Source organism: Paenibacillus apii (assembly GCF_011043685.1).
In the GTDB taxonomy this organism is placed as follows: Bacteria; Bacillota; Bacilli; order Paenibacillales; family Paenibacillaceae; genus Paenibacillus_AQ; species Paenibacillus_AQ sabinae.
Map to the genome: position 1 here is coordinate 345404 of NZ_JAAKGU010000005.1, position 43940 is coordinate 389343.

At 47.7% G+C, this 43940-nt stretch carries 44 protein-coding genes (1 of these 44 cut by a window edge); 7 read left to right on the top strand and 37 right to left on the bottom strand.

What is annotated here, in order from left to right:
- The 15 genes from G5B47_RS13820 to G5B47_RS13890 all read right to left on the bottom strand — a co-directional run.
- On the bottom strand, positions 1–270 hold the start of the coding sequence (locus G5B47_RS13820; protein WP_165098982.1) for an HAD family hydrolase. It extends 381 nt beyond the left edge of the window; 270 of the gene's 651 nt are visible here — the first part of the coding sequence; it begins with the start codon at positions 268–270; its stop codon lies off the left edge, out of view.
- 65 nt (positions 271–335) lie between these two features.
- Positions 336–770: an NUDIX hydrolase gene (locus G5B47_RS13825; RefSeq protein ID WP_165098984.1), complete on the bottom strand. Its 435-nt coding sequence runs from the start codon at positions 768–770 to the stop codon at positions 336–338.
- 764 nt (positions 771–1534) lie between these two features.
- Positions 1535–2107: a histidine phosphatase family protein gene (locus G5B47_RS13830; protein WP_165098986.1), complete on the bottom strand. Its 573-nt coding sequence runs from the start codon at positions 2105–2107 to the stop codon at positions 1535–1537.
- 283 nt (positions 2108–2390) lie between these two features.
- Positions 2391–2825 (bottom strand): VOC family protein, encoded by a 435-nt coding sequence (locus G5B47_RS13835; RefSeq protein WP_165098988.1) that lies wholly within the window; start codon positions 2823–2825, stop codon positions 2391–2393.
- A 181-nt stretch (positions 2826–3006) separates the two neighbouring features.
- Positions 3007–3591 (bottom strand): GNAT family N-acetyltransferase, encoded by a 585-nt coding sequence (locus tag G5B47_RS13840; RefSeq protein ID WP_165098990.1) that lies wholly within the window; start codon positions 3589–3591, stop codon positions 3007–3009.
- 111 nt (positions 3592–3702) lie between these two features.
- A complete protein-coding gene (locus tag G5B47_RS13845) occupies positions 3703–3987 on the bottom strand; it encodes a hypothetical protein (RefSeq protein ID WP_165098993.1) in 285 nt (94 codons plus the stop codon).
- Positions 3988–4269: 282 nt separating this feature from the next.
- Positions 4270–5430: a M1 family metallopeptidase gene (locus G5B47_RS13850; protein ID WP_165098996.1), complete on the bottom strand. Its 1161-nt coding sequence runs from the start codon at positions 5428–5430 to the stop codon at positions 4270–4272.
- 211 nt (positions 5431–5641) lie between these two features.
- A complete protein-coding gene (locus G5B47_RS13855; protein WP_165098999.1) occupies positions 5642–6559 on the bottom strand; it encodes an alpha/beta fold hydrolase in 918 nt (305 codons plus the stop codon).
- 135 nt (positions 6560–6694) lie between these two features.
- The gene (locus G5B47_RS13860) at positions 6695–6862 is read right to left on the bottom strand and encodes a hypothetical protein (RefSeq protein ID WP_165099002.1); all 168 of its coding nucleotides are present in this window, start codon (positions 6860–6862) and stop codon (positions 6695–6697) included.
- 159 nt (positions 6863–7021) lie between these two features.
- Entirely contained in the window at positions 7022–7570 is a 549-nt protein-coding gene (locus G5B47_RS13865; protein WP_165099004.1) for a GNAT family N-acetyltransferase, read from the bottom strand.
- Positions 7571–7804: 234 nt separating this feature from the next.
- Positions 7805–8443, bottom strand: coding sequence for a Type 1 glutamine amidotransferase-like domain-containing protein (locus G5B47_RS13870; RefSeq protein WP_165099007.1), 639 nt, complete (start codon positions 8441–8443; stop codon positions 7805–7807).
- 264 nt (positions 8444–8707) lie between these two features.
- Complete coding sequence (locus tag G5B47_RS13875; protein WP_165099010.1) at positions 8708–9127, bottom strand: GNAT family N-acetyltransferase; 420 nt, start codon at positions 9125–9127, stop codon at positions 8708–8710.
- Between the two features lie 288 nt (positions 9128–9415).
- Positions 9416–9952 (bottom strand): AAA family ATPase, encoded by a 537-nt coding sequence (locus tag G5B47_RS13880; RefSeq protein ID WP_235957171.1) that lies wholly within the window; start codon positions 9950–9952, stop codon positions 9416–9418.
- A 182-nt stretch (positions 9953–10134) separates the two neighbouring features.
- Positions 10135–10404, bottom strand: a complete 270-nt coding sequence (locus G5B47_RS13885; protein WP_165099013.1) for a hypothetical protein — start codon at positions 10402–10404, stop codon at positions 10135–10137.
- A 179-nt stretch (positions 10405–10583) separates the two neighbouring features.
- Positions 10584–10925, bottom strand: a complete 342-nt coding sequence (locus G5B47_RS13890; RefSeq protein ID WP_165099015.1) for a hypothetical protein — start codon at positions 10923–10925, stop codon at positions 10584–10586.
- Between the two features lie 168 nt (positions 10926–11093).
- On the opposite strand from G5B47_RS13890, the gene G5B47_RS13895 reads away from it, so the two are divergent.
- Both G5B47_RS13895 and G5B47_RS13900 read left to right on the top strand, forming a co-directional pair.
- Positions 11094–11525: a MarR family winged helix-turn-helix transcriptional regulator gene (locus G5B47_RS13895; protein WP_165099017.1), complete on the top strand. Its 432-nt coding sequence runs from the start codon at positions 11094–11096 to the stop codon at positions 11523–11525.
- Positions 11526–11553: 28 nt separating this feature from the next.
- The gene (locus G5B47_RS13900; protein WP_165099019.1) at positions 11554–13362 is read left to right on the top strand and encodes an ABC transporter ATP-binding protein; all 1809 of its coding nucleotides are present in this window, start codon (positions 11554–11556) and stop codon (positions 13360–13362) included.
- Here the strand turns inward: G5B47_RS13900 and treR are convergent.
- From treR to G5B47_RS14000, 20 genes are all read right to left on the bottom strand, one after another.
- Positions 13359–14075 (bottom strand): trehalose operon repressor, encoded by a 717-nt coding sequence (gene treR, locus G5B47_RS13905; protein WP_165099022.1) that lies wholly within the window; start codon positions 14073–14075, stop codon positions 13359–13361. The genes G5B47_RS13900 and treR overlap by 4 nt on opposite strands.
- A gap of 101 nt (positions 14076–14176) precedes the next feature.
- Positions 14177–16195, bottom strand: coding sequence for a PTS system trehalose-specific EIIBC component (gene treP / locus G5B47_RS13910; protein WP_165099024.1), 2019 nt, complete (start codon positions 16193–16195; stop codon positions 14177–14179).
- Between the two features lie 38 nt (positions 16196–16233).
- On the bottom strand, positions 16234–17934 hold the full coding sequence (gene treC, locus G5B47_RS13915) for an alpha,alpha-phosphotrehalase (RefSeq protein WP_165099026.1): 1701 nt from the start codon (positions 17932–17934) through the stop codon (positions 16234–16236).
- 353 nt (positions 17935–18287) lie between these two features.
- Positions 18288–19139: a beta/alpha barrel domain-containing protein gene (locus G5B47_RS13920; protein WP_165099028.1), complete on the bottom strand. Its 852-nt coding sequence runs from the start codon at positions 19137–19139 to the stop codon at positions 18288–18290.
- Positions 19140–19226: 87 nt separating this feature from the next.
- Positions 19227–20150: a hypothetical protein gene (locus tag G5B47_RS13925; protein WP_165099030.1), complete on the bottom strand. Its 924-nt coding sequence runs from the start codon at positions 20148–20150 to the stop codon at positions 19227–19229.
- Complete coding sequence (locus G5B47_RS13930) at positions 20150–20707, bottom strand: pyridoxamine 5'-phosphate oxidase family protein (protein WP_235957172.1); 558 nt, start codon at positions 20705–20707, stop codon at positions 20150–20152. Before G5B47_RS13930 ends, G5B47_RS13925 begins: the two co-directional genes overlap by 1 nt.
- A complete protein-coding gene (locus tag G5B47_RS13935) occupies positions 20704–21435 on the bottom strand; it encodes a type 1 glutamine amidotransferase (protein WP_165099032.1) in 732 nt (243 codons plus the stop codon). The genes G5B47_RS13930 and G5B47_RS13935 overlap by 4 nt, the downstream gene beginning before the upstream one ends.
- 49 nt (positions 21436–21484) lie before the next feature.
- Positions 21485–21949, bottom strand: coding sequence for a hypothetical protein (locus G5B47_RS13940; protein WP_235957173.1), 465 nt, complete (start codon positions 21947–21949; stop codon positions 21485–21487).
- 109 nt (positions 21950–22058) lie between these two features.
- Entirely contained in the window at positions 22059–23432 is a 1374-nt protein-coding gene (gene anfK / locus G5B47_RS13945) for a Fe-only nitrogenase subunit beta (protein WP_235957174.1), read from the bottom strand.
- A gap of 32 nt (positions 23433–23464) precedes the next feature.
- Positions 23465–23818, bottom strand: a complete 354-nt coding sequence (gene anfG / locus G5B47_RS13950) for a Fe-only nitrogenase subunit delta (RefSeq protein ID WP_165099036.1) — start codon at positions 23816–23818, stop codon at positions 23465–23467.
- Between the two features lie 16 nt (positions 23819–23834).
- A complete protein-coding gene (anfD, locus tag G5B47_RS13955) occupies positions 23835–25400 on the bottom strand; it encodes a nitrogenase iron-iron protein, alpha chain (protein ID WP_165099037.1) in 1566 nt (521 codons plus the stop codon).
- A gap of 18 nt (positions 25401–25418) precedes the next feature.
- Entirely contained in the window at positions 25419–26246 is an 828-nt protein-coding gene (gene nifH / locus G5B47_RS13960; protein WP_165099040.1) for a nitrogenase iron protein, read from the bottom strand.
- Positions 26247–26743: 497 nt separating this feature from the next.
- Positions 26744–27127 (bottom strand): NifB/NifX family molybdenum-iron cluster-binding protein, encoded by a 384-nt coding sequence (locus G5B47_RS13965; RefSeq protein ID WP_165099043.1) that lies wholly within the window; start codon positions 27125–27127, stop codon positions 26744–26746.
- Positions 27124–28446, bottom strand: coding sequence for a nitrogenase iron-molybdenum cofactor biosynthesis protein NifN (nifN, locus tag G5B47_RS13970; protein WP_165099046.1), 1323 nt, complete (start codon positions 28444–28446; stop codon positions 27124–27126). Before nifN ends, G5B47_RS13965 begins: the two co-directional genes overlap by 4 nt.
- A 3-nt stretch (positions 28447–28449) precedes the next feature.
- On the bottom strand, positions 28450–29802 hold the full coding sequence (locus tag G5B47_RS13975; RefSeq protein WP_165099048.1) for a nitrogenase component 1: 1353 nt from the start codon (positions 29800–29802) through the stop codon (positions 28450–28452).
- A 132-nt stretch (positions 29803–29934) separates the two neighbouring features.
- Positions 29935–31257, bottom strand: coding sequence for a nitrogenase cofactor biosynthesis protein NifB (nifB, locus tag G5B47_RS13980; RefSeq protein ID WP_165099050.1), 1323 nt, complete (start codon positions 31255–31257; stop codon positions 29935–29937).
- A 395-nt stretch (positions 31258–31652) separates the two neighbouring features.
- On the bottom strand, positions 31653–31886 hold the full coding sequence (locus tag G5B47_RS13985; protein WP_025334499.1) for a ferredoxin: 234 nt from the start codon (positions 31884–31886) through the stop codon (positions 31653–31655).
- A 267-nt stretch (positions 31887–32153) separates the two neighbouring features.
- Positions 32154–33200, bottom strand: coding sequence for an aromatic ring-hydroxylating oxygenase subunit alpha (locus tag G5B47_RS13990; protein ID WP_165099052.1), 1047 nt, complete (start codon positions 33198–33200; stop codon positions 32154–32156).
- A 368-nt stretch (positions 33201–33568) separates the two neighbouring features.
- Entirely contained in the window at positions 33569–34561 is a 993-nt protein-coding gene (locus G5B47_RS13995) for an aldo/keto reductase (protein WP_165099054.1), read from the bottom strand.
- Between the two features lie 41 nt (positions 34562–34602).
- A complete protein-coding gene (locus G5B47_RS14000; RefSeq protein WP_165099056.1) occupies positions 34603–35397 on the bottom strand; it encodes an SDR family NAD(P)-dependent oxidoreductase in 795 nt (264 codons plus the stop codon).
- A 187-nt stretch (positions 35398–35584) separates the two neighbouring features.
- On the opposite strand from G5B47_RS14000, the gene G5B47_RS14005 reads away from it, so the two are divergent.
- From G5B47_RS14005 to G5B47_RS14015, 3 genes are read left to right on the top strand one after another with little or no spacing between them, the layout of a single operon-like run.
- Complete coding sequence (locus G5B47_RS14005; protein WP_165099059.1) at positions 35585–36409, top strand: MerR family transcriptional regulator; 825 nt, start codon at positions 35585–35587, stop codon at positions 36407–36409.
- A complete protein-coding gene (locus G5B47_RS14010) occupies positions 36406–37572 on the top strand; it encodes an MFS transporter (RefSeq protein WP_206107353.1) in 1167 nt (388 codons plus the stop codon). The genes G5B47_RS14005 and G5B47_RS14010 overlap by 4 nt, the downstream gene beginning before the upstream one ends.
- Positions 37573–37577: 5 nt before the next feature.
- A complete protein-coding gene (locus G5B47_RS14015) occupies positions 37578–39341 on the top strand; it encodes a CocE/NonD family hydrolase (RefSeq protein WP_165099061.1) in 1764 nt (587 codons plus the stop codon).
- A 150-nt stretch (positions 39342–39491) separates the two neighbouring features.
- Here the strand turns inward: G5B47_RS14015 and G5B47_RS14020 are convergent, their stop codons facing one another.
- Positions 39492–40259: a hypothetical protein gene (locus tag G5B47_RS14020; RefSeq protein WP_165099064.1), complete on the bottom strand. Its 768-nt coding sequence runs from the start codon at positions 40257–40259 to the stop codon at positions 39492–39494.
- A gap of 343 nt (positions 40260–40602) precedes the next feature.
- On the opposite strand from G5B47_RS14020, the gene G5B47_RS14025 reads away from it, so the two are divergent.
- On the top strand, positions 40603–41361 hold the full coding sequence (locus G5B47_RS14025) for a radical SAM protein (RefSeq protein ID WP_165099066.1): 759 nt from the start codon (positions 40603–40605) through the stop codon (positions 41359–41361).
- Positions 41362–41490: 129 nt separating this feature from the next.
- On the opposite strand, the gene G5B47_RS14030 is transcribed toward G5B47_RS14025, so the two are convergent.
- On the bottom strand, positions 41491–41964 hold the full coding sequence (locus G5B47_RS14030) for a DUF1259 domain-containing protein (RefSeq protein WP_165099069.1): 474 nt from the start codon (positions 41962–41964) through the stop codon (positions 41491–41493).
- A gap of 250 nt (positions 41965–42214) precedes the next feature.
- On the opposite strand from G5B47_RS14030, the gene G5B47_RS14035 reads away from it, so the two are divergent.
- The coding region (locus G5B47_RS14035) for an ABC transporter ATP-binding protein (protein WP_165099073.1) at positions 42215–43940 on the top strand (1726 nt) is incomplete at its 3' end.

Below are 43940 nucleotides of genomic sequence, written 5' to 3' on the forward strand. Positions count from 1 at the left end.
TATGGGACGTTCATCTTTCGAAGACTCAATAATAGCTAGGTATCGATCTTGGAACATATCTACTAATTCACTAACATCAATATTTGATGAATATCGCTTTTTAATTCTATGAAACATTTCAATCGAAGTCGTTCCTATATAGGATTCATATTCAGATTTTGTAATGTTCCAACTGAATTTGTCGCAGAATTCGCAAAATACTCTATAATGAATGGGTTGTGTATCAATGATAACTCCATCTTTATCAAAGATTACTGCTTTAAACTGCAAATACACACACCTCCATTATTCTTCGTCCCTTCCGTATTACTTGGCCTAAGGCAACTGTTCGTTTACTATTGATGTCCTATATTTAATTTTAATAGAGCTTTTTTATATAACTCCGGTTGTATACTTGGGTAGGTCAAATCACTTGGTAATCCTTTCATAAAAATTATTTCTCCAATCTCACTCTCTGGTGGTATTTGGCCAATTTCTTTAACTTCCGAGTAATACAAACCGCCATATGATTCATCACCATTATCGATTTTCACCGAATACACAAACAATGGAAGTAGACTAAAGGATTGAGCACCTGTTTCTTCATAGAGTTCACGCCTCGCGGTTTCTTCAATTGGTTCGTTCGGTTCTCTTCTTCCTCCAGGAACCTCCCACGTTTGTCTTTCCTTATGTCTTACAAAAATCCACTGGTTATTGTATCTCGTTAGAATCACTGCATACTTTAGTTTCACATCATCTATAATATCTAAATCATAGAAGTTGATTTGCATAAAAGATCATCCTTTCATAAATTATGTAATTTTTTGTTCTTCATCATGACTCTTCAGCGCCGGGTCGAAGACTCAACCTCGTGATTATGTATGCTACATTAATGTTTGAAAGAATCTATTCTTCACTTCTTTTTTGTTATGTTCTGCCCATTCTCTCAATAACTCCAATCCTTTTATTTCCTGGCTCCTATCAAAATAAAAATATAGTTCCATCGGAACCAATCGCTTACCCTTGACCTTAAAGCCGAGCCTCCTGTAACTCATATAGATACATTCAATCTGAGATGAATCATACTTCTTATTACTAGAAGATATTACGTAATCCGTTCCTAAAGTAATGCTCATCTTTGTGAAAAATTGTCGTTTAATTATCGCAATTATATAAGCTAAAATGATGAACATCATAAACCCATTTAAGTATGTAAAACTATTACTTTTGCCAATTAATAGATCGACGCATAGACATCCTTCAATCATCAGCATAATGAATAAACTAAGTTTTGCTCTTGGATAAATGGTTTTAAATGTTATTTCCATTTTGACTCCTTTCTTCGATTTCGATAACATTATTGCATTCACGAATCCGAGAGGCTTAAGGTGTGCCAGCGCCGGGTCGAAGACTTAGCCTCTCAGAGTTGTCTGCTGCCATAACCTCCTCTCTCTAGCTTCGCATACCAAGGGGACGTCAGGGCCCGCAGCGCTGAATGCAATGTTATGTGATGGATCGGTCATCCTGGAATTAAGACAAGATGTCGGCCCTCAAATTAGTCTTGTATTTCTATTTCTTCTATTGATATCACCTCTTCACCCTGGTATTGAAAGCGAACTATATATGGCATACGATCGATAATATTCCAAAAATCATTGTATCCATAATCTTTGTTATAGTAATTAATGATTGTACTTAATGCTGTTCCATGTGTCCCTATCACTATATTGCTACCTTCATTCTCCCTGATTATTTTCAATAGTGCATTCATATTCCGTTCTTGCGCTTCCCTCAATGATTCTCCACCATCAAGCTTATAATCAAAATCATCCCATTGATTCTTTGAGTATTGTTTAAAATCCTCAACCCATTCTCCGACAAATCGCTCTCGTAATCCGTCAATTGATTTGACTTTTAACTTTAGATATTCTGCTAGGTCTTTAACTGTATCCATTGTTCTTTGATATGGACTTGAGAAAACTACACTAATATCTTTATCTCTTAATACCACTGTAACTAATTTTGTATCTGCTAAGCCTTTCACTGTTAACGGTCGCAATTCCTCATTATGAACAGTGTGGTCAGATTGAGCATGCCTAACAAAGTAAACATTCGTTGTATTTTTCATTATTTTTCCTCAATTCGAGCAACAGGACGTTGCGGATGATATACTCATAACGAATTTAATGCTGATCTTTCACCTAACGTTCCAGTATTCACGAGGTCCAATCGGCTTAAGGCACGTAGTGCCGGGTGGCTCCGCCACTCAGCCGATTGAATGTGTCCGGTGAATCCGCTCCCTCGAAATGTCTCTTCCGGACCAAGAGTTGGCTTGCCCGGCCCGCAGCGTTGAATGCGATGTTAGGTGATGTCTCTGCCTTCTTCGAATCTTACAATATTCTTCTTTTCTATTATTTGTTGTATGGTCCAGTTATCTCAAGCATATTTCCATCCGGATCTTCAAGTATAAAGCAATAGTAGGGTTGAACTATATTTATGTACAAAATTTCTGTTACTCTACCAATATTCAAAGCTTTGATACGTTCATATTCATTTTTAAGATCTGGTACGTTAAAATTGAGTATGATATTATTTCCGTAATTTATTTTGTTATTTTGCTTAAACAATAAATACTCCTTGTTGAAATGCTCCTCTAAATCATCATTGTTTCTAATTAGCTCGAGATCATATTCAGGATTCCATAATGCTATTGTATTTCCACAATCAAATTGAGCCCATCTCTTTATGTTCCTTGATTGTGCTTTGATCCCTAGGACTGTTTCATAAAATGAAATCGATTCTTCCATATCTTTCACAATTAAATATGTACAAGTTAAATGTAACATTTCCCCAACTCCTTCTCCAACATACTATTATTCACGAAACGCCCCAGCCTTAGATAGCTCTTATCTTAGGCTAAGGGCGTTTGTTGTCTGAGCTTCTTCCATGATTATACATCTGACAACCAAGGGGCGGTAGCTCCGATGCGTGAATGTGGTGTTTTGCAATTCCAACGACTTCTTTGAACTACTTAATTAAAACCTTGTCTTCCATCTGTTCAAATTCTTCTTTAGTCATTCCAAAGAGAATTTCATTTAGATATTTGCCATTGGTATAAACAACTTGCCGACGAATTCCTTCTTGAATACATCCTAGTTTTTTCATCATCTTCTCTGAGGCGTCATTCCCTTCAAGAATAGAGACATTAAACTTATTAAGTCTCCTTTCGAAAAATGCGTATCTTAATAGAATTCTCATGGCTCTAGTACCACAACCATTACCTCGGTGATCCCGATTTATCTGTATACCAATACTAAAAGTTCCATTTCTTTCGTCAATGCTATTAAGATTAATTCCTCCTACGTTTTCGCATTCAAAATTCTCGATAGTAAACATTATCCTACCCTGGTTAGTCGAAAAATCTGCAAATTCTTCAGCAAAACGTTTAGCTTCAACCATTGTAGGGGGTAATTCTACTTCATAATCAACTAACCTTCGAGCGGGTGTATCAAAACGATTGTTATAGTGCTCTTCCCAGTCCTCAGGTTGTATTGCACGCAATCTGATTACCCCATCTTGCCAAAAATAATTGTTGGGGATAATATCTTTCATATAAATTCCTCCAGTAATCTATGTGTTTAAATGTTTCTCGTTGGTTTCGCATAACGTTTCCGCATTCACGAACCCGTTAGGGTTGTCTATCCCTTGTCTTTATCAATCCATTTAATATTTTTCTCTAGTCCATTCCTCTGTTTTATCCCTCCTAAAGGCAATCCAGCCAAGTGGCAAATTTGCTAGTTCAAAAATACTCGGATCGATCTTTGTAGCCTCTTCTAATGTAATAATTCTCGCATCTTCTTCTTTTGTATGTTCACCCGTGTGAAATTGCCAGGCTCCATCTTCTTCATCATGACTTACGTATTTTATAGGTTTTACTCGTTCTAAGATTTCCCTCGTTGTAAATACAGCTAAATTTTCTGGATCTTCGAACGACCAGCTTTTACTCATTTCATCTCATCCTAATATTTTAATAGCTTTCGGCTTATAATGATTTCACATAACGTACTTGCATTCCTGACGCCCCACCACCTTAAGGAAGCACAGACTCAAGGGTGAAGCTGACTCCCAATCAGCCGCGACGCGGTTAGGTGGTGCGGGTGTATCGCCTGAATTTGCATCTCTGAAATGCTTCTGGTTACCAAGGGCCGTCAGATCTACTGCGGGAATGTGGTGTTTTGCGATGCCAACGACATCCCCGAGTTACCCATAAAGAACTTTAACTAAGTAAGTTTACGTAATGTGTTTAAATATATAATTTGAGATCTCATCTCCAAATTTATTTCGAACCTCTGTAACAAATTGATCAGTCGTCTTCGGATTCAAAACTTCAAAAATTCTTATTAACTCAAAGACTTTATCTCTTCCATATAATTTCCGTAAATTTTGGATCATTACTGTACCCTTCGAATGAACTCCATGGGGTCTTCTGCCATCTGGGGTTCGAATCGCAGGTGCTGCATCTGCTTCTTCATTGTGGTAGCGAATCCGGTTGTTATATGCCTCTTCTCCGTATTTGTCTTCAATAAATAATAATGCTGAATGTTCGGCAAACGTTTCATTCAGCCAGTCTTCCCAAGTTGAGCTATCTGCACCATGACACCAAAAATGAGCCATTTCATGAGCAAATAAACGGGCAACCTCACTGTTTACCACTTCAATACTACCCATAACAATTAGATTATTACGGCAATACCCGATGGTTTCTCCTTCAATCATGCTTGTAACACCAATAACTAAATTAAAAGTTTTTGTGATCTTTGTTTGAAACAATGAAGTCGAGAAGAACTTTATGATTTCCTCTGCAATACGGGCAATTTCAAATTCATTGTCTCTATCAAAGGATGGGCCTGTGTGGATATATATAGTTACATCATTCATTGTACGTACCGTTAAGCCACCATTAGCAAGAGCAAGAATATTACAATCAAAACAAGTTGTCCCGTAAATCCATACTCGCTTATCCTCATCATAAGTGCTATTAACCAATTGAAAGCCGTGTAATCCATCAATTTCAACATTGAACTTGATCCGGGTTTTAGTCAGAAAAATCGGATACCAAGCAGAATAATAGTTTAGCATAACACAATCTGGTCCAATATTAGTAGACCATCCATTGACTTTGCCTGAATACCTTAATTCAATTACATTGCACTCCATCGGTAAATCAACACTAATTTGCTGCAACCCTAATCTGAAAGGCAATTCCAGGTCATCTTTAGTTTCCCAAGTGCATGGGAATTGATTGCAGCTAATATCATAGACCTCAAGCATGTTACCTAATCCAAACGAAAAAGTCTCATTGATATTCCTTGAAAATATAAATTTAACGATCACATCGATTTTATTGTGTGTTGTATCTACATTTAACTTGATCCAAGACATTACATCCATGTTTAACGCCTCATTATAGGTTTTATAGTCTTTCGTTGATTTCGCATAACGTTTCCGCATTCACGAACCCGAGAGGCTTAAGGGGCGCCAGCCCCGGGTCCGACGGACTTAGCCTCCAGGGTTGTCTGTTGATTCTACTTCCATGTATTACTTCTGGCAGACCAAGGGCCGTCAGGCCCGAAGCGTGGGTGTTAGATAATGTCGGAGACTTCTAAGAACCACTCTTAAAATCTGTTAATGTATTATTTATAAAGTTCACTATGTAATTGTTAGTTAATTCAGGTTGTTCCATAGACATTCCATGTCCGACATTAGGAATAAGAACGGTTTGAACTCTTGGAATCCATTTTTTCGCCCTTGCGATGACCTTCCTAGGATTATAAATCTCCTCTTTATCTCCCACTAGTAATAATACATTCGGCTTTATTTCTTTTAACTCTTCTTTAGTAAAAACAGTCGGCCAAGTTGATTTAGATTTAAAATTAGTCTTGGTACGTTCTCCTCTTAATGATCGCCTTAGCCTTACCCCTGTTTCAAATTGTTTTAGAAATATAGGGTTAACTTGGTACCGGTCTCCAAACATCCAGTCCATGAAACCTTGAAGCACTTTACCCTTGGAAAACAATAATAGAGAGAAGATTCTGATAAAAAATTGTATTTTAAAGGGTTTAATAGTTGCCGCGGGGCAAAGTAAAATAACTTTATTCACGAATTCAGCGTAATAATAAGCAAAATTAAGTGTAATAAATCCACCATAAGATAAACCTACAATATTAGGTTTGTCTATGTTAAGTGCAACAATAACCTCATGTAACCATTGAGCTAATTCAACCCTGCTAGCAGGCTTTCTGCTTAAGACACTCTTATTAGTGTCTCCAATTATATCAATACAGTAGATTTTAAAATCATGGCTTAGCCCTTCAATATTTGGATACCACATAGTTGAGCTAAATCCCAAACCGTGCAAAAGAATTAATGGAGGTTTGTCAGTTGAACCACATATAATAACATGTGTGTCACCAAAACTTGTTGTTACATCAACGGTTTGGTATGGGACTGGCCATAATGACAGGCATTCATTATACGATTTATAATAGTCTTGAAAAAACTCTTTGTATGTTTGTTTCAAAGCAACTAACTCCTTAATATTCTTTTTTTGTTACCATGACTTTTAGCGTTCTTTTTGCTCACCCTTGCGAAGAAGCTTTGTTAGGCGATGTGGTGCACGGAAATTACCACTAGCCATAAGGAAATACTTATTTTGTTAGTTAATATTTCTTCCTAAATATAAATCCATAGTATCGTAAATAAATAATGCAACTGCACCACCGTGTTTTAACAGACTATGCACTTTGGTAAAACCAATATCCTGTGGTAACCAATATTGTGAAAACTTTTGTTTTGTAAACTCAGCTAATTTTTCATCAAGCAAGCTCAACAGCCGTTACTTTACAGCCTGTTTTCAAAATTGCAGGGTTGTCTGCTGAACCGGCCTCCTCGAACCCAACTCCTGCAGACCAAGGAGCCGCAGGCTCTTCAGCGTAGATACGGTGTTAGGCGAAGTAACTTCTTCTTTGATTAATCCCACTACTTAACGCACTTTATAATCTTTCTTAAGTAATGCATATATGACAGTATCAACAAACCGATTCCTCCAATAAAAATGTTCCTTCAATGTCCCTTCTTCACGAAATCCAATTTTCTCAAGCACCCTTCTTGATCCCACATTCTCTGGTTCCACAAATGCTTCAATACGGTTTAATCCAAGATTGTTAAATCCGAATTCAATTGCCTTCTGAATCACCTCAGTCATATAACCTTGCCGCCAATATTCTGGTATTAGTTCATATCCAATTTCAGCTTTATAATGATTTTTCATCCATCCATGAAATCCACATGTTCCAATTACTCTGCTTTCCGATCGCAAAGTGATTCCCCAGCGAATGCCCTGATTTTTTTCAAATCTTTGATTCCATCTACGAATTAGTTCTTCTGCTTGTTCAATATTCGTAAAACTTTCTAGATCATAAAATTTCGTAACTTCATCCAAAGAGAAATATTGAAATATTTCTCTTGAATCGTCTTGATTAAGCTGTCTTAGTACAAATCTATCTGTTTCTAATATGGGGAATTGAGACATATTTTTCTCCTTTCATGGTTTAGGTCATTTCGCCTAACGTTGTTGTGTTCCCGACGCCTCCCCACCGTAAGGACCGTTAGGGCCGGCCGCGATGCGGTTAGGTGGTACAGGTGTGTCTGCTGATCCACTTTTTCGAAAATCCTCTTGCAGACCAAGGACCCATTAGGATCCGCAGTGGGAACACGGTGTTAGGCGATTTACCTGCCTTCTTCGAATCAGCTAATCAAATCGGACTCATTCTATAATACGTATATCACCAATTAGTTCAATCTTTGAATTATCTATAACAATTCCATCACCATCTTTACATGCATAGATAATCGTGTTTTTTGCTCTTGCATAATTTCTAAGTGAGTTTATTATTTCTTCCGATCCATCCCAATGAGGCATGAACTCAAAATCGACTAATCCCAGGGCATTCAAATCATCAATACAAACATTGTTCTGGTCTACATCTTCTCCATACCCTGCAATCTCAATTGTTTTTGTTGTCAAAATACTTCCGGCACTTACCCCAATTAGGATTCCACCATTATTTACATACTTACGCACCGTTTCCACTAAATCTCTTTTCTTTAAAAGGTTTAAAAAATAAAAAGTATTGCCTCCCGATAAATGAATCGCATCGTAATTAAATATATTAGTAAATGTCTGCTCATCGTACTCTAAATCCAAATCAAAATAGTCTACTTTTGCTATCCCAAGCTTGTTGTAATATTCTAATATTTTTTTAAAGTATTTTCCATTCAAATCAGAACATGAAGGTATATAGCCGATTGAAGGGTTAACGTCATCAAATAAACTCAACAACCTACGGTCAATTTCTTTATTTTCTTCATCAGTTAAATCACTTAATAAAACTAATTTAATCATTGATGTCATTTTCCTTTCAGAATACAAAGATAAAATATATGATGATTATTAATGTTTTAAATCCTTGGAGGTATTTCATCTAACGTTCTCGTATTCACGAACCCTCACCGGCTTAGATACCTCCTATCTTAGCCGGTGCAGGGTTGTTCGCCTGAATTTACCCACGGCTCTATCCTTATCGGGCGAACCAAGGGGCGGCGCCAGCCGGCCCGCTGTGTGAATATTATGTTAGACGATGTTAATGCCTTCCTCGGGATACTTACATCATTTCAAGTCCTTTTTGAAGTAATAATGATTACTTCCAAGTGGAGCATTCTCAATAATTGCAATTTCTTTATAACCATATTTCTTATAAAACTCAGGAGCTTGAAAGCTGAATGTATTCAACTTAATAAATGTACAATTTTTTGATCTCGCTATTTTTTCTGCTTCATCTATAAGTCTTTTACCAAGCCCTATTTTTCTATTTTTCTCTTCAACCCACAGAATATCAATCTCCATCCAATTCCAACATACAGCACTGTTAAGACCTGCAATTATATCTCCGTTATCATTCTTCAAGCATAGATTGACTTCTTCGTAGATGCCATTTGGAACTTGTACGGCATTATATTCAATGAGTTTATTTCTTACAAAATCTGCTTCTTCATTAGATCCTCTATATAATCTAAGATTATTAGACATATATTCCTCCCGAAATTTTTTGTGTATTCCATTACTTGCATTAATGTCGTCTAAAATCTTATTTACGAACTTCTTAAAATACACTATTTAACGTATATTCACGAAATCTTTAAGTAACCAACTGCCCGTTAGTATAATTAAGCTAAATTTATTTGAACGGGGTTTCCATCTGGATCGAGAATCCAACCAGATTTCAGATTGTTAAGAAAATCGTGAATTAAAATCATCCAATAGCAATTCGTAATGGACCGCTTCGCCGTCAAAGGTTAAATTTCATTTGTTTATCGCTTAAGTAACATTCCGCTCATTCCATTTCTGCATAACGTATCTTTTTATTTGCTCCGCGACTTCAGCTGGTGGAGTGGACGTTGTGACAATTGTAGGCATCGGCGGGTTGTATGCGGTTTCGGCATTGTCGAGAAGCCACTGGGCAAATTGTTCATGTTGTTTTAACATATCATCCGTCCACATCGCTTTATCCTCCCGGTTACGAAGACGTTGATTACGGGTGCTGTCATCACAATGTAAGTTAATAAAGCAAAGTTCACTAAACGCTTGATACACATCACATTTCTCCGCATCCCAGGGCATAAACGTCCCGCAAATAATCGTTCCTCTTCCGGATTTGGCAACAGCGCTAGCAAAATGAAGCAGCAAGTTATAGCGATCCTGGTATTCCAACTTGGAAGCGGTCGTACCAAAATTATCAATATCCGTGCTGAATACCACAAAATCAGGCAATTGAACTCGCAGCTCCTCCATGACCGTTGTTTTCCCTACACCGCTCGCCCCGGTAACAATAAATAAAGGTAATTTCCGTTCCAAAAAGTCCCCTCCTTTGAAATTATAACCTAATACTATCTTCTAATTTATGTATAGAAAAGGGAAAGTTTTGTAACGTAAGTTGAAAGTAAACAAAGACAATCTTTCTATTCAACGTAAAAAAATAGCGTGCCGAATCTCCCGATTCGCACGCCATTCTCGTTTACCCGTCACAATTTAGCTTTTTACATCATGGAGCTTCCGTTCATCATGCTCCCCATATTCTTCATCATTCCGGAACCGGATTTCATCATATTATCCATATTGCCTTTTTGTTCTCCACAGGATTTGTACATGTCATTCAGCTGCTGGTCGGTCAGGCTCGGATGCATTTTTTTAATAAAGGGGAGCATCTGCTCAAATGCAGGGTTGCCGGTGTCAGCGGCATATACGGCGGTGCCGATACCAAGCGTCAGTGCGATCGCGCCGATGCCAATCCATAATTTCTTCTTCATTTGTATTGCCTCCTTTTTCTGTAAGCCGGATTTCTGGTTAGAGAGCGGCGGAGCGCACTTCCCAAGATGGGATGAAGCGCCCTTGTTTGATTTCATTTTAACGCTAAAATATGTAGAAAATATGAGGGGGAGGGGGAATGTGCAAAATTCATCAATCTTTAAGTTTCCAGAACTTCCCCTCATTGAATAACTCGCCAGGAGTATAGTCCTTGCTTTACAAGATAGACATACCCCTCCCATTGCGAAAATGAATTCCCCGGCGGCATATCTTTCAACTTTGTTCGATCTTTGACAACCCATCGGGCAGGCGGCTGAAATCGATTTTTCGCTTCATATTGGATATGTACAACGGAATAACCGGATAAGTGCTGAACATCGAGAACCTTCACGTTTCCCCAGTCACTGCCGTTCTGCCAAAGACGAGAGACATAAGTACCTGGATTTTGTCTTGGAATCGAAATCAGGATAATAGACAGAATACAAAGAATCACAAACGTAACAATCAATATCTTTTTTCTCATGCATACTCCCCAAAATATTTATTGTTTCTTCATTTTAAATTCCTGTTATGGAAATAATCAACATCTATTTTATGGTAGGCGGCAGTCACTTCCCGCCTCTTCGCTTTGCATTCAGTTAGTTTTTATTATAAACTGTTTACTATGATAACTAATGAGGAGCGTACCATAATGCACGATCCCCGTCATACCGCAGAGGTTTACCATTCCTTTTTTTCCGTTGCCAGACAGCTCAAGAGGCTTGCCCACCAAAGCGCCGCCGAAGCCGGACTTACGGTCCACCAGCTCGATATTCTCCGGTTGATCCGTTCCGTTCCCGGGCTTACCCAGAAAGAAGTAACCGAGCGGCTGCGCGTGCCGAAGAGCAGGGTCAGCCTGCACATTGACGCCCTCGTTGAAAAAGAGCTGGCCGTGCGCGAAACCTCCCGGCAGGACCGGAGAGAAACGCTGCTCCGCCTTACCCCCGCAGGTGAAGAGCTGTGCGAACGCTTCGACCGGGAAGATCAATCACGTCTGGCGCTTGAACAAGCTTTGCGGCAGTTCTCGGCTGAAGAAATCGGAACCCTGCTGGACATGCATCAACGGCTGCTGGATAAGCTGTAACTCTATCAAAAAAAGTTGGTGATTCAATATGTCAAGATATGGCGGATACACGCTCGGAAGAATGAAATTCGATGACTCACAGGAAAAGCCCGACCTCTCCAAAGAGATGCTGCTGCGGATTTCCCGCTATTTTCTCCCCTATTGGAAGCAGACTCTTGTCGTACTGGCCATCCTCGCTGCTACCTCCGTTCTAGGCTTGCTGCCGCCTCTGCTCATTCAGCAGATCGTCGACCACGCGCTTCCGGACAAAGACTTGCGCCTGCTCGTTCTTCTGGTTGCAGGCTCTCTTGCTGCGACGGTTGCTTCAGGCTTGCTGGGGGTGCTCCAGAGCTATTTGAATGCTTTTATTTCGCAAAATATCATCTTTGATATGAAAAATCAGATGTACCGGCACCTTCAAGGCATGCCGCTACAGTTCTTCTCGAATGTGAAGCAGGGCGAGGTTATTACGCGGATGACCAGCGATATTTCGGGGATTCAAGGGGTGTTCAGCGGAACGATTGTGAATTTTGCCAGCAATCTGCTGATGCTGATTACGACGGCGGGGACGCTGTTCTGGATGAACTGGAAGCTGGCCCTGGTCAGCGTATTCGTGGTTCCCCTGTTCGTCGCGCCTACCCGCAAAATGGGCAGCGTCCGCTGGAAGCTGGCGAAAGAAACGCAGGAGAAAATCTCCGAGCAAAACCACATTATCGAGGAAACGCTCAGTCTAAGCGGCTATATGCTGATGAAGCTGTTTACGAAGGAGGATCAGGAACGGGACCGCTTCAAAGCGGTCAGCGCGGAGACGACGCGACTGCAAATCAGGGAATCGATGGCCGGGCGCTGGTTTATGATGCTGGTGAATACCTTCGCTTCCATCGGGCCCATGCTGATTTACCTTTGCGGCGGCTATTTGTTCATTCGGGGAGAGATCACCATCGGTGCCATTATCGCCTTTGTGTCCTTGCTCGGCAGATTGTACTCTCCCGTGGGACAGCTTACGAATTTGTATGTGGACATCAAACGGTCGGTCGCCCTGTTCGAGCGCATCTTCGATTACTTCGACATGGAGCCGCAGATTGTCGATGCTCCGGGGGCCGACTCCCTGAATGGAGCAGGAAGCGCCATCGAATTCCGGAATGTCAGCTTCGCTTATCAGCCGGATAAGCCGGCGCTGCGGGACATTTCCTTCAAGGCCGAGCCGGGCACGCTGACCGCCCTCGTCGGTCCGAGCGGAGCGGGAAAAACGACGATCACGAACCTCATCCCCCGGCTGTATAATGCCGATTCGGGCAGCATCCGCATAAGCGGCGGAGACATCGCTTCAATTACGTTGAAATCGCTGCGTTCCAGCATCGGTCTGGTCACCCAGGATACTTACCTGTTCAACGGAACGATCCGCGAGAATCTACTGTATGCGAACGAAGAAGCGACCGATGAAGAGATCGCTCAGGCCTGCCAGGCCGCTTATATTCATGATTTTATCATGAAGCTGCCGGACGGCTACGACACGGTTGTGGGGAACCGGGGGATCAAGCTGTCGGGCGGAGAAAAACAGCGCCTGTCCATCGCAAGGGTGCTGCTGAAAAATCCGTCGATCATCATTATGGACGAAGCGACCTCTTCCCTTGACACCGTCTCGGAATTTTATGTGCAGCAGGCGATGCATGTTCTGCTACAGAACAAGACCAGCCTCGTCATCGCCCACCGCCTGTCCACGATTATGTCCGCCGACAACATCCTTGTTATCAAGGATGGCCGGGTTGCCGAGGAAGGCAAGCATCAGCAGCTGCTGGATAAGAACGGAGTTTACAAGGACTTATACGATAAACAGTTTGGGAAAAAAGTCACTTAATGCGCCCTGCGGGCAAAGTCGACAAACTGGAATTTGTCGAGTCTGTGCCGCGACTCCGTATACTGAAACAGCGTCGTATCTTCCAAATACACGTAGCCCCGGACGACAACGACATGGGACAGGTTTTTCAGGTCGAGCAGCGTCCGGTCTTCAGGGGTGGCTGGCTCGGCTGATATTTCTTTTTTGGCATAGCTGATTGATAATTTCAATGTGTTCTCCAAATAATCGTAGATCGACCTTGCGGCGATTTCCGGAGTCAGCGTCCCTACCCTTTCCGGCACAAAATAATCCTTATCCAGAATGACCCGCTCCCCTTCAATCTCGCGGGACCGGATCACTTCCCATACCGTCGTCCCCTCTTTGAGATCCAAGTGAGCGGCAATGGTCCGGGATGCGGGAACAAGTTCCGTCTTATAGACAAGCGTCCTGGATTTCCGGCCCATTTTCTCCGACATTTCCTTAAAGCTGATCAGGCCTGTGACGGGGAATTTCATCTTGCCCAAATCGAGGACGAACGACCCCTTGCCTTTAACTTTATGGATATATCCGTTCTGCGCCAGCAGACCCAGCGCCTTGCGCACCGTTTCTCTTGAGGTTCCGTAGCTCTCCGCCAGCTCGCTCTCTGATGGAATTTTGGCGCCGGCAGAAATGTCGCCGTTCTGAATTTTCTCCGCGTAATCGTTATAAATCGTCCAATAAATATTGGCGTTCACCGGTTATCACCATCCTGTCTATAGCATAACCCGAAGATGAGAAGAAGCACAGCCCCCTGGACTGTGCTTCTTTTGTTTTTATACCAACTCCGGTTCGGTTATTAGATTCCTTGGGGAGACAATTGGATCTTCAGCACGATATCCCGGCCGGCAACCTTCGCTCCCGCAGGCTCTTCGGTTATCCGCCCAACAATAGGCTGCCCGTCTGGAATAATGATCGGTGTAATAACCGGCAGTCTTGCCTGAAGAATGGCCTCTCTGTCGAACTCGATCAGCAGCTGGCCAGCCTTCACTTCATCGCCGATGCCGACATGCAGCGTGAAAGGTGCTCCCTTCAGCGACACCGTGTTGATGCCGATATGAATCAGCACCTGGACGCCGGTGGCATGCTCCAGAATGATGGCGTGCTTGCTCTTGATAATATGCACCACCTTGGCGTCGAACGGAGCGACAACCTTTCCATCCGAAGGATCGATAGCAATGCCCTGGCCCATCTGCCGCTCAGCGAAGGCCGGATCGGGCACGTTCTCCAGCGGAACGACTACCCCGGCAAGCGGGGCTTGAATGTCCAGCACGTTAACGGCTTTTCCTGCAGGGACAACCGGAGCCGCTTCAGAAACGGCTGCTGTGGCGGCCGTCTCGTTCGTTGCTGCAGTCCCCGAGGATGCTTGAACCGGCGCGGATTCGTTGTTCGTATCGGCCGGACCCGCCTTTCGGGAGGCTACTTTGCCATAAACCGCCGTCAGCAGGAACGGAACGACAAGGACGATGGCCATGCCGACGAAGAAGACGCCCCACTGGTTCGGATAAATGGACAGGAAGCCGGGGATGCCGCCGACGCCGATCGACGATGCCAGAACGTGATTGATCGTCAGCACCAGTCCGCCGATCGCGGAGCCGATCATCCCGAAGATGAACGGATATTTATAGCGGATATTAACCCCGAATATGGCCGGCTCGGTTACTCCGAGAAATGCGGAGACGGAGGAAGTAACGGCAAGGCCTTTCGATTTCTGCTCACGGAATACCAGCAGCATAGCGAGCGCCGCCGAGCCTTGAGCGATATTGGAGAGCGCCAGCATCGGCCACAGGAAGGTTCCTCCCTTGCTGCCGATAAGCTGCACGTCAACGGCCAGAAATGTATGATGCATGCCGGTTACGACGAGCAGCGCGTAAATTCCGCCGTACAGAATGCCGCCAAGAGCCGGCAGCGTATTGAACACATGCACCAATCCGTTCGTGATCGCGTTTCCAATTGCAAAAGTGACCGGTCCGATGATTGTAAAGGCCAGGAAGCCCGTTACGAGCAGGGCCACCGGAGCGACAACGAGCAGCTTGATAGAGTCATGCACCTTCTTGTTCAGGAATCTCTCGACCCGGGCAAGAAGGTAGGCCGATACAAGAACCGGGAGCACCTGTCCCTGGTAACCGATTTTTTCAAACTGCCAGCCGAACAGATTCCAATGCGGAATCTTGCCTTCCTGCGCAGCCTGGGCGTAGGCCCAAGCATTCAGCAGATCCGGATGGACGAGAATCAGGCCGAGTACGATACCAAGCAGCGGACTGCCGCCGAAGCGGGTCGCCGCAGACCAGCCGATAAGCGCGGGCAGGAAGGTGAATGCGGTATTGGCGATGAGGTTGATAATGCCGGCGAAGTCCGTCCATGCCGGGTACTCTTGCACCAGGGACCGTCCTTCGAAGAAGATGCCGGGGCCCGTTAGAATATTATTGATGCCGAGCAGCAGACCCGCGGTCACGATGGCCGGCAGGATCGGAATAAAGATATCCGCCAGCGTCTTGATCGCCTGCTGCAACGGGTTTTGTTTTTTGGCCGCCGCCTTCTTGACCTCATCCTTGGAGGAACGCTGCCCCCCGGTAATGGCGATCATTTCATCATAGACCTTGTCCACAAGACCGGGTCCGATGACAACCTGGAACTGTCCCTGGGAAGAGAAATGTCCCTTCACCAAGTCATTTTGCTCCAGCAGCTTATGATCGACCTTCTTCTCGTCCGCCAGGGAAAATCTCAACCTCGTGACACAATGCGTAGCGGCTTCGATGTTGTCCGCACCGCCGACAGCCTTGATGATCTTCTCTACGTTTGCTCTATCAATGGCCATTCGTTCTCGCTCCCTTCTGAACTATAACTTAAACGGATTTATCGGATAATCCACATATAGGAGGCGTAAGGGCTCAGCTCCATCCGTGCTTTCAGCTCTGGCGCCTCATTCGTGTTGCCGGCCAGCAGCTGCGGCGTTCCGCCTCCCTCAAGCTTCGCTGCAAAGGCTTCCGGGAATTCAAAAACCGCGTCTTTGCCGCTGAAGTTGGAAACAACCGCCAAGGTCTCCTTGTCGCTGATCCTAGCATAAGCGAATACCTGCGGATGCCCTTCGTCCAGACGCTCGTACTGCCCGTCGGTCAGGACGTCGACTTCCTTGCGAAGCGCAATCAGCTTCTTATAATGGCTGTATACGGAATCCGGATCGCTGAGCTGGTTCTTGACATTAATCTCGCGGTAACGCTCATCCACCTTAATCCACGGCGTTCCGGTTGTAAAGCCCGCCTCGGGACTGTCATCCCACTGCATCGGCGTGCGTGAATTGTCACGCGACCGTTCGCGGATAATATCCAGCGCCTCTTCCGGGGTCTTTCCCAGCTCCTGCAAAATAACGTACATGTTCCGGGACTCAATGTCTCGCAATTCACCGATGTCGTTCCAGTGCGGATTCGGCATCCCGATTTCTTCTCCCTGGAACACGTAAGGCGTTCCTTGAAGACCGTGAAGCGTCGTCGCCAGCATCTTGGCGCTTTCCGTCCGGTATTTGCCGTCATCGGCGAACCTTGACAATGCCCGCGGCTGATCGTGGTTGTTTAGGAACAGAGCATTCCAACCGCCCCCTTGCTGCATGCCGACCTGCCAATCCGACAACAGCGCTTTCAGCTGCTCGAAATCGTATGGCATTAGCTCCCATTTCCGTCCACCCGGATAATCGACCTTCAGGTGATGGAAGTTGAAGGTCATCGAGAACTCCCGTTCCTCCGGATTGGAGTAGCGGATACAGTGCTCCATCGTCGTTGAGGACATTTCGCCAACCGTTACGGTATCGGGACCGAACACTCTCCGGTTCATTTCCTTAAGGTATTCGTGGACCCTTGGGCCGTCCGTGTAGAACTTCCTTCCGTCTCCGGGAGGAACGCTGCCATCATCGTCCGGGAAGCGCTGGTCCTTGGAGATCAGGTTGATGACGTCCATCCGGAAGCCGCTTACACCCTTGTTCGCCCAGAAGCTCATCAAATCGTAGACTTCTTCCCTCACCTTCGGATTTTCCCAATTGAAATCGGCCTGCGTCTTGTCGAACAGCGTAAGAAAATACTGTCCCGTCCCTTCATCATACTGCCAGGCGGATCCGCCGAATTTGGACTGCCAGTTGTTAGGGGGGCTTCCGTCCGGCTTCGGATCTCTCCAGATATAATAATCGCGGTACGGATTATCTTTGGATTTCTTGGCTTCTTGAAACCATCTGTGCTCCGTCGAGGAATGGTTGACAACGATGTCGAGCATCAGACGCATCCCTCTGCGCCGGGCTTCGGCCGCGAGCTCGTCGAAATCGGCCATCGTGCCGAACTGCGGATCGATCTCGCAATAATCGGCTACATCGTAACCGTTATCATTTTGCGGCGAAACATATACCGGCTGCAGCCAAATAATATCGATGCCAAGATCCTTTAAATAATCCAGCTTCTCCAGCAGCCCCCGGATATCACCCTGTCCGCTGCCTGTCGTATCCTTAAAGCTCTTCGGGTATACCTGATAAACGGTAGAGCGGCGCCACCACTCCTGTTTGGTTCCTGCACTCACAGCATGATCCCCTCCCACTGAATTTCCAATTTCCTATAACAATTTATTGTAGCGTTTTCGTAAAACATTTCAGCTAATTGCGCTGGTCCTCTTAGGCAACCTGTATATACAGGTTGTTTATGCCCCTATATTAAACCTGTATATACAGGTTGTCAATGAAAGCGTTAAAATTTTCTTCAAAAAAAGCACTTCCCGAAACATACATCTACCCTTAAGGGTATCAGTAAACATCCGGAAAGTGCATTTTGGTTGGCTTATACATGCCTATACCCATACCATTGCCCATCATATGCTCGCCTTCAATTTCCAGCTTGGCGTCGATTTCGCCGGAGGACGCATCCAAACAATCCGCGTTAGCCGTTAATCGCCGTGAATACCGACCGGTAATGATGTCCCGGCCTGCCGCCGGCCGCAGAAACAAGCTGATTCAATTCGGACAGGGCATCCATTCTGACCCCTGTTCCAAGCTTGTACAAATAGGCCATGGATGACGCAACTTCTTCAATGGAAGCATTGCCCGCTCTTTCGCCGATCCCCGAAACGGTCACACTGGCAAATGCCGCGCCGCCATGAAAGGCTGACAGCGTATTCGCCGCAGCCAGTCCGTAATCATTATGACCTTGAAATTCAACCGGCAGAGCACAGCGATCCGTCAAATACCGAATGTGGCGGTACGTTTCAAAAGGGTCCAGGCACCCCGTAGTGTCGGCATAGCGAAGACGAGCCGCCCCGAAGCTTGCAGCCATCTCGGCATAATGCAGCAGAAAATCGGGGTCTGCCCGGGAAGCATCATCCGCTCCGACGAAGACGGTGCAGCCCCTGCTTTGGGCATATTCCAGCGCCTGAAACAGCCGCCTCAGCACCCATTCCCTGCTTCTCCGCAGTTTCTGCCCGATATACACATCGGAAACCGGCAGGGAGATATGAATATGGGAGAAACCGCAGGAGATCGCGCTCCCGATTTCCTCCGGTTCCGCCCGGCTCCACGCAATAAGCGCGGAGCCGGGGGAAAGGCTCATCAATTGTCTCAGCGTTTCGCCTTCCCGTTCCCGCAAAGCCGGAACGCCGACCTCAATCCAGCGGATTCCGGCACGGTTTAGCGCTGTTGCGATACGCAGTTTCTCTTCGAGCGAAAAGGCGGCACCCGCCCGGTCGCCGTCCCGAAGTGTGGTATCCACCAGCTCGAATTGAACGCCCGATGGCATACTGCTTCCCTCCTCTTCTGGCTTCCAAAATTATGTATGCATGAGTCCGGTCTTCCAACCGGTCCCGGATGAAGCTGCACGCATGCCCTACTCAGAGTCATTCCTCCGGGTGTACAACTCCATCAGCTCGATATCATTTGCCGACAGCTCCCGGTATTCTGCCAGCCTACGTGCCCTCTCCAACAGAAGCACCGCCTCCTCTGAAGACTTGATGCCGGATTCATGCGCGACAACCCCGCTCCCGATTACCGCCTTGCTGGGCGGGACGGGAATGTTCATGGCCGATAGAACGGCTTCACAGTCGGCAGCCAACGACCCGGTGAAAGGCCCCTGAGTCCTCTCCCAAAGCACCCTAACGGCCATCAGCACTTCCTCCATTGCTGCCTTGCCCTTGGAACCTACTCCCGATACGGAGACTCCGATATAATCCATGCCCGCTTTCAGAGCTGCAAGAGTGTTGGCAGTCGCCAAACCGAGCCTGTTGGTAGCGCAGAACTCTATAGGACAAGTAGCCCGCCCGACAAGTTCGGTCAGATAGCTTCGTGCGGTCAAGGGATCAAGCCTGCTTTTGCTGTCGCAATAAACGAGCCGTTCGATTCCATAGCGTTCCACCAGCGGCCAATAAGCATCAAAGCGGCCGGTGTGGGCTGGCGCCAAATCCTCCACATATAAATAGATCTCCTGCGCGAACTCCTGCGCGGTCACAAGAGCTCCCTCCAGCTTGAACAAAGACATTCGGTCAAGCGTATTGGACCACAGAATCGCCACCTTGGAAAATCCCATCGAACGGGCAAGGGATAAATCGGCAGTATCGGGCCGAACCCGGACACGAATCCGGTCTATAAGCTTCCTGTCCGCAATCACTCTTCGGTAAGAATAGATATGCCTGATATACACATCAAATACAGCAAGGTCGTAACGCTGCAATATCTCCGCCAGCCTGCTGATTTCCTCGAGATCCACGGACCGCCGGAACGCTTCGTCAACCGTATAATCAATGAGCTTGGCCATCATGTCCCCGTGACCGGCGGATGACCATGACCTTGACCCGCCGGAAAGTCAGGAACCGCATCGTTCTCTTTTCCCGTAATATGCACAGGGGTTATCCGCACGACAGCCACTGCGTTGCCGTCCATCGCCGAGCGGTATCCTTCAACCATTTTCCCGGAAATCCCCTGCTTATAGAAACCGGGGGTGAATTTGTCGAGAATCTTCTGCAGCACTCCGGTCGCCTCGTTGATATCCGTTACTTTCTCCGCTTTTCCAAATAGCATCACACTCATATAAGAGGTGTCCGCCTTGCAGGGAACGGAATCGGAGATCGTTCCGTTCTCGCGGTATACTGTGAAGGTGACGGACGGATTATCTGCGAGAAGGCGCAGCTTTTTACCCGAACCCATGCCATGAAAATAGACCGCCCCCTCATACCAGACATAATTGACGGGAACGGCATAGGGATACTCATCGCCCGCGATGCCGACAATGCCCACCCGGGACTCGGACAGAAATTGTTCAATTTTTTCCGGGTCGCGACAGTCTCTTGCCTTGTAGCTTACGTGTTCCATCATCCGATTATATACTTCCTTTCTTGAGCCGCACGCTCTGTGTCCGCCAGTCTTGTAAGAAATTCAGCCATCCATTCGTTGTTCTGCGCAAGAAATTCCGGGTGACTCAGCACCTTTTCCGGCGATTGCACATAAGCGGCGGGAATCATCTCGCCTCCGCCTTCATCAATATAGCCCTGCAGAAGCTGAGGCGTATTCTCCAGATGGAACTGGAATCCGAACACATGCTCTTTGTATACAAAAGCCTGATGGCTGCACGCCTCGCTCCCGGCCAGAACCTCCGCCCCCGGCGGAAGAACGCTGAACGTGTCGTAATGCCACTCGAACACCACCGAATCGCGGGGAAAGAACGAGAACAGAGGGTTGCTTAGCGCCTCGTCGCTCCACCGGATCGGAATCCAGCCGATCTCCGGCTGGCCGTTCTTCGTAACTTTGCCGCCAATCACGTCGGCAATCAGTTGGGCGCCGAGGCACAGCCCCAGCACGGTTTTGCCCGCGGCAATCGCGTCCCGGATCAATTCCTTCTCCTGCGCCAGCCAAGGGTAGCTGTCCTCCTCATAAATGTTCATGGGACCACCCATAATAACCAGCCAGTCGAAGCTCACAAGCGCCGGAAGCGGCTCACCATTATAAAACCTGGTATGTGTGACCTTATGGCCATTCGCAGTAGCCCATTCAAGAATACTGCCCGGGTGTTCAAGCTCGATATGCTGCAGATAATGAAGCCGCACGTTCTCCCTCCTCATTCTTTCCATCCAAATGGCTTATAGAGAGCGGAATTCAACCCGCAGCGGGCGAATCGGTCTTCCCGGCCGCACCTTCGCCAAAAGCCGCTCGGACCTCCGCAATCCTCTCTTGATCAAACAGCTCGCGTACCGAGGCGCACATATTTAGAACCCTATCCGCATCCTCCGGTTCGGGTGTGCCGTGAAAATAATCGTCAAGCGAACAAATGCCGAAAATGAAATCCAGCGACCGGATCTCCTTGTTCAGTTCCTTCGGAAAATCCACCTCGGTTTCCAAAGCGTTCATAAGACATATATAGTTATGATTTAAGGGCGGAGAGTCGTAAAGATAACACATGGCTACCAGGTAGCTCTCCAGCGCAACACAGGCGACGTTGAATACGAGACTGTACCGCTGATTCGCTCGTTGAAATTGTTCTGCGCGCCAGTGATAGGCAAGGGCGTCCCGGTACTTCTCTTCAAATGTCTCCAGATCATACTCGTTAACCGTCAAAGACATGCCGGATCTCCCCCTTATATTGAAAATACTGCCGAACCCCGCAAGCCTCGGGTCCGGCAGATTCATGAAATCCTGATCAGAGCAGATTATTCGTCTGACTGCATGATCCTTACCAGACGTTCAGCAGCCATTCTTTGTTCTTCTTGTATTCCATGTCGGTGAACAGCGTGTTCGCCATTTCTTCGGCAAGCCAGATGGCGCCTTTATAGCCGACAACGGGATGACGGTACAGTCCGGCACGGTCGTAAGTCGGGAATCCGACGCGAACCATCGGCACGTTGTAATCGATGGAGATGAACCGGCCTTTGGAATGGCCCAGAATCAGATCCAGCTCCAGACCGTTCTTCAGGCGGCTTTCAAGGTCCATCAGGTCAGCGTTCATAATGATTTCCATATCAAACTCTACATTTTCTTGAAGTGCTTTGATCCGGGGATCAGTTTTGTAGCCCCCGTGATCGTCGCCCAGCAGCAGAAGAACAGGCTTCATTTCGAGGTCTAGACAATATTCGGCAAGTCCGATAACAAGATCCGGGTGTCCGTAAATGGCAACTCTCTTATCAGCCAGGAACATGTGCGTGACGTCGGTGATCGCGTCGATCGCGATACCGCGTTCTTTCACGAGTGATTGCGGAATCGGTTTGCCCGTCATGTTCTTCAGATTTTGCAAGAACGTATCGGTGTTCCGGATACCAATCGGAGTCGGTCCGACGATTGCCTTGATATCGAATTCATTTTCCAAATATTTAGCAGCTTTTCCGCCTTCATAGCGGTTAAGCGCTATGGTACCAATTGCGTTGGCCGTTCCTTGCAGATCCTCGATGGTCGTGGTGCCGTGGGACTCTCCGCTTTTGTCCGGCATCAGCGGCGAATCGAATTCTTCGATTTCAAACAATACGGTGGCGTCGATATCCATAGCGGACAGCAGACCTTTCAGCACGGTTACATCACCCGGGTTAACCCAGCCGGTGATCAGGTTCAGCTTGCCGTTCGGCTCGCCTTTCTTGGCAAAATATTGGACGAAAGCATCCAGCGCCACATCGTAGCCTGTTACATGGCTGCCCACAAAGCTTGGTGTATGAATGGCAACCAGATGCACTTCGCGGTCCGCATACTTCTCTTTCAGAAGTCCGGCGTTGAGCTTGCGGATCGCGCCGTCAACATCATCGCCGATAACTTCGGTCGAGCATGTCGTGATAATCGGCACAACCTTCACATCAGTGTAACGCATCAACAATACGTCAACCGCCGTTTCCACACGGTCAAGTGCGCCGAATACCGCGCCATCTTCGTGCACCGAAGAGGAAGCCATGAGGAAATTATCCTTGAAATGCTGGGAGAACCACAGGCGGACGAACATGACGCAGCCTTGTCCTCCATGGACGATTCCGATACAGTCTTTGATGCCGATGCTGGCAAACTGCGCGCCGGCTGGTTGGCATGTGAAAATCGGATTGATCACACCGGCGCGATCTTTGGGTTTCAAATCACAAGACATCCGTATTGCTCCTCTCGGGGTTAGTATTGTTTAACGGTCAACTCTTCGTTCAGCGACCCTATAATGGTCACGTAGTCAATCCGTTCTTTCAGCGCGGCCATAACCTCTTTGATTTCGGCCACGTTCAGTGTATTGATCCAATCAAACCGCTCTTTATAAGCATCCGCCAGACACACGGCGTCGGCATAGTAGCATCTGTCTTCGGCCGTTTCTTTCGCAATCGGCTCGCCACACAGAATTTGCATGGTTTTGCCCAGAATGTTCTCATTCTGTCTTTCCCGGTCCCAGGCGCGGGAGTGGAACTGCCAAAGGCATTTTTTCAAAATATGGTCTTCCAGCTGGGCGACCCGTTCTTTCAGCACGTTCTCTTCCATTGCGATCCATTCCTCCTTAAGCTTCTACGCTGACGGTCCGCTGCTCAAGGTACGGATAAGTCTTGTTCCGCAGCTTGGACACGGAGTCAAATCCGCCGGTATATTGTCTGAGTGTTTCGGAGTTCTTCACATCTTCGCTCAGGCCTGCGTCGGACGCCATTCGTTGTGTGCGGAAGCCTGCATCCGTAGGAATTTCATCCTTGCTGATATCCAGGCCCGACAGCTGGTGAATCGGCGAATAAATAGCATTGTAGATGTCGCGTGCGAAGCGAACCCAGCCTTCGTAGCCTTTATAAGGTCCATTGTGGTAAGCATGCGCATTCAGGTAAGGCACACGGACTTTCTTGGCAACCTCGCCCGGACGTTTACCTGTAAAAATAACATCCGGTTTCAGTTTTTCCATGGCTTCCAGACCTTCCAATTCGTTCGGGTCGTCAATCGCCAGCGCACCTTCCTCACAGCGGGCAATCCCCTTCTCCATGTCTCCTTGGTGGCCGAACTTTGTATATACGGATACGACCTCTACGCCCATTTCTTCATGGATAACGTTCGCCCAGTGCCACAGCTTGGAGCCGCCCGGCCACAGGCATACTTTCTTGCCTTTCAGACGTTCTTTATACCAATCCAGTTCAGGCTTCCATCTGGCGGTTTCTTCATCGATGATCGCTTGGGCGCGGTCTTCGATGCCGAAGAAGATCCCGATCTTGCGCAGGGAAGAGGACAGCGGCTCAAAGCCGAAACCGTCGATGTCAAGACGCGGAATGTTATATTTCACGCGCAGCTCGTTACAGATATATTCGGCGGAACGCGCGCATTCCAGAACGTTCAGGTGAGCCTTGTGCATCGCTCTCAGATCGTCATAGGAACCGTTGCCGGTAAAGGTGGAGAGAACTTGAATGCCCATTCTCTTGAAATAATCCTGCATCACTTCCTGGTCGCCCTGGATGTTGTACTCGCCGACATAGTTGATCACATAGTCGCTTGTAATTTCCGGCTCGACCGTTCCAACCTTATTTTTGACCCAAGCAATGTTGATTTTGTGGTGACCGCCGGATTGGCTGGGTCCCGCAAACCCCGGGGAGTTACATACGAAGATATCCACATCGGGCATTTCTTCCATGACTTCATCCGCAACGGCGCCGATGTCGTCGCCGATCAGGGCGGTGGCGCAAGTTTGATAGATGGTCATACGCTTGATGTCCGGGAATGCTTTGAACGCTTCAATGATATTTTGTTTCAGCAGCTTTTCCGCACCGAATACGATGTGCTTTTCCTTAACGTCTGTTGCGAACGTGTTCTTCAGCTGGAAGTTATCGTTATCACTGATATAACGCTTCGTCTGCCAGGTGTCGTAGGTACAACCAACCGGTCCGTGGCTGATGTGAATAACGTCCTTCATTGGTGTACCGATTACGTGCTTGGCTCCGCAGTAGGCGCAGCCGCGTTCGGAAATCGTTCCCGGAATCGTATTCAGATATCCAAGAGGAAGGGCGTCCGTCAAGTCCTCGCCCGGGCCTTTGACAACGGCATGCTTTTCTCTTTCAGGGATGCACTCACTGCATTCAAACCGATGATGTGGCATAGCTTCGTCCCTCCTTTTTTAGTCGACAATACCGTATTTGGAAACCATGGCTTCCAGTTGGTCCATGCTCAGCGGCTTAGGAATAACGAACATTTCATTTTCAATGATTTTGCGTGCCAGTTCGCCATACTCATGAGCTTGTTCATGTTCCGCATCGAATTCGACAACCGTCTTTTTGTTAAATTCGGCCTTTTGTACGATGTTATTACGAGGCATGAAGTGAATCATTTGAGTTCCGATAGCGGCAGTGAATTCTTCCAGGAATTCTCTTTCTTTATCAACGTTACGGCTGTTGCAGATGATGCCGCCAAGACGCACGCCGCTTTGTTTGGCATATTTCACAAGGCCTTTACAGATATTGTTGGCCGCGTAGATGGCCATCATTTCACCGGATGCTACGATATATACTTCCTGAGCTTTACCGTCACGGATCGGCATGGCGAAACCGCCGCACACAACGTCGCCCAGTACGTCGAAGAATACGAAGTCAAGGTCGTCTGTGTAAGCTCCGTTGGCTTCCATCAGGTCGATGGCGGTGATAACGCCGCGGCCTGCGCAGCCTACGCCTGGTTCCGGACCGCCGGACTCAACACATTGGATATCCAGGTAGCCGGATTTTACAACCTTCTCGGTGGTGATGTTTTCCGCGCCGTCATCGCGAAGCATATCCATCAGCGTCTTTTGGTTCATGCCGCCCAGAATCATCCGGGTGGAGTCGGCTTTCGGGTCACAGCCATGAATGAAGATTTTTTTGTCATGATAATAGGCCATTGCCGCAGCCGTGTTTTGTTGAGTTGTGGATTTACCGATTCCGCCTTTACCATAAATCGCGATTTTTCTTGTCATTTGAAATAGCTCCTCTCATTTTTCGGATCTTTTCTTTTTAATCAAGAACCCCATCCTATCCAACAACCTTGCCGTTTCCATCTCGTATGCTGTGCCTGGGTGCAAACAAGCTTACGGATTGCAAATCCCTTCCCCCGACCTCCAATCATTGTGTTAATTATTCTAACTCTTGTTGTTATTTTTCGTGCGCCTTAAGACCATGTTAGCCTGCCAGACGACAAACCATCAATCATTTCGGCATAATTCCCTTCTCCAAAAACAGGATATTCAAGATTTATGTAAGTTTATATTACATAAATATCAATAACTGCTTATTCTTATGTTTTCATAACGCTTTCACAAAAACCTCCTGCTGCTTCAACCGCCCCTTATTCGCCTCCCTCTCCCTCCATTTCTCGTGCAAAAAAGAAAAAGCCCGCCAAGGTTCTGCAAGTCTCCAAGGATTGCAGATCACCAGGCAAGGCTTATTATAGACTCTCAACCGCGCAGTCAATCCGTTAGCCGGATCTTTCACCCGCCCGTCGCACCGCTTTGAGCAGCCACAGCGGAGGGCGCTCCCTCAACAGTTTCAGAAGCCCTTCCATCTGGGGAATGACTTCCGATTCCGGCTCCGCCCTCAATATCATAATCCCCTCTTTTCTCAGTCGCCGGACGGCGTCGTTCCCGATACTGCTTACGAATAGCAGCGTACAGTCCCCGATCGCTTCTGCCCGGCGGGCCACCCGGTTCTCATGCTCATCCGAGTCGCTTTCAACACGGATGGTTCGCGATTCCAGCCACCGGTACTTATCCCCGTTCAATTCGAATATTGAAAAATAGCGGCATTGTCCAAAATGCGCATCAATGCGCTTCCCGTCCCCCGAAGCGAATGCGATCTTCATTTGCGCACACTCCTTTCCGCGTCCAAAAGCGCATTGCCGATCCGGCCCAGCAATTCCGTGGTTCCCCGATAACCGACACTTATCTTCAGGGGAGTTCCCAGTCTGCCCAAAACGGGAAAGCCCATCGGCTCGAATGCAATGCCGCTGCGCAGAGCCCCCTGTTCTCCGTACGAGCTGCCGATCCACAGATCTGCTCCTCCGGCGGCAAGCCGTTCCAAGTCCTCCAAATCTCCGATCAGCGCGCCTCCCTTGATGGATTCCAGCACCGGAGAAGCGCACGGAGCCACGGCTTGAAACGATTCCACCCCGATTTCGCCAAGCCATTCAGACAGCCCCAGCAGATGATCCGGCTCCAATGCGGCTATGATCCGCTTGCCCCTGTAGGCCGCCTGCGCATCAAGCATGGCGTCAAGCAGGATCTGGCGCTGCCAGCGGTATTTCACCTGCACCTCGGTCCGGCTCTGCTTCCGCAAAAAATCGAAGAAATCATCCGATGCCTGAAGGCCGATGAGACTTGGGAACACGCGATAAGGAATCCCGGACGACCGTTCGATTGAACGGGCAGCCCCTTCCATACAGCCTCCGACTGCAATTGTAATGCTTGACGTCATCATCTTGTCCAAATAATCAAGCGGCACACCGCCTCTCGACAGCTTGCTGCTTCCAATAAGCAGATGTCCGCAAAGAGACGATGACAAATCCGGCAGAGTGATGACTTCAAGTCCGAAGGAAGAAATGATTTCTTTAAGCTCCATGACATCTCCCGGCGTCAGGTGCGGCCCGGCAAGCAGATTGATGCGATTGCGGCGTTTCTTTCGGGCGGTCCCTCCCGTTCGTTCGGTCACTGCCTCCACAATCCGTTCCGTCATGCGGGCAAACCCCGTTTCCAGCGAGCCTTCGTAGTCCGGCATATACAGCGACAGGATCAAGCTTCCCCTGGCTGATTGACCGCATTTTTCAACAAAACGCTTCACGTCATTCTCCAGATCCTCGCCTACCATCTCAGTTAGCGAAGTGCCGATCAGAACGATCAATTCGGGCTGAAAGCTGGAAATCGCGAGCTCCAGCGCATCCTGGGCACTTTCGCTTCCGCCAAATATCAAATTCGAGTCCTGCACCGTGACGTTTTGCAGCGCTACCGGTTCCCGGTAATGACGCGACAGCAGCTCCCCCACCGCATCCACACAGCCATGTGCTCCATAAATGATGGGCAATGAACGAAAAAAACCCTGAAGGGCCATCACGCCCCCGACAGCCTGACTAACCCGAAACGGATTGACAGACAACGGCTTGCTTGCATTCTCCCGAGGCCAGCGCATGGCTCACCCCTCCCAAGGCGCGCACTTGCCGCTCATTTTCCATACCGGCTGTTCCAGTGTCCCCAGCAAATCCCGTGCAAAATGGCGAACCCCCGCGTATCCGGCGTAGGAAATCCGGCGATGCCCGGCGATGCTGAGAAACGGAATTCTCTCTTTGAGAGGCACAAATTCGTTACGCCCGCTGACAATCATCAGATCGGCCTTACGCTCGCGGAAGCAGCGCAGAATTTGCCCGTCGTCACAGTCATTGATTATGGCAGTCCCCTCATTCACCCTTTCCCTGATCCGGGACATATCCTCCTGAGCATTCCGGTTCGTTCCGATTGCAGCAATTTTAAATCCGAGCTCCTGCAGCATCGTGAGATACGTCCAGCTTTCCATCCCGTCCGTATATAAGACAGCCGTCTTCCCCTTGAGCGCTCTACGGATGGGGGCCAGCTCCGAACGCAGACGCTCTTCTTCCTTGCGCATATAGCGGTGCAGCCGCTTGTCGAGATCGGCATCCCCAAAGTGAAATGCGATCTGCCGCATGGTGAACCGGATTTCCCGCTCGCCGTAAAAAGAGCCCTCAAAATAGGGGATGTTGTACTTATCCTTCATTTTTCGGGCCAAGGTAATCATTGATCGGCTGCACACCACCATATTGACATTAGCCAGATGGGCGCAGCTCACTTCTTCATAACCGCTTTGACCCGTTATTTTGGACAGGACACGGATTCCCGCCTTGGCAAGCAGCGCTTCGATAATCTCCGCTTCCTCCGCGCCGCCACACTCCCCGATCAGATTGATATTGAACTCCGCGGCCTTCTCCCGCTTCAACATTCCTTTGCCGATAACTCTGTCCATTAACGCTTCGCCGGCTAACCTCCTGCCCATATTGGCGCTGCTTCCGCTGAAGCCCGGGCTATGAACCGGTATGACCGGTATTCCCCAGATTTCCTCCGCCTCTTCGCAGACGGAGTCCAGATCCTCCATCGCCAGCACCGTTATGCACGTGGCGTATACGAATATCGCAGGGGGCTTATAGCTCTCGGCGATATACCCTATGGAATGCAGCAGCTTGCGCTCTCCGCCCATCGTCATATCCTGATCATTTAACTGTGTGCAAAAACCGAATCCGGACAGATTGCCGAAGAAAGCCCGGTCTCCAGATTTTCCCCAACCGCTCTCGAGACAGCCGGCTGTCCCATGCGCGAGATGTGCCGCGTCTGCAATCGGCATCAGCGCTGCCAGGGAACCGGCATACGGACAGCCGCGTGAAACTTCACCGGGCCCAGGCGTCACACAACCTTTCTTTTCCTGGCCGTTATGCTCGCAGTCGGGTTCCACAAACGGATTATTTTTTCCTTTTGGCATGAAACATCCTCCTCTCATTGACGGCGCCGCTTTTGCGGGTATCTCCGGCTCGGAAACGCGGCAGTTTCAGGCTTATATTTGTACAAAAAGCGGGTACAATTGTACCCGCATTCGCAATCATTTCTCTATTGTTTAATTGCAGCTGTTGGCAAAATAGCTCATATAACGGGCATTCTGCGCAAGCTGTTCGCCGATATCCCCTTTGCAGACTATCGGCATAATGCCGATGGCCTTCATTTTGCTGGCTGGAGCCTTACCGATGCCGGAACAGAGCAGCAGCTTGCAATCTTTTAGCATTTGAACCGTTTCGGAGAAGATCCGGGCCGCTCCGCTGCCGTCATCGCCGCACTCAGCCAATCCATTGCAGTAGGCTTGTACCTTGCGGACACCAATCAGCCTGGATTCGCTCGAATCGTTCACTTCGTATACCAAAAATTCCTTGGCATGCCCGAAATGCTGGTTGACTTCGCCGGAACCTCTGGTCGCAACAGCCACCCGGACAACCTGGCTCCAGTCGCCCTCCGGCTCAGCGCTGCGATGCTTCATCTTACTCAAGATCTGCTCTTGATGCGCATCCCGGGCCGCCTTGTCATAATAACGGGCAACCGGCAGCATTTCAGGCGTCTGGCTCATGTCTCCGCCCAGCATCCCCACCGCATCGGCCCGGCATTGCCGGCAGTGGCGCATAACCTTCATAATCCTCGCGGAAGCCTGCTGCACTTCAAACGACTCCTCGCTCGTCGGGGCGCGAAAGCCTTTTTTCTCAAAGAAGCTGCCGGGTGATAGAATCAGCGGCATAATATTATGACTGAAAGCTCCGAGTTCTTTCACTTTACGGGTAACCTCCCGCAGATGCTCACCATTGACTTCGGGAATATGCACGGAATTCACCTTACACAGCACTCCCGCTTCAGCCAGCATTTCAATTCCCCGAAGCTGCCGTTCGATCAACAGAGCAGCCGCTTCCCGGCCACGGTATAATTGCCCGTTATATGCGACTTTTTCATAGATGAGGGCGCCGACGTCCGGATCAATGGCGTTCATCGTGACTGTCACATGCCGGATGCCCAGCTCTTTGATTTCCTCCACATGATCCGGCAGCGCCAGCCCGTTTGTGCTCAAGCACAAATGAATATCGGGATCAAGCGACGCAACGATACGAAAGGCACGGAAGGTTTCCTCAGGATTGGCCAACGGGTCGCCGGGGCCTGCAATCCCAACCACTGTCAAATTGGGCAGCTGCGCCATCGCTTGGGCGACGCGCTCGCCCGCCTCCTCCGGAGAGAGCACCTCGCTGACAACGCCGGGACGGCTCTCATTGACACAGTCGAATTTGGGATTGCAGTAATTGCAGCGAATATTGCATTTAGGCGCTACCGCTACATGAATGCGCGCGAAATGGTGATGCGCCTCTTCACTATAACAAGGATGCTTCAACAAAGCCGATTCTGACATGGTCGCTTCTCCCTCCTTATAAGTTTTTTCTTACATATTTCGTCATCTTTACTAACTTGTCTGCATATTATGTTTAATTTTGTATCATCATACTTCCAAAAAAAGAACAAGGTCAATCGACCATGGACGAACTTAGATCGGATTAATAAGATTGTCAGCATTAATGTCAGTTTTAATTACATATTACTAACGTAAATCGTTTCCATGGGGAAAATAAAAGGCTTTCATAAAGGAGGCTCGGCCGCGGCTGCATGCTCTCGTTTAAGACTGCTTGAAACGCGGAAGGGTTGAACCCGGGAGAATCGCATATAAAAAATCCTCCCCGGGTTGTCCGCTTCAAGCGGAACAAGCAACCCAAGGAGGATTTGGTGCAAGGAATGATGTCTGCAAGGAGTTTATGCAAACGGAGCTTTAGCCGTTTTGATACAGCTCGTCGGACAGCTGTCAACCGCATCGCCCAGTTCTTCCAGCAGATCGCTCGGGATGAGCGTTACGCCCTTGTTGTTATCGCCCTCGTAGATTACTTCAGCCAGACCGTCATCGTCGAAATCGAAAATTTCCGGAGCCGAGGAACCGCAGCTTCCGCAGGCGATGCAAGAATCCTTTTTAACCAATACGTATTTACTCATGAAATCCCACTCCTCTATTGATAGATAACTCATATTATAAAAGCAGAATTTCCCATAAGGATGTGACTTAATTTATATTATTTTAATAGAGAAAGGAATTTACAAGGATTTTTCATCGTATTTCACATACTTGCGTAATTTTACTTAACATGAACTTTCGATTTTCAACAAGATCGATCCCATAAAAGAACAGACGCCCGGCCGGAGGCTATTCCCCTTATGACCAAGCGTCCGTATTCATTCGTTAAATTCATTGCCTGCAAAGGCCTATGATGTGTAAGGTCTGCCGAGCCCGAGCTCGCTAAGGAGCTGCCGGTAAGAAATTGATGTGCGGTCTGCCGGAATATGAGCTTCGGCCTGCAAATCGAGCGGCAGATCCTCCGGTGTCTGCGCCTCCACCATCGCCCGGTCTTCCTGGAAGACCTGCAGGTTAAACTTGATCGCATCCTCAACCGGAGCGTTCTTGTCAAAGTTTCTTGAGATCGGGCAGAACAAACGGGTATAGCGGGCCGATACCGGCGAGGCGCAGTTTAAAATCCGCAGCCTTCCCTCGTTCGGGAAATATACGGTAAGGGAAGCGGCAAACGGCGGGAATACGCGGAATTCGCGAAGCCACTGAAAGCCCTCGGGTGCGGGATTTTCCTGGCCTTTACCGTAATTGCTGACCGTACTCCAATACTCGGCCACCAGCTCGTTCCCCTCGCGCTTCACCTTGTATTGAGGGACTTCCGTGTTGTTGCGGTCGCCGAAGGTTGCGGTATGCACATAGGCAAAATGGGACACATCCAGAAATCCTTCCATCTGCCGTCCGGCGGAGCCTGCAATATCAAAGCTGGGAGGAAGGATATTCAGGTAATCGGGATCTTCCCATGCCGGGAAGGACGGGATTTGCTCCGGCGCCGACGACAAACAGGTCCAAATCAAGCCGTAGCGCTCGACCGCAGGATAGACGTTGAGTTTCAATTTGGGCGAAATTTTGGCGGTTGGATGTGCCGGAACGGCCGTACATTTGCCCTCGCAGTTATATCGGAAGCCGTGGTACGGACAGACGATTTCCCCGTTCTCTACCCAACCCATGCTTAAAGGCGCTCCCCGGTGAAAACAGAGGTCACGGGCGATAACCGCCTTCCCGTTGCTGCGGTAAACAACAAGCTTCACATCCAATAGCTTCACGGCTACCGGTTTATCCTTCACTTCATCGGCAATGGCAACCGGATACCAATATTGGGACAGCACACGCCAATCCTCGGGCGAAAATGTACAATCGCGGGGAAGCTCCATTTCTTCCAGCTCTTTCTTCTGATTCTCTGACATGACCGCTCCACCTCGTTCTTTACTATTATTAATTGAGTTCAATCTAAAGCATGTAATATAATGTGACTGTTGATGTGTATTTTAATATCATTTCATTTTAATAATCAATCTAAAGTTTTTGTTTTTGGTCACGCGCATAAAAAACTGCCCTTAACGTTATGCATAATCCCATTTAGCCTCATCAGAGCTTGATTACACAAGAACTTGTTGAATAAAACAAGCGTATCTGCCGTTTATCCACTTTGGCAACTACGAGAACCCTGTCCGTATGAAAAAACACAGCAGCATCGTTTCGATGCTGCCGTGTCCAGTGATGCGCCTTAAAGCGCAACATAACCCTCCTCTCAAAAAGAGGAGTTTCCTGATCCTTACTTGGACCGGCTGGGAGGCGCCATAAATTCCGGGCCGACCGGCTCCTTTACCGTTTCCGCAACAATCCGATCGATTTCTTCCAGAGCCTGCTGATCCAGCGACCAGCCCATCACTTCATCGACCGGGGCCAATTGCTCCGGTTTACGCGCGCCCCAGAGCGCTACGCCTGCGCCGGGTTGAGCCAGAATCCAGCGGACAGCCAGATGAATGACACGTTTCCCGTAATTTTCCTGAGCAAACTGATCAAGCTTCTGCACGGCATCGAGATACTGCCCGAAACGAGGGGCTTGAAACTTCGGATCTACCTTCCGCAGATCATCGCCTGTAAATTCCGCATCCGCCTTCATGCGTCCGCTTAACAAGCCGCGGCACAAGCTTCCATACAGCAGCGTAGTGATTTGATGCTCCGCGCAATAAGGCAGCACGTCCTGTTCAATCTCGCGCTCAAACAAATTATACGGAGGCTGGTCCGTATGCAGCGGCGCGATTTTTCGGAAAGCATCCATTTGTTCTGTGGAGAAATTGCTGACACCAATGGCACGTATTTTCCCCTGCTCCAACAACTGCCGCATCGTTTCCGCCGTTTCTTCTACAGGAACCAGCGGGTCCGGCCAATGAATTTGATAAATGTCAATATAGTCGGTCTTCAAACGTTGAAGAGAATCTTCGACTTCCTTCAGGATGCGCTGTCTCGTTGCGTTGCGGTGAACGCTGCCGTCGACCCACTCCAGCGCCGCTTTTGTCGCGATCACGATTTGATCCCGCTTCCCATAGGACTGAACCGCTTGTCCAACAACTTCCTCAGAATGGCCAAAACCGTACACGGGCGCCGTATCGATCAGATTAATTCCGCGGTCCAATGCGGCGTGAATCGTACGAATCGACTCCGCATCATCGCTTCCGCCCCACATCCAGCCGCCGATAGCCCAAGTACCCAGACCAATTCGGGAGGCCTTAAGTCCGGTATCGGAAACTTGTACAAATTCCATTATTGCCTTCATCCTTTCTGCGAGTTAGAGTTCCAATAGGATTAAAAGACGCTTCTCACCAAACCTCCGTCAATCCGCAATGCCGCGCCGTTGATTGCCGAGGACAAGGGACTGCTCAAAAAGGTGACGAAATTAGCGATTTCTTCGGGTCTGATCAGGCGTTGGATAATGGAAGTCGGCCGATTTTCCTTAATAAACTTGACCTCCGCTTCCTCTACGCTAAGACCCTCATTCGGGTATAAGGTATTGAGCATCGTCTCTACCCCTTCGGTAAGCGTCGAACCCGGCATAACGGTATTGACAGTAACGCGGGTACCTGTGGTAAGTTCGGCCAGACTCCGGGAGAGCGACAGCTGCATCGTTTTGGTTGCGCTGTAATGAGCCATTTCCTGAGAAGGCATAATGGCGGCTTCGCTGGCGATAAAGATGACTCTTCCTTCATCTTTTTGCAGCATTTGCTGAAGGTAGTGCCGCGTCAGCCGGACTCCGCTCATAATATTCACCTCGAAAAATTTAAACCACTCTTCGTCCGGGATTTCGAAATACTCCGCCGGCTTAAAAATCCCCAAGTTGTTGACGAGGATATCAATGTCAAATCCCCGATTAATCAGTTCTTGACAGCCGCTTTCCGTCCCCAGATCAGCGGCGGCAGGCTGAGGATTTGCATAAGGATACAATTCCTTTAATTCTTGTACAACTTTAGACACCTTATCCGCATTGCGTCCGTTGATCAGTACAGATACGCCTTCCTTGGACAAGGCCTCGGCGATCGCTCTGCCGATTCCTTCCGTCGAACCGGTGACAAGCGCGGTTCTTCCTTCTAAATGAAGCTCCATGGTTAATCACCCTCCTCCACAACAGGATAACCTATCCATCCAGTTAAATCCAGAAAGCCTATTCTTATAATCAATAAGCTCAATCGCAGAACATTAATTCCTCTAGGGAAACTAGCAACATTTTTATTGCTTGACTTTCCATTCATATGGAAGGTTTATAATTCGAGTAATGAAAGGAGTGAATCCCGTGTTTAAAATCAGCGAATTTTCAAAGTTAAGCCAAGTTCCTGCAAAAACTTTGAGATTTTATGACCAACTTGAACTACTCAAACCTGCCTACACAGATCAGCAGAGCGGTTACCGTTATTATACGAGCGAACAGTTGCTCCATTTACATCGAATTCTGGCGTTTAAGGATCTTGGTTTTACACTTGAACAAATCAAGCAGCTTCTGAAAGATAACGTGTCTATTGCAGAAATTCGCGGAATGCTTCGGCTTAAACAGGCGGAGATGCACTCGCTGATTCAGTCGGAAACGGAGCGTTTGAGGCGTATTGAGTTCAGACTGGAACAAATTGAACGGCAAAGCGACGGTCTTTCACGGTATGAGGTTGTGGTTAAGAAGGTCGAGCCCTTAATGGTTGCAACGCTTAAAGCGACCACGAGCAGAGCGAGTATTCCCGGGCTGTTCGAAGAAATCGACGAATATTTAACTTGGAATGGAATTTCGCTGCCTGTTACCCATATGGTGATGTGGCATGGTTGTCCGGAGTGTGAAAGCAGCATCGATGTGGAAATCGCCTGCCCAATCCCGCGCAAGCTGCAGGACACGGCCCGCTTTCAGACAAAGCTGCTGCCGGAAATGACCGTTGCGTCGGTGACCCATATGAGCCGTCCAGATGCGGATACGCCGGTGAGCATTGATCTTGGAGCCTGGATTGAGGAGAACGGCTACCGGATTAGCCCGGAAATGCCGAGCAGGGAAGTTTATATATCCCCTCAAGAAAGCAACAAATTGCGGTATGTAACCGAGAGTCAGATGCCCATTTTGGGAGCAGGGTTTATGCAATGAACCGTATGCCAATTGCGCTCTGGGCGTTAACCCTTGCTTCTTTTGGAATCGGCACAGCAGAATTAGTACCCATGGGACTTTTGACTACGATTGCCGAGGACTTAAAAGTATCACTTTTTGAAGCGGGTCTTTTAGTCACAGGATATGCATTAGGAGTCGTCATAGGCGTTCCGCTCGTATCGATTATCTTCTCGAGAATCTCTCGAAAAAACTTGCTTTTATTTCTTGTTGGGGGATTTGCAATCGGAAATCTTCTTTGCGCATGGGCGCCGAATTATACCTTTTTGATGATCGCCAGGATTATTTGTGCATTTATGCATGGAACATTTTTTGGAGAGAGCTATGTCGTTGCAGCCAAGCTGGCTCCTCCAAATAAACAGACAAGTGCACTTGCATTAGTGGCTTCGGGTTTGACTTTGTCTACCGTATTGGGGGCGCCTTTAGGCACGTTTCTGGGACTTGCTTACAACTGGCGAATGCCGTTTTACGTGATTTCGGGGATTGGGGCTATTGCATTCTTGGCAATCGCGTTACTGGTTCCCGCGGTGAAACAAGAACAAGTGGCTTCACTACGGAAACAAGTCGGTGTGCTGCGTCGCCCCCAAGTATTATTGGCGCTTATGATGACCGTCTTTGGTTTTGGCGGAGTTTTTACTGCCTTAACTTACATTACTCCCATGTTGGAGCAAATCACGGGAGTCTCTTCACAGGATGTTTCTGCAATCTTGCTCGTCTATGGAATCGGCTCTTTAGTTGGAAACATTGCGGGAGCAAAGCTGGCCGATCGCTGGTTGATGCCCACCTTACTCGGAGTCTTAATTCTACTGGCAGTTGTTTTAACCAGTTTAACTTTTACCCTCCACCATGTAATGGCGGCAATCATCACGATCTTTATCTGGGGGGGTTCAGCGTTTGCATCTATTTCTCCATTGCAAATGCACATTTTAGATCAAGCTTCCGATGCGCCTCAATTTGCCTCTGGGTTGAACGTGGCTGCTTTTAACATGGGGAATGCGCTTGGGGCATTTTTGGGAGGAATGATCATCGAACATCCTTTATTCGGCCTGGCGGCATTGCCATTAGCAGCGGCGTTGGTTACTACAGCGGGTGTTGCACTCACAGCTGCGAGTCTAGTGTTAGAAAGAAAAAAAATAAGGAGCTGAATAGAATGGCAAACCCATTGGAAAAACAGATGATTGCAGAGTTTAATGTTCCCGTTGAAATGAGAGATGGGATCGTGTTGCGAGCTAATATTTATCGACCTTATGGTGATGGCACTTGGCCTGTTCTGCTAACTCGTACCCCTTATGGAAAAGACAATGTTCCATACATTTTCAACGATATTCCGCGCGCGGTTAAAACCGGGTATGTGGTTATTATTCAAGATACACGAGGACGGTTTGCTTCGGAAGGAGACTGGGACCCTATCCTCTCCGCAAATAAAGAAACATCGGATAGTCAAGATACCATCAATTGGGCTGCCAAACTTCCATACAGTAATGGTCAGGTAGGTATGTTTGGGATATCTTATTACGCTTTTACACAGTGGGCAGGGATGATTCAAAATCCAACGTTTTTGAAAGTAGCAGCTCCTGCATTATCTTGGAGTGACCCTTTTGATGGCTTAATGTACCGGGGAGGAGCGTTTGAACTAGGATTATTGTCGTATTGGCAATTAGGGATGTATCTGGACACACTCTCAAGACTTTATCCGGATGAACAAGAACGAGCTATCGCCTCAAAGCAGTTAATTTCAGATATTGATCAACTAAAAACGGAGATTAAAGGACTTCCACTGAAAAATTTTGCGCTATTTGCCCGTAACAAAGTGGCTCCCTCCATACTTGAACTTTTTGAGCGCGGCATGGATCAAGATTATGTGGATGCGTTATCGTTAAAAGGGAAATATGACAAGTTCATAGTGCCTACACTTAACATTGCCGGTTGGTACGATATATTCTTACAAGGAACCATTGAAAACTTTTTGCAAATGCGTAACAAAGGCGGTAGTCCGGAAGCTCGACAGAGCAAATTAGTCATTGGTCCTTGGCAGCATTTGGATCACAGTCATCAAGCTGGCGAAATAAATTTCGGCTTGGCTGCTCATTCCGCTTTTGTGGATTTGGTCGGACTTCAGTTGCGATGGTTTGATCATTTTTTAAAAGGAAGGGACACCGGTATCATCAGTGAAGCACCAATCAAGCTATTTGTGATGGGTGAGAATATTTGGCGCGATGAATATGAATGGCCGCTTGCTCGGACAAAATTTATTCCATACTACTTGCATAGTCAAGGACATGCGAATACGCTTCAAGGTGATGGAGTACTTAGCACAATCTCACCAGATCAAGAGGAACCCGATCATTATACGTATGATCCCTTGAATCCAGTCATCACTAAAGGCGGAGCGATCATGATGCCACCCGATTTTAACAGTGGTGCATTCGATCAGAGAGAGATTGAATCACGGGATGACGTATTAGTTTATACAACTCCTGTATTAGAAGAAGATGTGGAAGTGACAGGACCGATTAAAGTGAAACTATGGGCAAGCTCAAGCGCGTTAGATACAGACTTTGTCGCGCGATTGGTAAATGTTCATCCCGATGGGTATGCACAAAATATAACAGATGGAATTATACGCGCCCGCTTTCGGAATGCTGCTAAAGGAGAAGCTCCGAGCTTAATCGAGCCTGGAAAAACATATTTATATGAAATCGATTTATGGTCAACAAGCAATTTATTCAAACAAGGACATCGGATCCGCTTGGATATAACGAGCAGTAATTTCCCGCGTTGGGACCGAAATTCCAACACTGGTCGAAATTTTGGGGAGGACCAGGCGAAGGATGTAGTGGTCGCTCGGCAAACCATCTTTCATGATGCAGAACATCCTTCTTCAATTATTCTACCTATCATACCAAGAAGCTAATGTACTTTCTGGGGTTGTCCTTCAGTAGTTAAACACTACTTCAGGGACAGCCCCCATCGTTCTCCAGATATTTTTTTGTACAGCCGCCGGGACTATTTCTCTTTGGTATACGAGCCAACGGGAAAGTTGGCGTTGGTTCCCGCATAGCCCTTATAAGCCCGCAGCCGCTTTAATTTGGGCTCTTTGAGACATGATCAACGCTCTTAGTCCTTCAGTTCCAAAGGCGCCTGACGAAAATCCATTACCTTTCGGATAGTAAACAATCCGCAACGAGGTTCCATCCTTAAGGTGCACTCGCAGGAAAACACCATTATCGTATTTTATTTGCTCATAAACAGCATCGAAACCCACATACTTCAGAATCAGTAGTTCACGTATGAATTCTGAAGATGCTTCCTTGCTAAAGTCTCCAATTTGACTGCCGTCTCTGGCGCTTTCCAAGCTTACTTTTTGCACCTTCCCTTCGATGTCCAGCAAATCCCCCATCGTTACCGCATTTGGATTTTCCGTTGCTTCATAGACCTTGTTGTTTGCTACGACCCGGAATTCCGGATTGTACCCCTTTAACGCGTAGATGACGGTCCCAGCTGGAAGGAAAGCCGCATCTCCATTCTTTGTAACATGATCCGTACAAGCATTGTCTTTCAACATGTACTTCACTCGTCCCACTTCGGCACCAAGCAGCTCTGGTTTCACTACTTTCGTTCCATCGTAGTTTTGAGCATACCTAATGTCATTGATCATCAAAAAATCAACCCACTCAATTTTTGCGAAACAGGGTTCTGCCGCTTTTTCAGTAACCGGCTCTGAAGCAGCATGCTGTTCAACTGCCCTTTTCTCTGCCGTGCCGCAGGCAGTTCCCATCAGCACAAGACCAAGGACGAGTGATATCCGTGCCAATCGCCTGATCTTTTTCATCCCTAATCACCTCAGTTCTTTGACGAAATTCTTAAGCTTAATGTTTCAGACAGATACTTGCAACTTGTATTTATATTTCACGGGCTGGTGAATATATTGTATTAATCTTCGTACAAACCGTTTTCCTCCTGGAACGACGAATCATACTTTCAATGGATCGTTAGAAACAAATGCTGAGCTGCTGCTCTAATTTTCACATTATTTTCATTTTATCAGGGTTATGTGCTGTGAATTTTGGTTAAATAACGGACGTGCGCGCAGTTTGGGTTGTCCAGGGATTTTTGTGATCAGTTGCAGTGAATGTTAAGCCCACGCTTGTCATCATTTTAAGGAGGAATATTCTTTGATAACGAGAAACGTAAGCGCTTGCATTCGTGAAATTCAGAAACATAGCACCCCTGACGGTTCCGGTACTCAAACGATTCTTTACCTCAAGGGCTGCCCTCTGTACTGCAATTGGTGCCCCAATCCGGAGTTCCGCAATCCCGAAGTCAGGCTGTTGTGGGACCCGATCAGAGCCAAACACTATGAAGACGGACGGATATATACCGTTCAGGAGGTATTGGAGTTATGCCTCGATAATCTTGATCCCGCCGAAAGGACTGCGTCCGGGGTTACGTTGACTGGCGGAGAAGCTATGATGCAGCATACCTTTGTCTATGAACTGCTGTCACGCTTGAAGGATCTCGGAGTACATACGGCCGTTGAAACTACCGGATATGTACCAGAGGGTCAATTTGCCAAGCTGCTCCCCCTGATTGATCATCTTATATTCTATGTAAAACACTATGAACGTGAAGCGCACAGAAAAATAACCGGAGTTTACAATGATCTCATTATTGAAAATTTGCGGAACTCTCTCTCGAGTCCAAGCGAGGTTGAGGTGCGGCTTAATCTTATTCCCGGATTGAACGACCGTCCGGAGGATGCGGAAGGATTCGCCAGACTGCTCCAGCGTATAGGTGTAAAACAGGTGCAGCTTTTCCCCTCCAACAACCAGACAGACCCATCAAACCGGAACAATACCCAAGGCAGCGCTTCACCGTTTACCGAGGTGGAATTGGCCGCCTATCAGGACGCCTTTCAAAATCTCATAAGATGACTGCTTATAGCTTTAAGGTTTCGTGAACCCTCAGTCGAACTGGGGGTTTTCCGTATACAAAAACCGCCAAACATCTAAAGTGTGTGTGGCGGTTTCGCAGCCAATATGGTCAGTATTCTATGAAACAAGTCAGCTTGCCAATGTTGGCCTTAATATTACTTTCTTTTTTTTATCAGAAGACTTGCACAAAAATGGACCTACGGGCTTGTTCGTCAGAACACCGGACGCGTTCCGCACATTTCTGGCGAATACCAGCGGCGGTTGGATAGCTTCCCAATGGATGTACCAAATGTTCGGGTTGGTAAATAACCAGTGGTTATGAAGGGCTGTTACTTTAATACCCGCTTTACGGAGCCGGGAGATAAATGGGTTAATTTCCCGGGTAAGAATAACGGATTCCCCAAGACATAATGCTCTGCCATCTTTGCCGACACTCTCGAAAGAAATGCCGAAAGGAAGGGTAAACAAGCCTTTGGAACGTCTTCCTAATATTTTCACCTTAATATTGGTGCGTAATTTAGTTGCTACACATACCCCATTAACGACTTGAGCTTCTGCACCAAAAATCTCCGCGAACCGGTTACAAAGTGGACTTACACCCATTTTCTATCACCCTCCAGCTTTAAAAATATAAAATATAATATGGAATGGTGACCTTTTGGAAACGGCGTTTTATCGTTTAGCAGCAAAATTGGACTGCCGGAATATATATTTCCATCTGATCAGATGAAATTAAAGTACAACAACCGATAAAATTAGTTGCGAACAAAAAAACTATCGTATATTGTGAAATTGCACTCAATGTATGCGCAACCAAATTTGGAATTATTTAATAGGTAAGGAGTGTTGATGCTTGAGTCAAGTTTCTGAAGCTGTGACTGTAAACCAGTCCAATCATCCCCAGGAGCGCCGTTTCAAGCTGTATCTGTGGGTGGTATCCTATCTCCGTCCTTACGCGGGTCAACTTACGCTGATCGTGCTGTGCGGACTGATTGCCGCCGCGGGAGAGCTGGTGATCCCCAAGATGATCGAGCATCTGGTCGACAGCATCATTCCGGCTAAGAATAAAAACGCTTTTACAAGTATGCTTCTCCTGCTCGTTGGAATCGTGGCGCTCTCCGTCTGCGCTTCCTTGCTTCGTAATCTGCTTCAAAGAGCGGTCGGAAGCAAAGCCGCGCGCGACCTGCAATTCTCCGTGCTTCAGAAGCTGCGGAAGCTTGGCTTTTCCTACTATGAACAGCGTCCCGTAGGCGAAACGCTCTCTTTGATGAACAATCAGGTGCACGCGGTACAGGAGCTGTACACCAGCTTTTTTCCTGACATGCTGGAGCTTGCCCTCTTCGTCATTCTCGCCGTTTCCGTGATGGTGTCGGGCAGTCTCAAATTGACATTGGTTGCCGTTCCGTTCTTCCTGATCTACTATGCCGTAGGGCCGAGCCTTGACCGAAAGACCGCTGAGTGGAATGAGCGCATGAATGAACAGCGGATGGATTATAACCGCAAAATCCATGAATCGGTGTCAGGCATCCGCGACTTTCGGGCTTTTTCCGCTGAGAATTGGGATTTGCAGCGTGGGCTTCGGTTGTATCAGACCGTCACGGACACCACCTTGAAATGGGTATTCTTCATACATACCCGCTGGAGCATCCGAAGGGTGTTCTTCGACGCCGGCGCGGTTGCGCTGTTCATATTCGGCTATTGGTTTATTCGTAATCAGACGTTAACTGTAGGCGCTTTCCTTTCCTTTTTCCTCATTTACTCTGTCGTCATGTTCAAATTATCTATGCTGATCGGCAATCTTGCGCAGCAAGGGATGATGCTGGAACAGGCCAATCCGATTCGCAGGTTGATGCTGCTGAAGCCCCTTGTAGAGGAACCGGAGCATCCGATTCCCTTGGGAACGATAAATGGTCGAATCACTTTCAAAAGTGTTGGTTTCCATTACCCGAATCGCCCGCCGGTCATCAGAGACTTCTCGCTCGACATCCGGCCCGGTGAAAGACTGGCCTTTGTCGGCACAAGCGGCAACGGAAAATCAACTTTACTCAAGCTGATTAACCGCTTCTATGATCCTCAGGAAGGCATGATCGAGCTGGATGGGGTCCCCATCACCCGGCTGTCTTTTCAAGATTTAAGAGGAAGCATTGGTTATGTCTTTCAGGAGTCGTATCTGTTTGGCTTCTCTGTCAGAGAGAACATTCGCTTTGGACGGCCGGAGGCGTCGGACGAAGAGATTGAGCAGGCCGCGAAAGCGGCCATGGCGCATGAATTCATCCTTCAGCTTCCGCAGGGTTATGACACTCTGGTCGGCGACCGCGGCATGAAGCTGTCAGGCGGACAGAAGCAAAGAATCGCGATTGCCCGCATGATGATCTCGGGTCCAAAAATCGTCCTGCTCGATGAAGCAACGTCCGCGCTGGACAACGTCTCCGAGGCAGAGGTCAAGACCGCGCTGGATCGCCTCTTTGAAGGCCGGACGATGATCGCCGTCGCCCACCGGTTATCGACCATCAAGGATTTTGACCGGATTGTGGTCGTGGATGAGGGGACAATCGCAGAGATCGGTTCCTATGAAGAGC

What these genes read in the sequence shown, in the direction of transcription:
- G5B47_RS13825 (WP_165098984.1), bottom strand. Translation starts at nt 770, where the DNA reads ATGCAAATCAACTTCTATGATTTAGATATTATAGATGATGTGAAACTA.
- G5B47_RS13830 (WP_165098986.1), bottom strand. Translation starts at nt 2,107, where the DNA reads ATGAAAAATACAACGAATGTTTACTTTGTTAGGCATGCTCAATCTGAC.
- G5B47_RS13835 (WP_165098988.1), bottom strand. Translation starts at nt 2,825, where the DNA reads ATGTTACATTTAACTTGTACATATTTAATTGTGAAAGATATGGAAGAA.
- G5B47_RS13840 (WP_165098990.1), bottom strand. Translation starts at nt 3,591, where the DNA reads ATGAAAGATATTATCCCCAACAATTATTTTTGGCAAGATGGGGTAATC.
- G5B47_RS13845 (WP_165098993.1), bottom strand. Translation starts at nt 3,987, where the DNA reads ATGAGTAAAAGCTGGTCGTTCGAAGATCCAGAAAATTTAGCTGTATTT.
- G5B47_RS13850 (WP_165098996.1), bottom strand. Translation starts at nt 5,430, where the DNA reads ATGGATGTAATGTCTTGGATCAAGTTAAATGTAGATACAACACACAAT.
- G5B47_RS13865 (WP_165099004.1), bottom strand. Translation starts at nt 7,570, where the DNA reads ATGTCTCAATTCCCCATATTAGAAACAGATAGATTTGTACTAAGACAG.
- G5B47_RS13870 (WP_165099007.1), bottom strand. Translation starts at nt 8,443, where the DNA reads ATGATTAAATTAGTTTTATTAAGTGATTTAACTGATGAAGAAAATAAA.
- G5B47_RS13875 (WP_165099010.1), bottom strand. Translation starts at nt 9,127, where the DNA reads ATGTCTAATAATCTTAGATTATATAGAGGATCTAATGAAGAAGCAGAT.
- G5B47_RS13885 (WP_165099013.1), bottom strand. Translation starts at nt 10,404, where the DNA reads ATGAAGAAGAAATTATGGATTGGCATCGGCGCGATCGCACTGACGCTT.
- G5B47_RS13890 (WP_165099015.1), bottom strand. Translation starts at nt 10,925, where the DNA reads ATGAGAAAAAAGATATTGATTGTTACGTTTGTGATTCTTTGTATTCTG.
- G5B47_RS13895 (WP_165099017.1), top strand. Translation starts at nt 11,094, where the DNA reads ATGCACGATCCCCGTCATACCGCAGAGGTTTACCATTCCTTTTTTTCC.
- G5B47_RS13900 (WP_165099019.1), top strand. Translation starts at nt 11,554, where the DNA reads ATGTCAAGATATGGCGGATACACGCTCGGAAGAATGAAATTCGATGAC.
- treP (WP_165099024.1), bottom strand. Translation starts at nt 16,195, where the DNA reads ATGGCCATTGATAGAGCAAACGTAGAGAAGATCATCAAGGCTGTCGGC.
- G5B47_RS13920 (WP_165099028.1), bottom strand. Translation starts at nt 19,139, where the DNA reads ATGCCATCGGGCGTTCAATTCGAGCTGGTGGATACCACACTTCGGGAC.
- G5B47_RS13925 (WP_165099030.1), bottom strand. Translation starts at nt 20,150, where the DNA reads ATGGCCAAGCTCATTGATTATACGGTTGACGAAGCGTTCCGGCGGTCC.
- G5B47_RS13930 (WP_235957172.1), bottom strand. Translation starts at nt 20,707, where the DNA reads ATGATGGAACACGTAAGCTACAAGGCAAGAGACTGTCGCGACCCGGAA.
- G5B47_RS13940 (WP_235957173.1), bottom strand. Translation starts at nt 21,949, where the DNA reads ATGTCTTTGACGGTTAACGAGTATGATCTGGAGACATTTGAAGAGAAG.
- anfG (WP_165099036.1), bottom strand. Translation starts at nt 23,818, where the DNA reads ATGGAAGAGAACGTGCTGAAAGAACGGGTCGCCCAGCTGGAAGACCAT.
- anfD (WP_165099037.1), bottom strand. Translation starts at nt 25,400, where the DNA reads ATGCCACATCATCGGTTTGAATGCAGTGAGTGCATCCCTGAAAGAGAA.
- nifH (WP_165099040.1), bottom strand. Translation starts at nt 26,246, where the DNA reads ATGACAAGAAAAATCGCGATTTATGGTAAAGGCGGAATCGGTAAATCC.
- G5B47_RS13965 (WP_165099043.1), bottom strand. Translation starts at nt 27,127, where the DNA reads ATGAAGATCGCATTCGCTTCGGGGGACGGGAAGCGCATTGATGCGCAT.
- nifN (WP_165099046.1), bottom strand. Translation starts at nt 28,446, where the DNA reads ATGCGCTGGCCTCGGGAGAATGCAAGCAAGCCGTTGTCTGTCAATCCG.
- G5B47_RS13975 (WP_165099048.1), bottom strand. Translation starts at nt 29,802, where the DNA reads ATGCCAAAAGGAAAAAATAATCCGTTTGTGGAACCCGACTGCGAGCAT.
- nifB (WP_165099050.1), bottom strand. Translation starts at nt 31,257, where the DNA reads ATGTCAGAATCGGCTTTGTTGAAGCATCCTTGTTATAGTGAAGAGGCG.
- G5B47_RS13985 (WP_025334499.1), bottom strand. Translation starts at nt 31,886, where the DNA reads ATGAGTAAATACGTATTGGTTAAAAAGGATTCTTGCATCGCCTGCGGA.
- G5B47_RS13990 (WP_165099052.1), bottom strand. Translation starts at nt 33,200, where the DNA reads ATGTCAGAGAATCAGAAGAAAGAGCTGGAAGAAATGGAGCTTCCCCGC.
- G5B47_RS13995 (WP_165099054.1), bottom strand. Translation starts at nt 34,561, where the DNA reads ATGGAATTTGTACAAGTTTCCGATACCGGACTTAAGGCCTCCCGAATT.
- G5B47_RS14000 (WP_165099056.1), bottom strand. Translation starts at nt 35,397, where the DNA reads ATGGAGCTTCATTTAGAAGGAAGAACCGCGCTTGTCACCGGTTCGACG.
- G5B47_RS14010 (WP_206107353.1), top strand. Translation starts at nt 36,406, where the DNA reads ATGAACCGTATGCCAATTGCGCTCTGGGCGTTAACCCTTGCTTCTTTT.
- G5B47_RS14015 (WP_165099061.1), top strand. Translation starts at nt 37,578, where the DNA reads ATGGCAAACCCATTGGAAAAACAGATGATTGCAGAGTTTAATGTTCCC.
- G5B47_RS14020 (WP_165099064.1), bottom strand. Translation starts at nt 40,259, where the DNA reads ATGAAAAAGATCAGGCGATTGGCACGGATATCACTCGTCCTTGGTCTT.
- G5B47_RS14030 (WP_165099069.1), bottom strand. Translation starts at nt 41,964, where the DNA reads ATGGGTGTAAGTCCACTTTGTAACCGGTTCGCGGAGATTTTTGGTGCA.